This is a genomic window from Pseudomonas sp. UM16 (genome assembly GCF_050312595.1).
GTDB lineage: Bacteria > Pseudomonadota > Gammaproteobacteria > Pseudomonadales > Pseudomonadaceae > Aquipseudomonas.
Genome location: NZ_JBNPJT010000012.1, coordinates 1 through 55,320, shown reverse-complemented (window position 1 = coordinate 55,320; position 55,320 = coordinate 1). Strand labels below are relative to the sequence as shown.

54 protein-coding genes and 2 tRNA genes (1 of these 56 only partly in view) are annotated in these 55,320 nt (G+C 58.8%); 31 read left to right on the top strand and 25 right to left on the bottom strand.

Going from position 1 to position 55,320, the window contains the following annotated elements:
- The 4 genes from ACQRAX_RS15690 to ACQRAX_RS15675 all read right to left on the bottom strand — a co-directional run.
- A protein-coding gene (locus ACQRAX_RS15690) for a GNAT family N-acetyltransferase (protein ID WP_045184320.1) crosses the window boundary here: on the bottom strand, positions 1–410 show its 5' portion. 106 nt of this gene lie to the left of the window's left edge; only the first 410 of its 516 coding nucleotides appear in the window; the start codon lies at positions 408–410; its stop codon lies beyond the left edge, outside the window.
- Positions 411–463: 53 nt separating this feature from the next.
- On the bottom strand, positions 464–1,033 hold the full coding sequence (locus tag ACQRAX_RS15685) for an SPOR domain-containing protein (protein ID WP_412039509.1): 570 nt from the start codon (positions 1,031–1,033) through the stop codon (positions 464–466).
- Positions 1,034–1,208: 175 nt separating this feature from the next.
- Positions 1,209–1,285, bottom strand: a tRNA-Val gene (locus tag ACQRAX_RS15680).
- Between the two features lie 157 nt (positions 1,286–1,442).
- Positions 1,443–1,519, bottom strand: a tRNA-Val gene (locus tag ACQRAX_RS15675).
- A gap of 190 nt (positions 1,520–1,709) precedes the next feature.
- On the opposite strand from ACQRAX_RS15675, the gene ACQRAX_RS15670 reads away from it, so the two are divergent.
- A complete protein-coding gene (locus tag ACQRAX_RS15670; RefSeq protein WP_045184326.1) occupies positions 1,710–2,993 on the top strand; it encodes an NAD(P)/FAD-dependent oxidoreductase in 1,284 nt (427 codons plus the stop codon).
- A gap of 21 nt (positions 2,994–3,014) precedes the next feature.
- Here the strand turns inward: ACQRAX_RS15670 and ACQRAX_RS15665 are convergent, their stop codons facing one another.
- The gene (locus tag ACQRAX_RS15665; RefSeq protein ID WP_412039510.1) at positions 3,015–3,758 is read right to left on the bottom strand and encodes a peptidase C39 family protein; all 744 of its coding nucleotides are present in this window, start codon (positions 3,756–3,758) and stop codon (positions 3,015–3,017) included.
- A gap of 160 nt (positions 3,759–3,918) precedes the next feature.
- Between ACQRAX_RS15665 and ACQRAX_RS15660 the strand changes: the two genes are divergently transcribed.
- Entirely contained in the window at positions 3,919–4,095 is a 177-nt protein-coding gene (locus ACQRAX_RS15660) for a hypothetical protein (protein ID WP_412039511.1), read from the top strand.
- Between the two features lie 50 nt (positions 4,096–4,145).
- Here ACQRAX_RS15660 and ACQRAX_RS15655 read toward each other — a convergent pair whose 3' ends face one another.
- Positions 4,146–4,895 carry a TerC family protein gene (locus tag ACQRAX_RS15655; RefSeq protein ID WP_412039512.1) on the bottom strand — a complete coding sequence of 250 codons (750 nt, stop codon included), beginning with the start codon at positions 4,893–4,895 and terminating at the stop codon, positions 4,146–4,148.
- 31 nt (positions 4,896–4,926) lie between these two features.
- Positions 4,927–5,166, bottom strand: a complete 240-nt coding sequence (locus tag ACQRAX_RS15650; protein WP_412039513.1) for a hypothetical protein — start codon at positions 5,164–5,166, stop codon at positions 4,927–4,929.
- A gap of 136 nt (positions 5,167–5,302) precedes the next feature.
- Between ACQRAX_RS15650 and nhaR the strand changes: the two genes are divergently transcribed.
- Complete coding sequence (gene nhaR / locus ACQRAX_RS15645; protein ID WP_412039514.1) at positions 5,303–6,199, top strand: transcriptional activator NhaR; 897 nt, start codon at positions 5,303–5,305, stop codon at positions 6,197–6,199.
- Here nhaR and ACQRAX_RS15640 read toward each other — a convergent pair.
- Positions 6,189–7,343 (bottom strand): MFS transporter, encoded by a 1,155-nt coding sequence (locus tag ACQRAX_RS15640; protein ID WP_412039515.1) that lies wholly within the window; start codon positions 7,341–7,343, stop codon positions 6,189–6,191. The genes nhaR and ACQRAX_RS15640 overlap by 11 nt on opposite strands.
- 217 nt (positions 7,344–7,560) lie before the next feature.
- Here ACQRAX_RS15640 and sstT point away from each other — a divergent pair, with 217 nt between their 5' ends.
- On the top strand, positions 7,561–8,772 hold the full coding sequence (gene sstT / locus ACQRAX_RS15635) for a serine/threonine transporter SstT (RefSeq protein WP_412039516.1): 1,212 nt from the start codon (positions 7,561–7,563) through the stop codon (positions 8,770–8,772).
- 96 nt (positions 8,773–8,868) lie between these two features.
- The gene (locus ACQRAX_RS15630; protein WP_412039517.1) at positions 8,869–9,513 is read left to right on the top strand and encodes a YceH family protein; all 645 of its coding nucleotides are present in this window, start codon (positions 8,869–8,871) and stop codon (positions 9,511–9,513) included.
- Between the two features lie 662 nt (positions 9,514–10,175).
- Here ACQRAX_RS15630 and ACQRAX_RS15625 read toward each other — a convergent pair.
- A complete protein-coding gene (locus tag ACQRAX_RS15625) occupies positions 10,176–10,994 on the bottom strand; it encodes a shikimate 5-dehydrogenase (protein WP_412039518.1) in 819 nt (272 codons plus the stop codon).
- Positions 10,995–11,154: 160 nt separating this feature from the next.
- Between ACQRAX_RS15625 and ACQRAX_RS15620 the strand changes: the two genes are divergently transcribed.
- Both ACQRAX_RS15620 and pbpG read left to right on the top strand, forming a co-directional pair.
- A complete protein-coding gene (locus tag ACQRAX_RS15620) occupies positions 11,155–12,117 on the top strand; it encodes a hypothetical protein (RefSeq protein WP_412039519.1) in 963 nt (320 codons plus the stop codon).
- Between the two features lie 316 nt (positions 12,118–12,433).
- Complete coding sequence (gene pbpG, locus ACQRAX_RS15615) at positions 12,434–13,357, top strand: D-alanyl-D-alanine endopeptidase (protein ID WP_412039520.1); 924 nt, start codon at positions 12,434–12,436, stop codon at positions 13,355–13,357.
- Positions 13,358–13,400: 43 nt separating this feature from the next.
- Here the strand turns inward: pbpG and ACQRAX_RS15610 are convergent, their stop codons facing one another.
- Complete coding sequence (locus ACQRAX_RS15610) at positions 13,401–13,826, bottom strand: hypothetical protein (RefSeq protein ID WP_412039521.1); 426 nt, start codon at positions 13,824–13,826, stop codon at positions 13,401–13,403.
- Positions 13,827–13,993: 167 nt separating this feature from the next.
- Here ACQRAX_RS15610 and ACQRAX_RS15605 point away from each other — a divergent pair, with 167 nt between their 5' ends.
- Entirely contained in the window at positions 13,994–14,248 is a 255-nt protein-coding gene (locus tag ACQRAX_RS15605; RefSeq protein ID WP_177327820.1) for a hypothetical protein, read from the top strand.
- A gap of 73 nt (positions 14,249–14,321) precedes the next feature.
- Here ACQRAX_RS15605 and ACQRAX_RS15600 read toward each other — a convergent pair whose 3' ends face one another.
- Complete coding sequence (locus ACQRAX_RS15600; protein WP_412039522.1) at positions 14,322–16,550, bottom strand: TonB-dependent hemoglobin/transferrin/lactoferrin family receptor; 2,229 nt, start codon at positions 16,548–16,550, stop codon at positions 14,322–14,324.
- A gap of 244 nt (positions 16,551–16,794) precedes the next feature.
- Between ACQRAX_RS15600 and ACQRAX_RS15595 the strand changes: the two genes are divergently transcribed.
- The 6 genes from ACQRAX_RS15595 to ACQRAX_RS15570 are packed head-to-tail and all read left to right on the top strand — an operon-like array spanning position 16,795 to position 22,242.
- On the top strand, positions 16,795–17,511 hold the full coding sequence (locus ACQRAX_RS15595) for an energy transducer TonB (RefSeq protein WP_412039523.1): 717 nt from the start codon (positions 16,795–16,797) through the stop codon (positions 17,509–17,511).
- 17 nt (positions 17,512–17,528) lie between these two features.
- Positions 17,529–18,599, top strand: coding sequence for a hemin-degrading factor (locus ACQRAX_RS15590; protein WP_412039524.1), 1,071 nt, complete (start codon positions 17,529–17,531; stop codon positions 18,597–18,599).
- Between the two features lie 12 nt (positions 18,600–18,611).
- Positions 18,612–19,499 carry a heme/hemin ABC transporter substrate-binding protein gene (locus ACQRAX_RS15585; protein WP_412039525.1) on the top strand — a complete coding sequence of 296 codons (888 nt, stop codon included), beginning with the start codon at positions 18,612–18,614 and terminating at the stop codon, positions 19,497–19,499.
- 50 nt (positions 19,500–19,549) lie between these two features.
- On the top strand, positions 19,550–20,533 hold the full coding sequence (locus ACQRAX_RS15580) for a FecCD family ABC transporter permease (RefSeq protein WP_412039648.1): 984 nt from the start codon (positions 19,550–19,552) through the stop codon (positions 20,531–20,533).
- The gene (locus ACQRAX_RS15575) at positions 20,533–21,300 is read left to right on the top strand and encodes a heme ABC transporter ATP-binding protein (protein ID WP_412039526.1); all 768 of its coding nucleotides are present in this window, start codon (positions 20,533–20,535) and stop codon (positions 21,298–21,300) included. Before ACQRAX_RS15580 ends, ACQRAX_RS15575 begins: the two co-directional genes overlap by 1 nt.
- Positions 21,301–21,357: 57 nt before the next feature.
- Positions 21,358–22,242: a ChaN family lipoprotein gene (locus ACQRAX_RS15570; RefSeq protein ID WP_412039527.1), complete on the top strand. Its 885-nt coding sequence runs from the start codon at positions 21,358–21,360 to the stop codon at positions 22,240–22,242.
- Between the two features lie 50 nt (positions 22,243–22,292).
- Here the strand turns inward: ACQRAX_RS15570 and ACQRAX_RS15565 are convergent, their stop codons facing one another.
- Positions 22,293–23,021 (bottom strand): aspartate/glutamate racemase family protein, encoded by a 729-nt coding sequence (locus tag ACQRAX_RS15565; protein ID WP_412039528.1) that lies wholly within the window; start codon positions 23,019–23,021, stop codon positions 22,293–22,295.
- A gap of 24 nt (positions 23,022–23,045) precedes the next feature.
- Positions 23,046–24,575 (bottom strand): NCS1 family nucleobase:cation symporter-1, encoded by a 1,530-nt coding sequence (locus ACQRAX_RS15560; protein ID WP_412039529.1) that lies wholly within the window; start codon positions 24,573–24,575, stop codon positions 23,046–23,048.
- Positions 24,576–25,057: 482 nt separating this feature from the next.
- Between ACQRAX_RS15560 and ACQRAX_RS15555 the strand changes: the two genes are divergently transcribed.
- Both ACQRAX_RS15555 and ACQRAX_RS15550 read left to right on the top strand, forming a co-directional pair.
- On the top strand, positions 25,058–25,744 hold the full coding sequence (locus ACQRAX_RS15555) for a GntR family transcriptional regulator (RefSeq protein ID WP_412039530.1): 687 nt from the start codon (positions 25,058–25,060) through the stop codon (positions 25,742–25,744).
- Positions 25,745–25,862: 118 nt separating this feature from the next.
- Complete coding sequence (locus ACQRAX_RS15550; protein WP_412039531.1) at positions 25,863–27,062, top strand: amidohydrolase family protein; 1,200 nt, start codon at positions 25,863–25,865, stop codon at positions 27,060–27,062.
- A 63-nt stretch (positions 27,063–27,125) separates the two neighbouring features.
- Here ACQRAX_RS15550 and ACQRAX_RS15545 read toward each other — a convergent pair whose 3' ends face one another.
- The gene (locus ACQRAX_RS15545; protein WP_412039532.1) at positions 27,126–27,962 is read right to left on the bottom strand and encodes a 5'-nucleotidase, lipoprotein e(P4) family; all 837 of its coding nucleotides are present in this window, start codon (positions 27,960–27,962) and stop codon (positions 27,126–27,128) included.
- A 319-nt stretch (positions 27,963–28,281) separates the two neighbouring features.
- On the opposite strand from ACQRAX_RS15545, the gene ACQRAX_RS15540 reads away from it, so the two are divergent.
- Positions 28,282–29,493: a GGDEF domain-containing protein gene (locus ACQRAX_RS15540; protein ID WP_412039533.1), complete on the top strand. Its 1,212-nt coding sequence runs from the start codon at positions 28,282–28,284 to the stop codon at positions 29,491–29,493.
- Here the strand turns inward: ACQRAX_RS15540 and ACQRAX_RS15535 are convergent.
- Positions 29,435–30,295 carry a LysR family transcriptional regulator gene (locus ACQRAX_RS15535; protein WP_412039534.1) on the bottom strand — a complete coding sequence of 287 codons (861 nt, stop codon included), beginning with the start codon at positions 30,293–30,295 and terminating at the stop codon, positions 29,435–29,437. The genes ACQRAX_RS15540 and ACQRAX_RS15535 overlap by 59 nt on opposite strands.
- A gap of 93 nt (positions 30,296–30,388) precedes the next feature.
- On the opposite strand from ACQRAX_RS15535, the gene ACQRAX_RS15530 reads away from it, so the two are divergent.
- The 7 genes from ACQRAX_RS15530 (at position 30,389) to yghU (ending at position 36,672) form a co-directional block, all read left to right on the top strand.
- Positions 30,389–30,838 (top strand): multidrug/biocide efflux PACE transporter, encoded by a 450-nt coding sequence (locus ACQRAX_RS15530; protein WP_412039535.1) that lies wholly within the window; start codon positions 30,389–30,391, stop codon positions 30,836–30,838.
- 69 nt (positions 30,839–30,907) lie between these two features.
- On the top strand, positions 30,908–31,597 hold the full coding sequence (locus tag ACQRAX_RS15525; RefSeq protein WP_412039536.1) for a S24 family peptidase: 690 nt from the start codon (positions 30,908–30,910) through the stop codon (positions 31,595–31,597).
- Between the two features lie 80 nt (positions 31,598–31,677).
- Positions 31,678–32,967 carry an NAD(P)/FAD-dependent oxidoreductase gene (locus ACQRAX_RS15520; RefSeq protein WP_412039537.1) on the top strand — a complete coding sequence of 430 codons (1,290 nt, stop codon included), beginning with the start codon at positions 31,678–31,680 and terminating at the stop codon, positions 32,965–32,967.
- 13 nt (positions 32,968–32,980) lie between these two features.
- On the top strand, positions 32,981–33,538 hold the full coding sequence (locus ACQRAX_RS15515) for a helix-turn-helix domain-containing protein (RefSeq protein ID WP_412039538.1): 558 nt from the start codon (positions 32,981–32,983) through the stop codon (positions 33,536–33,538).
- A 23-nt stretch (positions 33,539–33,561) separates the two neighbouring features.
- Positions 33,562–34,914, top strand: coding sequence for a glutamine synthetase family protein (locus ACQRAX_RS15510; RefSeq protein WP_412039539.1), 1,353 nt, complete (start codon positions 33,562–33,564; stop codon positions 34,912–34,914).
- A 161-nt stretch (positions 34,915–35,075) separates the two neighbouring features.
- A complete protein-coding gene (locus ACQRAX_RS15505; RefSeq protein ID WP_412039540.1) occupies positions 35,076–35,750 on the top strand; it encodes a polysaccharide lyase family 7 protein in 675 nt (224 codons plus the stop codon).
- A gap of 82 nt (positions 35,751–35,832) precedes the next feature.
- Positions 35,833–36,672 carry a glutathione-dependent disulfide-bond oxidoreductase gene (gene yghU, locus ACQRAX_RS15500; RefSeq protein ID WP_412039541.1) on the top strand — a complete coding sequence of 280 codons (840 nt, stop codon included), beginning with the start codon at positions 35,833–35,835 and terminating at the stop codon, positions 36,670–36,672.
- Between the two features lie 17 nt (positions 36,673–36,689).
- Here the strand turns inward: yghU and ACQRAX_RS15495 are convergent, their stop codons facing one another.
- Complete coding sequence (locus ACQRAX_RS15495; RefSeq protein WP_412039542.1) at positions 36,690–36,812, bottom strand: putative transporter small subunit; 123 nt, start codon at positions 36,810–36,812, stop codon at positions 36,690–36,692.
- On the bottom strand, positions 36,803–38,470 hold the full coding sequence (locus ACQRAX_RS15490) for a sodium:solute symporter family protein (protein WP_412039543.1): 1,668 nt from the start codon (positions 38,468–38,470) through the stop codon (positions 36,803–36,805). The genes ACQRAX_RS15495 and ACQRAX_RS15490 overlap by 10 nt, the downstream gene beginning before the upstream one ends.
- Before the next feature lie 606 nt (positions 38,471–39,076).
- Here ACQRAX_RS15490 and ACQRAX_RS15485 point away from each other — a divergent pair.
- The 3 genes from ACQRAX_RS15485 to ACQRAX_RS15475 are packed head-to-tail and all read left to right on the top strand — an operon-like array spanning position 39,077 to position 44,004.
- On the top strand, positions 39,077–42,490 hold the full coding sequence (locus ACQRAX_RS15485; protein ID WP_412039649.1) for an Ig-like domain-containing protein: 3,414 nt from the start codon (positions 39,077–39,079) through the stop codon (positions 42,488–42,490).
- 23 nt (positions 42,491–42,513) lie between these two features.
- Positions 42,514–43,509, top strand: coding sequence for an SCO family protein (locus ACQRAX_RS15480; protein WP_412039544.1), 996 nt, complete (start codon positions 42,514–42,516; stop codon positions 43,507–43,509).
- Positions 43,510–43,536: 27 nt separating this feature from the next.
- Positions 43,537–44,004, top strand: a complete 468-nt coding sequence (locus ACQRAX_RS15475; protein ID WP_412039545.1) for a copper chaperone PCu(A)C — start codon at positions 43,537–43,539, stop codon at positions 44,002–44,004.
- A gap of 24 nt (positions 44,005–44,028) precedes the next feature.
- On the opposite strand, the gene ACQRAX_RS15470 is transcribed toward ACQRAX_RS15475, so the two are convergent.
- From ACQRAX_RS15470 to ACQRAX_RS15455, 4 genes are all read right to left on the bottom strand, one after another.
- Positions 44,029–45,453, bottom strand: coding sequence for an OprD family outer membrane porin (locus tag ACQRAX_RS15470; protein WP_412039546.1), 1,425 nt, complete (start codon positions 45,451–45,453; stop codon positions 44,029–44,031).
- A gap of 43 nt (positions 45,454–45,496) precedes the next feature.
- A complete protein-coding gene (locus ACQRAX_RS15465) occupies positions 45,497–46,423 on the bottom strand; it encodes a SphA family protein (RefSeq protein ID WP_412039547.1) in 927 nt (308 codons plus the stop codon).
- Positions 46,424–46,515: 92 nt separating this feature from the next.
- Complete coding sequence (locus tag ACQRAX_RS15460) at positions 46,516–46,935, bottom strand: MAPEG family protein (protein WP_412039548.1); 420 nt, start codon at positions 46,933–46,935, stop codon at positions 46,516–46,518.
- Positions 46,936–46,970: 35 nt separating this feature from the next.
- A complete protein-coding gene (locus tag ACQRAX_RS15455; RefSeq protein ID WP_412039549.1) occupies positions 46,971–47,546 on the bottom strand; it encodes a hypothetical protein in 576 nt (191 codons plus the stop codon).
- Positions 47,547–47,726: 180 nt separating this feature from the next.
- On the opposite strand from ACQRAX_RS15455, the gene ACQRAX_RS15450 reads away from it, so the two are divergent.
- Positions 47,727–48,959 (top strand): M20/M25/M40 family metallo-hydrolase, encoded by a 1,233-nt coding sequence (locus ACQRAX_RS15450; RefSeq protein ID WP_412039550.1) that lies wholly within the window; start codon positions 47,727–47,729, stop codon positions 48,957–48,959.
- A gap of 62 nt (positions 48,960–49,021) precedes the next feature.
- Here the strand turns inward: ACQRAX_RS15450 and ACQRAX_RS15445 are convergent, their stop codons facing one another.
- Positions 49,022–49,657, bottom strand: coding sequence for a class I SAM-dependent methyltransferase (locus ACQRAX_RS15445; protein ID WP_412039551.1), 636 nt, complete (start codon positions 49,655–49,657; stop codon positions 49,022–49,024).
- 129 nt (positions 49,658–49,786) lie between these two features.
- A complete protein-coding gene (locus tag ACQRAX_RS15440; RefSeq protein WP_412039552.1) occupies positions 49,787–50,155 on the bottom strand; it encodes a hypothetical protein in 369 nt (122 codons plus the stop codon).
- 374 nt (positions 50,156–50,529) lie between these two features.
- Between ACQRAX_RS15440 and ACQRAX_RS15435 the strand changes: the two genes are divergently transcribed.
- Positions 50,530–52,746 carry an LTA synthase family protein gene (locus ACQRAX_RS15435; RefSeq protein WP_412039553.1) on the top strand — a complete coding sequence of 739 codons (2,217 nt, stop codon included), beginning with the start codon at positions 50,530–50,532 and terminating at the stop codon, positions 52,744–52,746.
- Positions 52,747–52,777: 31 nt separating this feature from the next.
- On the opposite strand, the gene ACQRAX_RS15430 is transcribed toward ACQRAX_RS15435, so the two are convergent.
- Positions 52,778–53,392, bottom strand: a complete 615-nt coding sequence (locus ACQRAX_RS15430; RefSeq protein ID WP_412039554.1) for a hypothetical protein — start codon at positions 53,390–53,392, stop codon at positions 52,778–52,780.
- A 208-nt stretch (positions 53,393–53,600) separates the two neighbouring features.
- Here ACQRAX_RS15430 and ACQRAX_RS15425 point away from each other — a divergent pair, with 208 nt between their 5' ends.
- Positions 53,601–53,855, top strand: a complete 255-nt coding sequence (locus ACQRAX_RS15425) for a helix-hairpin-helix domain-containing protein (protein ID WP_412039555.1) — start codon at positions 53,601–53,603, stop codon at positions 53,853–53,855.
- A 57-nt stretch (positions 53,856–53,912) separates the two neighbouring features.
- Here the strand turns inward: ACQRAX_RS15425 and ACQRAX_RS15420 are convergent, their stop codons facing one another.
- Positions 53,913–54,146, bottom strand: coding sequence for a hypothetical protein (locus ACQRAX_RS15420; protein ID WP_412039556.1), 234 nt, complete (start codon positions 54,144–54,146; stop codon positions 53,913–53,915).
- Positions 54,147–54,634: 488 nt separating this feature from the next.
- Between ACQRAX_RS15420 and ACQRAX_RS15415 the strand changes: the two genes are divergently transcribed.
- Positions 54,635–55,048, top strand: a complete 414-nt coding sequence (locus ACQRAX_RS15415) for a hypothetical protein (protein ID WP_412039557.1) — start codon at positions 54,635–54,637, stop codon at positions 55,046–55,048.
- Positions 55,049–55,320 lie beyond the last annotated feature (272 nt).

Here is a 55,320-nt window from a genome sequence, read left to right as displayed (position 1 = left end):
TTGTACAAGGCCAGCGCCGGTTGATTGTCGGTGTAGACCGTAAGCTCAACCCGCTGCAGGCCCATCCAGTTGTCCGCCACCTCAAGCGCCGCCGCCAGCAAGCGACTGCCCACGCCCTGCCCTTGCCAGGCGGGCGCCACGGCCATGCCGATACTGCCACTGTGCGCGCGACGCACGCGGGTGCTCTGATCCAGCGAGCAGTTGCCGATCACTTCACCTTGATGCACGGCGACCAGGGGCAAGATGTGCTCATTGTGCTGGCTCAGGCGCTGGCGCCAGAGATCGCCTGACAGAAAGGGCAGTTGCGTGGTTTGGCGGGTGACTTGCGGGTGGCTGTACAGCGCGACCAAGCCATCGATGTGTTGAGCGGTGGCGCGCTGCAGGGTTATGGCGGGGGATGCATCCTTCATCACGGCTCTCCTTGCGTTGAGCCGTGAGTGTACGGGGCCGGGGAAGGCCCTGGCTAGCGGGTGACGCCGTGCTGGATGACTACCGAGTCGGTGCCCAGGCGCGCCATGACATCCTCTTGGCGGGTTTGCGCTTGGGCCTTGGTAGGGAACGGGCCGAGCAGAACAACCGGTTTGCCGTCACGGTATTCAACGGACGAGGGGATCTGCTTTTCGATCAGGCGCGCGGTCATGTCACTGAGGGCGCCCATGTTCGGGCCCTGGACGATTTCGACATCCCAGCCTTCAGGCGCCGGCTGCTCAGCCAGGGCGTCGGCACGGCGCTGCAGATCGGCACCACCACAGATGTCGCGGATACGCAGGTTGCTGCCCTTGTCGGCGAGGATGATTTCGTAGCCGTCGGCCTGCTTGATGGCGACATAGCTGCGGTAAGGCAGGAAGGCACCGGCGTCGTCTTTGCTGCGCACCTGGCCGCAGATGGCGCCCTGCTTGTCGATCCGCACGTTGCCGAACTTGGCTGTCTTGGGGTTGGGCAACTGCTCGGCAATTTGCTTGTGCACGCCTTCGACTGCATTTTCGCAGCCGGCCAGAGCCAATACCGCCATTACCATCGCCACTTTGCGCACGCGTCTACCTCCTGAATTCAAGCGGCGGATTTTAGCATTTGTGGGCTACCCCAGGGGGTACAATCGGTGGCCTTACCGGCGATTGGGCTGCAACGCAGCCCCGATATTGCAGTAATCCGAGCGCAGCAGAATGCAAAAAGGGCGATCCTTTCGGATCGCCCTTTCTGTCGAGATTTGGTAGGCACAATTGGACTCGAACCAACGACCCCCACCATGTCAAGGTGGTGCTCTAACCAACTGAGCTATGTGCCTGCTGTGGGGCGCATAATACGCAGGTCTGTACCTGTCGTAAAGCGAAATTTTATAAAAAAATCAGCAGCTTTGAACTTTTACACAAAACGCCGCAAAACAAAAAAGGCGACCCTCTCGGATCGCCTTTTCAGTACCGCCAGCAGGGGCGGATTTGATTTGGTAGGCACAATTGGACTCGAACCAACGACCCCCACCATGTCAAGGTGGTGCTCTAACCAACTGAGCTATGTGCCTGCTGTGTGGCGGCATTCTACGCATTCGTCAGACAGTGTCAACTGTTTTTTTCAAGCTAACTCACTGAATATCAAACGTATTTGCCAAAACCGGGGGGGGTAAAGGATTTTTAACACACGACTAGCGGGTGTTTATTATTATTGATAGCATCGGTACAGTCGTAAAAAATATAAAACAGAGGTTTCGCAGCATGTCCAATACCCCCTACCCTCAGTCCTACTACGCCGCATCGGCCAATCCGGTACCGCCGCGCCCGGCGCTGCAGGAAGAGGTACAGACCGACGTCTGCGTGATCGGCGCAGGCTACACCGGTTTGTCCAGCGCCCTGTTCCTGCTGGAAGCGGGCTTTAGTGTGACCGTGCTGGAAGCCGCCAAAGTCGGTTTCGGCGCTTCGGGCCGCAACGGTGGCCAGATCGTCAACAGTTATAGCCGCGACATCGATGTCATCGAACGCACCGTCGGCCCTAAACAAGCACAGCTGCTCGGCCACATGGCTTTCGAGGGCGGGCGCATCATCCGTGAGCGCGTGGCCAAGTACAACATCCAGTGCGACCTGAAAGACGGTGGCGTATTCGCTGCCCTGACCCCCAAGCAGATGGGCCACCTGGAATCGCAAAAACGCCTGTGGGAGCGCTTCGGCCATACCCAACTGGAACTGATGGACCAGAAGCGCATTCGTGAAGTCGTCGATTGCGATCAGTACCTGGGCGGCATGCTCGACATGAGCGGCGGCCATATCCATCCGTTGAACCTGGCCCTGGGCGAAGCCGCCGCGGTCGAGTCGCTGGGCGGCAAGATCTACGAACAATCTCCAGCGGTACGCATCGAGCGTGGCGCCAACCCGGTTGTGCACACTCCGCAAGGTAAAGTGCGCGCCAAGTTCATCATCGTGGCCGGTAACGCCTACCTGGGCAATCTGGTGCCGGAACTGGCCGCCAAGTCCATGCCGTGCGGTACTCAGGTGATCACCACTGAGCCACTGGGCGACGATCTGGCCCGCCAGCTGCTGCCGCAAGACTACTGCGTCGAAGACTGCAACTACCTGCTCGACTACTACCGCCTGACCGGCGACAAGCGCCTGATCTTCGGTGGTGGCGTGGTGTACGGCGCGCGTGATCCTGCGAACATCGAAGCCATTATCCGGCCGAAAATGCTCAAGGCCTTCCCCCAGCTCAAAGACGTGAAGATCGACTACGCCTGGACTGGTAACTTCCTGCTGACCCTGTCGCGCCTACCTCAGGTCGGCCGTCTGGGCGACAACATCTACTACTCGCAGGGTTGCAGTGGCCACGGCGTCACCTACACCCACCTGGCGGGCAAGGTGCTGGCCGAGGCCCTGCGTGGTCAGGCTGAGCGTTTCGACGCCTTCGCCGAGCTGCCGCACTACCCGTTCCCCGGCGGCCAACTGCTGCGCGTACCGTTCAGCGCCCTGGGTGCCTGGTACTACAGCCTGCGCGACCGCCTGGGCTTCTAAGCCCGACGCCCGCCCGCGCCGTCACTGCCCCAAGGTGCTGACGGCCTGGCGGGCTGCTTGTTCCTGGCCCGTCTGGGCCAGGTCATTGGCCGCCTTCAGCCAACGCTGACGGTCAACTTGGGCCGGCAATTGGCCCGGCGGCTGCACCAACACTGCCCAACTCCCCTGCTCATTCCATGCCGATGTGAAGTCATCGAAGTCCATCAACATGCGCCGGTGCATACCGGCACGCAGCAGTACCCGCTGCTTGTAGCTGTCGTAACCGACCAGCACGGCATAGCGCGGTTCAGAGAAGAACGTCGAGCCTTCGGCATAGCGCAACAGCACTGGATTGCCGGCGGCCACCTGGGCCAGCAAGGCGTTCAGTTTCGGCTCCATTGGATAAACCACCATGCCGTACTGACGGGCGACGTTTTGCATCGAATCCTGCAGTTTGTCCACGCCCTGCGGCAGGCCCAGGGGTTGCTCAAGCAAACCTGGGGTAATGCGCACGCCCTGTTGCGAAAGGATCGCTGCCAAGGCCATCGGCGCGCTCTGGTTGGCGTTACCGCGGTAGAACGGCACCGAGCCGATTTCGACCCGCTGCGGCAAACCCTTGATCGGCGCTGCAGGCTGGCTGGCACAACCGGCCAGGGCTAATGCCACCGCGCAGGCGGCCAGCAGGCGCCGCGGGGCGATTGAAGAACATCGGGTAGACAGTGGCAGCATGAACGCTCGCTTGTGCTGATGCCTGGCAGACAGCGCCCGGCCCTGGAGTGCGATCATAGGCTGGCTAGCGGCGTGGGTATAGTGTGCTGGCGGCTTAGAACAAAGCGGCCCAAGGGGCTAGACCATCGGTCAATAGCCTGCAACATGGCTTCGGCTAGACTCTAGGGGTGTCCGCATGGCGAGCATTATTGGCTGGCCAGGACCTGAGGAGGCAGACATGAGCCTGACAATGGCGATCATCATGCTGGTAGGCGCCTGGTTGAGCGTCGCCGCCGCCATGCTTTGGGGGGTGCTGCGGATTGCCCGCCGTCACCACCCGCATCACACGTTGCCGAAGAAAACCAATGAAGCGGTACCTACCCGGCGTAGCCGCCGGCATGCCAATGCGCATTGATCGCTAACAACGAGTGGGAGCGGATTCATCCGCTCTCCCACAATCGGTTATCAGCCTTCAGCCGCTTCGCGCTTCAAGCGCGCCCGGCGCGACATGATGTTCAGCGCTTCGATCGCCGTAGAGAATGCCATCGCTGCATACACATAACCTTTCGGTACGTGAGCGCCAAAGCCTTCAGCGATCAGGGTCATGCCAATCATGATCAAGAAGCCCAGGGCCAGCATCACCACGGTCGGGTTGTCGTTGATGAACTTGGCCAGCGGGTCGGCGGCCACCAGCATCACGACCACGGCGCTAACCACGGCAATGATCATGATCGGCAAGTGTTCAGTCATGCCCACAGCGGTGATGATGCTGTCGATCGAGAAGACGATGTCCAACACCAGGATCTGACCGATAGCGGCAGCAAAGCCAAGGGTGATGGTCGAGGACGCCTTGCTTTCCTCCTTGGCCCGCGGGTCGACACTCTCGTGGATTTCAGTAGTCGCCTTCCACAACAGGAACAGACCACCGGCAATCAGGATCATGTCCTTCCAGGAGAAGGTATGACCGAACACATCGATGACCGGCTCGGTCAGCTGCACGATCCAGGCAATGGTGCTGAGCAGGCCCAAGCGCATCACCAGCGCCATGCTGATACCGATACGACGCGCCTTGGAGCGAAATTCCTCGGGCAGCTTGTTGGTCAGGATAGAGATGAAGATCAGGTTATCGATGCCGAGCACGATCTCCATGGCCACCAGGGTGGCCAGGGCTACCCAGGCGGTCGGGCTTGCAGCGAGTTCCAACAAGTATTCCATGAATCAATCCTGCATCGAGGTAAGGGGTGGGTCAGATTTCTTTAGCGCTGTCGTCGCTTTCAGGTTTGCCAGCGTTGTCACCCTCGGAGCCGGTGGCTTCGCTGAGGGCTTGCTGGGCAGCTTCGTTGGTTTGGTCAATCGCTTGCTTGGCCGATTGCGCTGCTTGGTTGAGCATCTGCTGGGCGGACTTTTCCGCCTGCTCGCAGCCGCTCATGGTCAGCAGCGCCAACAGCAGCACCAGGGGTGTACCGATGGATTTGAGGTAAAGCATAGGTAGATCTCCATGTCATTGATCAGTGTCTGGTAAGAGGCACCGTGATGGCAGGGGATTCTAAATATCTTGATACATCAGGAAAATTCGTATTTTTACCGCTTATACTTCGGTTTTTTCGAATCGGGAAATACCCATGCTCAATTACCGGCAAGTGCATTACTTCTGGGTAGTGGCCCGTACCGGCAGTATCGTACGCGCCGGCGAGCAGTTGAACCTGACCCCGCAAACCATCAGCGGACAGATCAGCCTGCTCGAACAGACCTACGGCATCGAGCTGTTTCGCCGGGTCGGGCGGCAGCTGGAACTGACCGAAAGTGGCCGTCAGGCGCTGACCTATGCCGAACAGATGTTCCAGATTGGCGGCGAACTTGAGGCGATGCTGCGCACCCGTCCGGATGAACAGCAGATTCTGTTTCGCGTTGGGGTGGCTGACGTGGTGCCAAAATCCATCGTCTATCGCCTATTGGCCCCCACCATGGACATGGAAGACGCGCTGCGCCTGAGCTGCCGTGAAGACAAGCTTGAGCGCTTGCTCGCCGATCTTGCCATTCAGCGTCTGGACCTGGTGATCTCCGACAGCCCGATGCCCAGCCATCTGGACATCAAGGGCTACAGCCAGCGCTTGGGTGAATGCGGCATCAGCTTCTTCGCTACCCCTGCCCTGGCCGCGAGTTTGGGCAAAGACTTCCCAGCTTGTCTGCAACACGCACCGTTGCTGATTCCCGGCCAGGAAACCGTGGTCCGTAGCCGCCTGCTGCGCTGGTTTGCCGAGCAGCAAATCCAGCCGCGGATTGTCGGCGAGTTCGACGACAGCGCGCTGATGCAGGCCTTCGGCCAATCCGGCAGCGGCATCTTCATCGGCCCCAGCGTGATTGCCGATGAGGTGTGCCGACAATACGGCGTTGAGCTGATCGGTCAGACCGACGCGGTGATCGAGTCGTTCTATGCCATTTCGGTAGAGCGCAAGGTCAAACACCCAGGCATTCTCGCCATCACTGAAGGCGCCCGACGTCAGTTGTTCAACTGGTAGCGCGGGCATCCCCCACACGCATAAGCCCCAGGGCCAGCAGTACCGAGGCGCCAATCAACACAGAGGCGACATAACCGAGGCTGGCCAGCCCCAGGTTGTCGATCACTCGACCACCAATCATCGCCCCCAGACCAATCCCCAGATTGCCCCCGGCGATGTTCAGCGACGCGGCGAACGCCGGCGCCTGCGGTGCGGCCTTGATCAAGCGTACGTGGCTGACCAGAAACAGCGCCGCCTGGGTCGCCCCCCAGATCGCCAGCGCCGCCATCAGGCCATAGGTGGAATGAATGCTCGGCACCAAGGCAACCAGGCCCACCAGCATCAGCGCACAAAAGCCGCCTGAGGCCAACAACGGGTGACGGTCCACGGCGCGACCACCAAGGCTGTTGCCGATCAGCCCCACTGCGCCGAAGCCCATCAAGTACCAGCCGACCCGCGCACCATCGAAGCCGGCCAAGCGCTCAAGGATATCGGCCAGGTAGGTGTAAACGGTGAATATGCCGCTGAACACCAGCACCGAGAGCAGCACATGGCCTTGCAGCAGGCGACTGCGCAAGATGCCGAACTGCCCACGCAAGGAGGTGGCCTGGTTGTGCCGGGGTGTGCGTGGCAAATAAAGATGCAGCAACAACGCCTTGGCCAGCGCCAGCACGGCCAGCAAGGCAAAAGCTGCCCGCCAGCCCAGGGCATCGCCGACCAGGGTGCCGACCGGAATACCAAACACCGTGGCGCAAACCACGCCAAAACTGATTTTCGAAATTGCCCGTCCAGCATAGGCCGGCCCGACAATGTCCACCGCCGTTTCGCTGGCCAGCGCCCAAAATACTGGCAAACCCAAGGCCGGCAGCAACCGTGCCAAGCCCATGACATAAATGTTCGGAGCCAACGCCGCCAGCGCATTGCAGGCGGCAAACAGCACCAAAATGCCAACGAACAAACGCTTGCGATCAAAACGCGCGCACCAGGCAGTGAGGAACGGACCAAAGCAAGCCACGGTGAAGGCAAACAACGTCACCAGCAGCCCAGCCTGGGGCACGCTAACCGCCAGGTCGCGAGCGATTCCCGGCAGCAGCCCAACAATCACGAACTCGGTGGTCAACACGGTGAAACCAGCCGCAGCCAGCAACAGAATCGGCAGTAACATCTACACTCCAGAGTTCTAAACATCCACGGCGCTGGGCCGTTTCCAAGGGGCGCGCATACTACACGCCTGCCTTACGGTCTGACACAGGGCAATCACCGATGGTGCCCCGCTGTGCTAAAGTCGCGCCCCTTTCGTGGCCTAGATCGCCCGACGCCTTAATAATTCCCGGCGTCGCGACGGGCCGGCTGCCCTTTTACAAGACAGAGAAACACCCGACATGACACCTGTTCTAAAGTTGTTGAACCGTACCAGTCTGGTGGTACAGATCATGATCGGCCTCGTCGCCGGTATCGCCCTGGCCCTGATCGCCCCCGAGGCTGCCCTGAGCCTGGGCTTCGTCGGCAAGGTGTTCGTCTCCGCGCTCAAGGCCGTGGCACCGATCCTGGTGTTCATTCTGGTCATGGCGTCGATCGCCAACCATAAACACGGCACCGAAACCCACATCCGGCCGATCCTGGTGCTGTACTTGTTCGGCACCTTCTCTGCCGCCGTGGTTGCAGTGATGGCCAGCATGCTATTCCCCTCCTCGCTGGCGCTGAGCACCTCGGACGTTGCCCTGAGCGCACCAGGCGGCATCGCCGAAGTGCTGCAAAGCCTGCTGCTGAGCGTGGTCGATAATCCGATCAGCGCCCTGATGAACGCTAACTTCATCGGCATCCTGGCCTGGGCGATCGGCTTGGGCGTGGCTATTCGTCACGCCGGGCAAACCACCCGTACTGTGGTTGAAGACCTGTCCAACGGCGTCACCCTGATCGTGCGCGTGGTGATCCGCTTTGCCCCGCTGGGTATTTTCGGCCTGGTGGCTTCGACCCTGGCGCAGTCCGGCCTGGATGCTCTGCTCGGCTACCTGCATCTGCTGGCCGTACTGATCGGCTGCATGTTGTTCGTGGCGCTGGTGGTCAATCCATTGATCGTGTATTGGAAAATCCGTCGCAACCCTTACCCGCTGGTACTGCTGTGCCTGCGTGAAAGCGGTATCACCGCGTTCTTCACCCGTAGTTCGGCAGCCAACATTCCAGTCAACCTGGCCCTCAGCGAGCGCCTGGGCCTGCACGAAGACACCTACTCGGTTTCGATCCCGCTGGGGGCGACCATCAACATGGCCGGTGCAGCCACCACCATCACCGTGCTGACTCTGGCCGCCGTCCATACCTTGGGCATTGCCGTCGATATTCCTACTGCCATTCTCCTGAGCGTCGTCGCTGCGGTCTGCGCCTGTGGTGCCTCAGGTGTGGCCGGTGGTTCGCTGCTGCTGATCCCGTTGGCGTGCAGCCTGTTCGGCATTCCCAGCGAGATCGCCATGCAAGTGGTCGCCGTTGGCTTCATCATTGGCGTGCTGCAGGATTCGGCGGAAACCGCGCTGAACTCCTCCACCGACGTGCTGTTTACTGCCGCGGCCTGCATGGCCGAGGACCGCCAGGGCGCCTGAACCTGAGCAGCAGCCGGTGCGCCCTGCACCGGCTGCTTGTGTTTTACCCTGTCGCGCACCTAGGCTAGAGGCCTTCCTTCGCATAGAGACAGGGCCATGTCCGACGAAACCGAATCCCCCGCACAAGCACGCTTCAACAGTAGTGAAGTCCGCGTGCTGGGCGCGCTGATTGAAAAGCAAGCCACCAGCCCGGAAACCTACCCACTGACCTTGAACGCTCTGGTTCTGGCCTGCAACCAGAAGACCAGCCGCGAACCTGTGACCAACCTCAGTCAGGGCCAGGTTGGCCAGGCCTTGCGCGCCCTTGAAGGCCAGGGCCTGACCCGCCTGCAGATGGGCAGCCGCGCCGACCGCTGGGAGCAGCGTGTGGACAAGGCCCTGGAGCTGGTGCCCGCCCAAGTCACCCTGCTCGGCCTGATGTTCCTGCGCGGGCCGCAGACGGTCAATGAACTGCTGACCCGCAGCAACCGCATGCATGAGTTCGAGGACGCCGAGCAAGTAGTGCATCAGCTTGAACGCCTGATCGCCCGTGGCTTTGCCCTGCACCTGCCACGTCAGGCCGGGCAGCGTGAAGACCGCTATACCCATGCGCTGGGTGATCCGGCCGAGATCGACGCAATTCTTGCTGCGCGTCAGCAAGGGCCGGAGCGCAGCAGCGCCGGTACCGTGCCTCTGGAGCGAATCGAAGCGCTGGAAGCACGGATTGCAGCACTGGAAGAGCGCTTGGCGGCACTGGAGTAAAGCGTGGGCTGTCCACTGCCGCCATTCACTTAAGTATGGCGGCGGTGGAGAAACAACTTAGCACGCCAATCATTGAGCGCACTTAAAACAATTGCAGTGCCGCAACTTTGTTACAGCACTGCAATGTAGCAAAAAATTACAGTTCGTAACTCGCTATTCTGTCGCTTGCCGCTTAATATTTAGTCGAGCGCGAGGTCGATCTTAATTATGCAGGACGCGTAAAGATACGGGGCAATTGACCTCGCACTCTCCTAAGCTGAATCTTGTTCCCCAAGAACATTTACCGCGAGCATGTTAACGCATGCTCGCGGTTTTTTTCTTTCTGCTCCAGTCCAGCCTTTTCAACGTGCAACTCGCCCCCGCCCCATGACACTGGATTGAGCAGTGCCAATAATATTACTCACCGGAAACAAAGCTACGAACTTGCAACAATACAAATCAGTATTATTTCTCACTTGTTACGTAGCAAAGACTTACAGTTAGCCAGTCGATATTTAACTCTCCGACACTTAATATTCAGCCCAGCGCGAAGTGCAATTTCAGTGTCGGCAATGTTTTAGAAATGGCCCCTCGCGCTGAACTCCTCTAGTAAATTTTTACCGCGAGTCCTTGAGCGAGGATTCGCGGTTTTTTTTGCACCCCGATTGACGCGAAGTCAGCACCTACGTCCGGGCATACGTCACTGCCAAGGCCACTTGCTCGGCGGTCGGTCGCACACCGGTGTACAACACAAACTGCTCCAACGCCTGCAAGGCAATTACTTCCAGGCCGGTAATCACTGCTTTGCCCTGCTGCTCAGCCTCAATGATCAATGGCGTGCGTGCCGGCATCGCCACCACATCAAATACCCGCTGCGCCGCTGCGATTGCTTCCTGGCTGAACGCCAATTGCTCAGCGTCTACCCCGCCAGCCATGCCGATTGGGGTGACGTTGATCAGCATCGGCGGACACAAGTCGCCAAGGTCTGCCTGCCAACGATAACCATAACTGTCTGCCAACTGACGGCCGGCCTGCTCATTACGGGCAACGATGATGCCTTGGCAAAAGCCGGCGTCACGCAATGCACTGGCCACGGCTTTGGCCATACCGCCGCTACCGCGCAAGGCAAAGGCAGTGTCAGGATCCACCTGGTGCTGTTCGAGCAGTTGGCGCACCGCCAGATAATCGGTGTTGTAAGCCTTGAGGCGACCAGCGTCGTTGACGATGGTATTGATCGACTCGATCGCCGCTGCCGACGGGTCAATCTCGTCGACCAACGCCATGCACGCCTCTTTGTACGGCATCGACACGCCGCAACCGCGGATGCCCAGTGCACGTATTGCGCCCACCGCTGCGGGCAGGTCCTGGGTGGTCATGGCCTTGTAGTAAAAGTCCAAGCCCAGCTGTTGGTACAGATGGTTGTGAAAACGCACGCCAAAGGTGCCAGGACGACCGGCCAGGGAAATGCACAGAACGGTGTCTTTACTGGGAGTGTGGGCCATTGGGGCGCTCCTTTGAAATCGAATCGGCAGAACTAATGATTAGCTTGCTTGGTAAATTTCGGTTTGCTCACCTAACTCACATAGAGGAGAATTGCGCAAAGGCATTTAGCCACCTTTCACGTGCGTAAGATCCAAGTACAGCTCAGATGGAGTGAGTAGAGTGAGATATTTTTTCCTTGGGTGGATCGCTGATTATGAGCAGACGATGATTAAAAATCTATCGTTGCGCCATAGTGCAAAGACCATTAGCACCCCCAAAAAAACAAAACGACTCAATCGCTACATCACCAAGATAAACACATTATTCAATGCCAATCTGATCAGCAATAGTTGGTTGGCAAAAAAGCTATGGCGACCACACAAGATCACCGCCAACGATATCCTTATCTGCAATGACTGGCAGTTCAAGCGGAGTTTCCAGCCGACGCTGATCAAACATTTCAACGGCAAAAAAGTATTATTGGTCAGGAATATTGTCGATGCCAACTTCATGCACAGCATCGAAGGGATTTTTGACAAGGTCTACAGCTTTGATGCAGCGCAATGCCAAGCGTTTGGCATGGACTACATGAATCAATTTTTCCCCTATGGCGTTGACGATGCAAAGCGCTTGCATGAGCAACTTGCAGCGCCTAGCAGCGCATCGAAATGCTTCTTTTTAGGCCGCGATAAAGGCCGGACTGACGCTATTGAATCCATCGCCGAAAAGCTGGGTCATGTTGATTGCATCGCTGATTTCCACATCGTCACCGACGATAAGACGCAGCGGCACTCGCAGTACCATGTCGATGAAGGCCTTTCGTATGACGAAAACATCAGAAAGTCGATTAACGCAACTGTCTTGGCTGACATCAATCAAGCCGGACAAAGCGGTATAACTTTGCGGGTACTGGAGTCGATGTTTTTCAACAAAAAACTCATCACGTCCAACCCTACGATTGCGGCGCATGATTTTTTCCGTCCCGAAAACATTTTCATCATCGACCACCACCACCCTGACAATCTCGAAGCATTCATCAACTCCAAAGCCACCGCTCTGCCCAACGAGGTTCTGCATCAGTACAGCCCTGACTACATGCTGGAAACAATCACCCGCGACACAACCTGCACAGCACGTACATAACCCCGAACAACTGGCTGACCAGCGCTTATAACCGCACGATCCGGGTTTGCGCTGGCACGCCTATTTCCTGTCGGTACACCTATGCCACGATGAGCCTGATGCCTGGGATGAATTCAGCCGATGACTGGTACGAAATGGAGACGCTCGAAACGCAGCTAGTTGGTACAGAATGGGTACAAGATTAAATTTCGTTCATCTTTGACCCAATGTTTACAGGCGAATCGACAGACTCTAGGCCATACTCCAGAATGCGAGCGTTTTTTGGGGGAAAACCCTTGCACAGCCAACGACATACCCACTTTTAGTGAGCCTCGACGTGAAAACTTCCCTGTCCATTCTCAGCCTGCTCCTGTTGCTCACAGGTACTTCGACTGCTACTCCAGTCACTGCTGCGCAACCCCCTCTTCAGGAACAACGTGACCCCAGCAAATTGCGCCTGGCTTCTGGCGCGGCCTTGCTGATTGACCTGCAAACCAACAAGGTGCTTTACGCCAACAATGCCGACCGTGTGGTGCCAATCGCTTCGGTCACCAAGCTGATGACCGGCATGGTGGTACTCGACGCCAAGCAGAACATGGATGAGATGCTCACGGTCACCATCGCGCAGAACAAGGAAATGAAAGGGGTGTATTCGCGGGTGAAGCTGGGTAGCCAGTTGAACCGCAAGGAGATGTTGCAGATCACCCTGATGTCGTCGGAAAACCGTGCTGCCTCGACCCTGGCGCATAACTATCCAGGTGGCTACAACGCCTTTATCAAGGCGATGAACGCCAAGGCCAAGGCACTTGGTATGGCCCATACCCGATACGTCGAACCCACCGGTTTGTCGACTTACAACGTATCCACCGCGCGCGATCTAGGCAAGTTGCTGCTGGCGGCGCGCAACTACCCGATGCTGAGCCAGTTGAGCACCACCCGCGAGAAGACCGTAGCGTTTCGCAAGCCCAACTACACCCTGGGTTTTCGTAACACCGACCACTTGGTCAACAAGAGCAATTGGGATATCAACCTGACCAAAACCGGCTTTACCAACGATGCCGGACACTGTCTGGTGTTGCTGACAAAGATGGACAACCGTCCGGTCGCCATGGTGATTCTCGATGCCTTCGGCAAGTACACCCACTTTGCCGATGCCAGCCGCATGCGGCAGTGGCTGGAAACCGGCAGCACCAAACCGGCACCGGCAGTGGCCATGCGCTACAAATCCGACCGCAGCCAAAACCGTCCAACCGTTGACTGAGCACGGCGGGCCTGAGCGCATTGTGCGCCAGGCCCTCGGTTGGTCAGGCGCTGGTGCTGACCATACTGCCCGCGCTGCTACCGCCGCTGTCGAGCAGGGCCTTGAGCAGTTGCGCGGTGGCTGACTGAATTGCGCCCATAGTCGAACTCACCGCCGATTGCGCGGCAGCGACTGCCGACGCCTTGGCGGTTTCTTCCATAGTGCTGGCCATGACTGCCTGCAACTGCTTCTGTTGTTCGGCCAATTGCTTTTGCAGCCGCTCGATCATCTGGCGCAATTGTTTGATGTGGGCCGGTTCGCTGCTTTCGCTGCTTTCACTCGACGCGGCCTTATTGCTCTGGGCAACGCCGGCAAGATCGACCTTCAGCGGCCCCTCTTGTGCCTCCGCCGCCGGGTCCTGTGCGCCAACATTGACGCTCGCGCCGCTCAAGGCGCTGCTGTTAATCGAAACAGCACTGATACCAACCATGCGCTTATCATCCTGATGGTCTATGGGTTGACCTTTTCATCGGCCTGGCACCAGCGAACTTTAGGCAATTCGATGTGGCGAAGCTGCCGTTCCCTTGCGAAACAAACACCTCAATTGATGGTCTGAGCCTGTACCCTCCCTACCGCTGTGCGGATCAAGGAACCACAGTGCTGAAACATCTGACCCGATTCGCCGTGATCGCCACGGTACTGGCCACCTCCGGCTGTTACTACCACGATTACGACCGCGACGATCATCGCTGGGACCGCGACCATCGTTACTCGCGCGACTGGGATGACGACCGCGATGACCGTGACAACCACAAATACAACAAACGCTATCGCGACGACGACCGCTATCGTTACTACGACAACGACCGCCGTCGCGACCGGGATGATGACGATGACGATGACGACGATTGATCGCCATCCCCACATCAACTGAGTTGTTTAAGCCGCGCTCGCCCCTTGCTGGGCAGCGCGGCGATCAGTGCTATCAGATCTCCCAGATCACATTGACGGCGGCATAGCGTCCTGGCTGACTTAAACGACCAAGATCAGCAGCATTGGTGTCGCGACCTTGAACATCACCCCAGTTCCAGTACTCCTTGTCGGTGACGTTGAACAATCCGCCATTGATCGACACTTGCTCGGTCACCTGCCACCAGGCATTCAGATCGAGTACGCCGTAACCGGGGGTTTCGAACTGACGGTCGATGCCCAATTCGGCATCGCTACTGTGATCGACGCGGTCTTTCGATTGCACCACGGTCCAGGTCAATTGCCCACCGTAGATACCGCTCGGCGCATCGTAACCCAGGCCAATGACGGCCTTGAGCGGGTCGACGCTGTTGAGCGGCTGACCGGTCTCTTCATCTTCGCCGCGGGCATAGGCAATGGAACCCAGCGCACGGGTGCCAACAGGCATGAAGGCGTCGAGTTTGATATCGCCTTTGGCTTCGGCACCACGAATGGTGACCTTGCTAAGGTTGCGTGACTGGAAGGTCAGCAGGCCAGTGCCATTAGGATCCGCCACGGTGGCGGTGTCGATGAAGTCCTTGTACTTGTTGTAGAACAACGCGATACCGAAACTGCCCAGGTCGTAACGCCCACGCAGGCCAAGTTCAAAGCTGTCACTGGTTTCAGGCTTGAGGTCCGGGTTGCCGATCTGCTGGTAGCCGTGCTGCGGGTTACTGAATTCACCGTACATGTTCACCGGGTTTGGCGCACGGAAGCCAGCGGCGTACTGACCATAGACGCTTTCATGGTCGGTCAACTGGTAAGTAACGGCAAATTTCGGTGAGAAGTGATCGTCGGAGATGCGTGACGGATCAGTCTCTGACGGCAGACCATTGAGGTATTCGTCGGTGACGTGCGGGGTCTGCCGATAGTAGTCGTAACGCAGGCCCGGCATCAGGGTCCAGCGGCCGATCTCGATGCTGTCCTGAACGAACAGGCCCAGCGATTCGCTGGTCGGATCCGGGAAGTCGCTGACCGGGAAGTTCTCGGTGGCCGGCACAACAGCACCCGTGTCCAAGCGAACTTCCTTGCCGGTCCGCAGGTTGCTGGATTCGATGCGTTTGACTTCACCACCATAGATCATCAAATGCTGGGTATCGCCGACCGCGAATTGTTTGTCCACCTGAGTGTTCAGGCTCCACAGTCGCTCATCGTACTGCGAGTCACGCGAGCGCACGCGGTCGACCCCAGAGACGGTCTGACGCTGTTGCAAGGTCTTCTGGTTGTTGTTGCTTTCCTGGTAGTTGAGCTGCCACTTCAAGCGGTCGGCCAGCAGGCTGTCCAGGCTCAAGGTGTGCTCCAGGCTATAGCGGTCGCGGTCAATGCTGTCTTTGGATTGCGAACCGAGGATGGCTGGGCTCATGACGGTCGCCCGGGAAGTGATGTCGCTGAGTAGGTTGCTGTTGGCGTCGTCCTGATAGCGCTCGTAGGTGAACTGCAAGCGGTCACCGTCAGCATAGTCCCAACCCAGTTTCGCCAGCAGGTTCTCGGTGGTGTAGTCGAGCGGGTTAGCTTCCTCGCGGGAGGTGCCAACGCCGCCGTTGCCACCAAAGGTGTCGGTGGACTGACCATCGCGGCGCCCCAGGTGCAACAAGCCATCCACAGTGCCGGTGCGCCCGGCGAAGGTGGCGCTGCGTTGCCAGCTGTCATCGCTGCCGTCATAGCCAGTCTTGAACCGGGTGTAGGTGTCGTCGCCGTCTTCAAGGTAGTCGCCTGCATCTTTGGTCAGGAAGCTGACCGCACCACCGATGGCATCGCTGCCGTACAGCGAAGAGGCTGGGCCGCGAATGATTTCCACCTGTTTGATGGTGTCGAGGTCAACGTAGTTGCTGCGCACGTCCTGGAACGGGCTGAAGAAGTTGCTTTGTGGCACCCGCACACCATCGACCTGGGTCAGCACCCGATTGCCATCGATGCCGCGGATGTTGGCCCCCGCCAGACCGAAGCGGCTACCGGTGCCGTTGACCGAAACGCCCGGCTCGTAACGCACCAGATCTTTGAGATCCTTGACGTTGTGCTGATCGATTTCACGTTCGTTGTGCACCGAGACCGTGCTGGGTACTTGCAGCAGCGTCTGTTCGGTACGCGTGGCGGTCACGCTGATGGTGTCGAACTGAGTAGCAGGCTCGGCGGCCAGGGCCAGCGAGGGCGAAAGCAGCAGCAAGGCAAGCCAGGAACGCCGAGAAAAAGGCGGGCGAATCGACATCTAACTTAACTCCTGATGGTCAGGCCGCGGTGCTTGCAGGCCGGCCTCCTGGCGCGCCTGCGTTGACCGTCGGGGCTGACGGGGATGTGTTTGATTTTGTTATGAGCTCAGCAAGTGGCCCCTTTCTGTGAGGGGTCTGGGACTGAAAAACGCTCCGTTAGCAGCGGCGGCGACGATAACCAGCTTGACTTACAAATGCAAATTATTACCATATGCATTACGTTTCAATAAGAATTAGATCTGCATGAAGCACGCTTGGGCCTACCTGGTAATGTCAGTCGCGCTGCATATGAGCGTGGGCTGGCTGCTGCACACGCTACGGGCAGAGCCCGCGCCTCTGGCGTGGCAAGCGCCAATGGCGATCCAATTGGTCAGCCTGGCCTCAGCAGCCGAAGCGCAACCGGCGCCCGCTGCTCGTGTGCAACCACAACCGGTGCCACTGCCTGCCAAACCGCTTGCCGCCACCAAGCCTGCCCCCACTATCGCCAAACCATTGCCGCCCAAACCACAACCGGCGCTGGTCAAATCTGCACCGCAGCCACCGACCAAACCGCGCCCGAGCCAACCCGCCATTGCGTCTGCAGCCTCGCAAGCAAGCACCAGCACCGCCAGTACAGTTCGTGCGCCAGCGCCAGCCCCAGCCCCGGCCGCGCTGCCACCACCCACTTCACCGGTGCTGAGCCTGCGCCCCAGCTTTATCAGCCCTCCCCCGCCACCTCGCTACCCGTCGCAAGCACGTCGGCGCAACCAGCAAGGGACCGTTCGGGTCGAGGTGTGCCTGGATGAACGCGGCCGTCAACTGAAGCTGACGCTGGTGCGTTCATCAGGCGTGACAAGCCTCGACCAGGCTGCGCTCGAAGCGGTGAGCCAATGGCGTTTTCGCCCCGAAGTAGTCGACGGCAGGGCTGTGCCCAGCCGCGTGGAAATACCAATAGAATTCGCCCTTACGGCGAACCGATGACCCTGAAGGAGTTGACCATGACTGCCCCAACACTCGCCCGGGCGACCGGCCCTGCGCTGTACCAACACTGGCAACAGCTGCGCACTGAGCAATCCGGCCTGCGCGCTCGCGATGCCGCTGCCAAACTTGGCGTTAGCGAGGCTGAGCTGACCGCCAGCCGCCTGGGCGTCGATACCGTCCGCCTGCGTCCGGAATGGGCGGCGCTGCTGCCAGCGCTTGGCGAGTTGGGTTACATCATGGCCCTGACCCGTAACGAGCACTGCGTGCACGAGCGCAAAGGCGTGTACCACGAGGTGACAATCATGGGCAGCGGTCAGATGGGCATGGTGCTGTCACCAGACATCGACCTGCGCCTGTTCCTCAGCGGCTGGGCCAGCGTGTTCGCCGTCGACGAAACAACTGCCCGCGGCCCCCAGCGCAGCATCCAGGTGTTCGACCGCCAGGGCACTGCAGTGCACAAGGTGTTCCTCACCGCCACCAGCGAAGAATCGGCCTGGGCACCCCTGGTAGAACGTTTCCGCGCCGAGCAGCAAAGCACCGAGCTGGACTTGCAACCCCTGCCAGCCGCCAAGGCGCCGCGCGCAGATGCTGACGTGGATGCCGAAACCCTGCGTAGCGAGTGGTCGCAACTGCAGGACACCCACGACTTCTTCGCCCTGCTGCGCCGCAACGACGTGGCGCGAACCCAGGCCTTGCGCCTGGCCGGTTCCCAATGGGCCGAGCCATTGGCCACGGTCGAACTGACCAATCTGATGGAAGAAGCCGGCAAGCGCGAAGTACCGATCATGGTCTTTGTCGGCAACAAGCACTGCATCCAGATTCACTCCGGGCCGGTCAACAACCTGCGCTGGATGGACACCTGGTTCAACGTCCTCGACCCGGCTTTCAACCTGCACCTGAAAACCACTGGCGTGACTGAGCTGTGGCGTGTGCGTAAGCCAAGCGTCGATGGCATTGTCACCAGCTATGAAGGCTTCGATGCCGACGGTGAGCTGGTCATCCAGCTGTTTGGGGTCCGCAAACCGGGCGTACCAGAACGTGCCGACTGGCGTGAGCTGGCAGAATCCGCACCTGCGATGACCGTCTGAGGAATCACATTGATGCGTAAGAAAATCCTCCTGGCCTGCGCTGGCATGCTGTTCAGCCAGATGGCCAGCGCCAGCGATACCTTGCCTCAGCGCTGGATCAGTGCTGGCGGTGCGTTTAGCGAATGGGTGGTTGCCCTGGGTGGCGAAAGCAAACTGGTCGGTGTCGACAGCACCAGCCAGTACCCACGCTCGTTGCAAAACCTGCCTGCTATCGGCTACCAGCGCCAGCTGGCGGCCGAAGGCATCCTGGCTTTACGCCCAGACATTCTGGTCGGTAGTAACGAAATGGGACCGCCTCCGGTGCTGGAGCAACTCAAGGCGTCGGGTGTACGCATTGCGTTGTTGTCGGCCAAGGCTGACCTACCAGCCCTGCAGCACAACCTGACAACGTTAGGCCAATTGCTGGGCAAGCAGGCGCAGGCACAATCGCTGCTTGCCGACTATCAACAGCGCTTGCAGCAGCAGGCCGCAGCGGTCAAACAGGCTCAGCAACAGTACCCGGCACCACGGGTACTGATGCTGCTTAGCCATTCCGGGGGCAATCTGCAGGTGGCTGGCAAGGACACCCTGGCCACTTGGATGATCGAGCAAGCTGGCGGCAAAAGCCTGGGTGAGCACAGTGGCTACAAGCCGGTGTCCAGTGAAGCCATGCTGGCCCTCGACCCCGAGGTGATCCTCTTCGCCGGTGGCCGTCTGCAAGGTGACGCGGCGCGCGCCGCACTGCTCGAGCAAAACCCGCTACTGGCGCAAACCCAGGCCGGTCGTAACGGTCGGGTGCAGGTAATCGATCCGACCCTGTTGATCGGTGGATTGGGACCAAGGGTGCCGGATACGCTGACAACATTGACCATGGCCTTCTATCCGAAGGCCAAGGCGTTGAGTGCCGAGGCAAGCCAATGACGGCAATTGTCCGCCCACGGCCCATGCTGCTGGTGCTGGGTGTGGTGCTGATGATGGTGGTCTGGCTGTCTCTGGCCTTGGGCCCCGTCAGCCTGCCGTTGGCTGATACGCTGAAGGCCGGGCTACGCTTGCTTGGTATGGGGCTTGATGGCGATGTCGCACACCAGGCGGATCTGATCCTCGGTCAGATCCGTATGCCCCGCACCTTGCTCGGCATCGCCGTCGGTGCGGTGCTGGCGTTGTCCGGGGTGGCCATGCAGGGGTTGTTTCGCAATCCCTTGGCCGATCCTGGCCTGGTCGGCGTCTCCGGTGGCGCTGCGCTGGGCGCAGCCATCGCTATCGTTGGCGGCAGCCTGCTCGGTGGACTGCCACCAGCAATCGAGCCCTATGTGCTGTCAGTCTGCGCGTTTGCTGGCGGCCTGATCGTCACCGCGGTGGTCTATCGCTTCGGTCGCAGCAACGGCCAAACCAACGTCGCCACGATGCTTCTTGCGGGTGTGGCGATGACCGCCATGGCCGGCGCGGGTGTTGGTCTGTTCACTTATCTTGCCGATGACGCCACCCTGCGCACCCTGACCTTTTGGAACCTGGGTAGCCTCAACGGTGCCAGTTACCAGCGCTTGTGGCCATTATTGATTGTGGTCGTCGGCGTGGCCTTATGGTTGCCGCGCCGGGCAGCCGCACTCAATGCGCTGCTGCTGGGCGAATCGGAGGCCCGCCACCTGGGCTTCGATGTCGAGCGGATCAAGCTTGAACTGGTGTTGTGCACCGCCCTGGGCGTCGGTGCCGCCGTTGCTGCGGCCGGCTTGATCGGTTTTATCGGCCTGGTGGTACCGCACCTGATGCGTTTGCTGGTCGGTCCCGATCATCGCGTTCTGTTGCCCGCCTCGATGCTGGCCGGTGCCGGTCTGTTGTTGATGGCCGACCTGATCGCCCGTTTGCTGCTGGCTCCGGCTGAATTGCCGATCGGCATCGTCACCGCGCTGATTGGTGCACCGTTCTTCCTGTTCTTGCTGGTACGAGGGCGCACCTGATGCTTGAAGCAGACAACCTGTTGGTTCGACGCGGCAATCGCACTGTATTGGCCAATATCGGTATCCAGCTGCGCCCGGGCGAAGTGCTCGGCGTACTCGGCCCTAACGGTGCCGGCAAAAGTACCCTGCTCGCGGCATTGTGCGGCGAATTGCCAATTACCGAAGGCAGCGTCAGCCTTGAACAGCGCCAACTCACCGACTGGCCTGGCCAGGAGCGCGCTAAACGCTTGGCAGTGCTACCGCAGAGTTCAAGTTTGAACTTCGCCTTTTCGGTCACCGAAGTGGTGGGCATGGGGCGCCTGCCACATGCCAGCGGCCGCGTGCGCGATAGCGAAATCGTCACTGAAGCGCTGACAGCTGCCGACGCCCTGCACCTGGCCGAGCGCAGCTACTTGGCACTGTCCGGCGGTGAACGCCAACGCGTGCACCTGGCGCGGGTACTGGCCCAGCTCTGGCCGGGTGCCGAGGGGCAGACGCTGTTGCTCGACGAACCGACTTCAATGCTCGACCCGCTGCATCAACACACCATTTTGCAAGCGGTGCGCGACTTCGCCGAACGTGGCGCGGCGGTGCTGGTGATCCTTCACGACCTGAACCTGGCCGCACGCTATTGCGATCAACTACTGTTGTTGCAAGACGGCTTGCCACACGCCTATGGCCCACCGGCTGAAGTACTCACCGCCGATGCGCTGGCGCAGGTGTATGGGCTGCAAGTGCTCATTCACCAGCACCCGGAACGTGGCCACCCTTTGATCATCGCCCGCTGATCCATTTCCCCCTCGCTCGGCGCTGAGCGAGGGGCAACTCTCTAGCAAGGAATCCCGATGCGTGTTCTGCTGCTTTGCCTGCTCAGCCTGTTGGCGGCTTGTCAATCCCACGAGGTACTGCCACCCCCGGCACCGATCGCCCCACAAGGGCGCGACCATGCCGAACTGGGAATGATCCGCGAACTGGCCACCGGCCGTACTCTCACGCCACAACAACTGATCAAACGCCTGGCTACGGCACCACGGGTGCTGGTCGGCGAACAACACGACAACCCTGATCACCACGCTGTCCAGTTGTGGCTGCTGCGCGAGCTGGCCAGCCAGCGGCCACAGGGCAGTTTACTGATGGAGATGGTCAACCCCGATCAGCAAGAAAAGGTGGATGCAGCACAAGCGGCGACCCGTGCCGGCCAACTGCCGAGCGATCCATTCCAGGCCCTGGCCTGGCAGGCCAACTGGGACTGGAGCTTGTACGGGCCACTGGTCACCTACGCCCTGCGTCAGCCGTATCCATTGCTGGCAGCCAACCTCAACCGGGCGCAGATCATGCAGATCTACAAACAGCGCCCCGTGCTCGAAGGCTCGGCGTCGACGCGCCCAGAGGTTCAAGCGACACTGCTCGATGATATTCGCCAGTCCCATTGCGGGCTGTTACCCGAGTCGCAAATGCCGGCCATGCTTGCCGTGCAACAACAGCGCGACCGGCGCATGGCCGAGCGTCTGTTGGCAGCACCAACGCCTGCGCTGTTGCTGGCCGGTGCCTTCCATGTGCGTAAGGATCTGGGCGTGCCGCTGCACTTGAGCGACCTGGGTGCTGGTGAGGGTAATCAGGTGTTGATTCTGGCCGAAGTGGGCAAGACGGTGACCGCCGAGCGTGCCGATTACGTGTGGTACACGGCAGCACAACCGGAACAGGATCACTGCGCGAAACTGCGCCGCTGAGTTGAACGCCAATACCCCTGCACCCGGGGTATTGGCGTGTTTGGCACTGATCAGCCGAGCAACGCGCGTGGCCAGCCCACAATCTGCTTGGGCCGCGGGGGTGCGTAAGTACGCACCTTGGAGGTACTCAACTTCAGGCGCACCAGCGATTCGGCCAAGGCCACCGCAGCTGTCACGCCATCCACCACCGGCACACCGGTGCGCGCCTGGATGCGCTCATCCAGCCCAGCCATGCCACCGCAACCCAGGCAGATCACCTCGGCCTTGTCCAATCGCACCGCCTCCTCCGCCTGCAACACCACCGCCTCGATTGCCCGCTCGGGATCTTCCTCCAGTTCCAGCACCGCCAGGCCACTGGCGCGCACTGAGGCACAACGGCTGTCCAGCCCCGCCAGCTTCAAGCGATCCTCGATCAGCGGCACGGTGCGATCAAGGGTGGTGACCACCGAGTAGCTGTGGCCCAACAGCATGGCAACACTGGCCGCCGCCTCAGTAATGTCCACCACCGGTACATTAAGCAGTTCCTGCAAGCCTTCGCGACCATGCTCACCGTAACCGGCCTGGATCACCGCGTCATACGGCTGGTCGTAGGTCAGTACCCGCTCCATGACGGCAATGGCGGCCAGGTAACTCTCGAAGTTGCCCTCCACCGACTCGGCGCCAAAGCGTGGGGTCAGGCCGACGATCTCGGTGCCCGGCGAGGCCACGCTACGCGCCTGACGGGCAATGGCTTCGGTGATCGACACCGTGGTGTTGACGTTGACTACCAGTATTCTCATCAGTCAGTTCCTTGTGCGTGACGCTCAGTGCTGGGCGCTGTCGACGGCAAAGTGCTCGCCGGAACAGTCCACGTAATGTTTATTGCGATCAGAAATCAGGTAGTACACGCCACCGGCAATTGCCGCGCCGAACAGCCAGGAGAACGGCGTCAGGTCACTAAAGGCCGGGACCAGCGCCAGTAACACCGCCGCGATAGCTGAAGGCACCAGAGCGGCGATAGCTTTGTAGTTGACCCCACGAGTGTAATGGTAGGTACCGCTGACAGCCTCGCTGTAGAGGTCCGGGACATGCACCTGGGCTTTGCGGATCAGCCAGTAGTCGACCATGATGATCCCGTACAGCGGCCCCAGCAGCGCGCCCAGCCCAGAGAGGAAGTAAACGATCACCAGCGGGCTGTTGTAGAGGTTCCAGGGCAGGATCAGTACCGCCAGGGTGGCGCTGATCAGGCCGGCGCGGCGAAAGTTCAGGCGGCTGGGGGCCAGACTCGACAGTACGAAGGCTGGGGCGACGAAGTTGGCCATGATGTTGACCGCCACGGTGACGATCAGAAACGCCAGGCAACCCAGGACCAGGAAGGTCTTGTCAGGAATCGCGGCGATGATCTGGGTCGGGCTGTCGATGATCGTGCCATCGATGCTGAACTGCGCCCCGGACAACACGAAGCTGATCACCGCGAACACCAAAATGTTCACCGGCAGGCCCCAGAAGTTGCCGACGCGGATAGTCTTGCGGCACGGCGAAGAACGGGCGAAGTCGCAGAAGTTGAGGATCAGCGTGCCGTAGATAGCCAGCCACAGCGCACCGCCGGCGAATACCTGAGTCCACATCTTGACGCCAGTCAACGGCTCACCCACCGACCAGGCCAGGTTGCCATCCACCCGCACGTACATCCACACCGCCAGTACCAGCACGGTAGAGAGAATCACCGGGCCGGCAAAGGACTCGTACTTGCGCACCATCTCCATGCCGAAGGTCAGAATCACCAACTGCACGAACCAGATGGCGACAAAACTCGCCCAGCCCAGGCTGGACAGCCCAAGGATGGTGTTGTGGTCGAAACTTGCCAGCTGCGGCCACACCGCCACCAGCAACACCCGCAGCACCACCGAGGCCAGGTAGGTCTGAATACCGAACCAGGCAATGGCGATCACCGCACGAATGATCGCCGGCAGTTGCGCCCCGTAGATACCGAAACTCATGCGACTGATGACGGGGAATGGCACCCCGGTTTTCTGCCCCATGTAGCCGGACAGGTTCATGAAGAAGTACACCAGCGCCGCACCGACCGCCAACGCTGCAAGCATTTGCCAGCCGGACAGGCCGAGGGCGAACAGGCCCATGGCAAAGGAGTAGTTGGCGATGTTGTGCACATCGTTGGTCCACAAGGCGAAGATGCTGTACCCCCCCCAGCGTCGACCGGCAGCTTTGGTCGGGGCGAGGTCAGCATTGTGCAGCTTGGGGCTCAAGCTACTGTGACCTGGCCCGGACGCTGCAACGACTGGGTCAGGTGACAGGTACGCGGTATCCAGAGGTTTGGAAGTATCCAATTGCATGTTCCCCGGGCTCCTGCTGCAGCGCCTGTGGTGCTACAGCACATTATTGTTGGATTTGAAGAGTTGGGACCGCTGTCGGCGCCTGGACGCCGATGCATACAAAGATTGCATACAATTTTTGTATTACGATTTCAGAAGAACAATATGTGTGCCAAAGAGGCTCCGATCGGCATCCAGAAATTTCTGATTGATACCAATATACCTTTGATTTATATAGATAAAAAAATTGATCAGGCAGGCGTTTATGCTTATTAACCTGACCAAATGGTCAACCTGACAGGCGTTACTGATGAGAAAACGGGTAACGTATAACGCAAACATGTATGCACTTGAGTGCTACCAATGCACACAAAACCATAGAAAATATGGGCTCAATTAATGCCAAAGCCCATGCAGGTGTCAGCGATCAATTTTCTCCTGAAACTTTTGGTCACCGCGGATTTGCGGCATGCTTGGCCCATCAAGGAATCTCGGAGCTGGCAATGACGGAAAAACTCCCCGCATCGACCGTAGAGCGCGTCTATCTCGGGGTCCATGAGGCGATCAGAAAACGCACCCTGCGCCCCGGCATGAAACTGGGTGAGTCCTCGCTTGCGGAGTTGTTCAAGGTCAGCCGCACGTCGGTGCGTGCCGCACTCAAGCAATTGGAAGGCGACGGCCTGGTTTCCACCGAGCTGAATAAAGGTGCCTGGGTATCGCTGCCCAGCGACGAGGACATCCGATCGGTGTTCGAAACCCGACGCCTGATCGAGATCGGCATTGTCACCGAGCTCTGCCGTCGCGCCGACAAGAGCCTGCTGCAGCCGTTGCGCCTGCATGTGGCCGAAGAAGAAGCCGCCGCCGATGCCGGTGACCACGCCCGTTATGTGCACCTACTGGGCGAATTCCATCTGCGCCTGGCCGAGGTGCTCGACAACCCGGTGTTGATGGACTGGTTTCGCAAACTGATCGAACGCGGTTCGCTGTACGCTTCGACCCTTGATGACGAACGCCACGAAGCCTGCCGTGGCAACGAGCACCTGCGCCTTATCGAGCTGCTCGAAGCCGGCGATCAGGCGGCCGCTATCGAACTGGTCTGCACCCACCTGCGGGGTATCGAAGAAGCGATTCTCAAGGCCGCACAGTCGCTGAAGGCCGATTACCATCCACTCAAGCATTTGCTTGGCTGATGAGGTGAGCAACTTTTCACCTGCATTCATAAAACCACTGCTATCGATCCCGATATTTAATTGGCCGATAGCCGCAGGCTTTTTGTAGGGTGTGCAGCCTCCCCCAAGAGGTCGTGAAATGTTTGATCGCGTATTCGTCAATGCCGTCGCTGCCGACGGCAGCCCACTGTCCCTGGCCGTCGTCGATGGCCGTATCGCTCGCCTGGGTGCCGACCTCGGCCCCCTCGATGGTGTAGAACGCATTGACCTGGGCGGGCACCTGTTACTGCCCGGCTTCGTTGACGGCCATATCCACTTGGACAAGAGCTTTGTCGGCGACCGCTGGCATCCGCACCAATCAGTCGGCAGCCTGCGAGAGCGCCTGGCCGTGGAAAAGCATGAACTGGCCCTCGCCCCTTCGATCGTCGAGCGCGCCGGTGCCTTGATCGCCCAGGCGGTGTCGTTCGGCACCGTGGCCATGCGCAGCCATGTCGATGTCGATGCCAGCACCGGCCTGAACAACCTGCATGCGGTGATGGAGGCGCGGGAGAAATGGCGCGGTATCGTCGACATTGAGCTGGTAGCCTTTCCACAAGCCGGAGTGATGTCCTGCCCGGGTACCGCAGATGTGCTGGAAGCTGCGATCCGCGACGGCGCCGAAGTGATCGGCGGCATCGACCCGAGCACCCTCGACGGTGACGCCGAAGGGCAATTGGATGTGGTCTTCGGGATTGCCGAGCGCCATGGCGTGAAGGTCGACATCCATTTGCACGAGCCAGGCCTGCAAGGTGTTGAACAACTGCAACGGATCGCCGAACGCACCTGCGCCGCCGGCCTGCAGGGGCGTGTGAGTGTCAGTCATGCCTATGCCCTTGGCCAGGTGCCTGAAGCGGTACTTGAGCGCATCGCCGCAAGCCTTGCCCAAGCGCGGGTTTCGATCATGACCAATGCCCCCGGTGATCATGCCTTCCCACCGATCCTGCGCCTGCGCGCTGCCGGGGTGAACGTATTTGCCGGTAATGACAATATTCGCGATGCCTGGTGGCCCTACGGTAATGCTGACATGCTCCAGCGCGCCATGCTGATCGGCTATCGCTCAGGCTTCTACAGCGATGAAGATCTGAATGTAGCCTTGGCCATGGCCACCTCGGCAGGTGCGGCAGTCATGGAGAAAAACGACTACGGGTTGAAGGTGGGCAACGACGCGACCTTTATTGTGCTCAAGGCCGACAATGGCGCTGCTGCCGTTGCCGCGGCCCCGGCCGAGCGGCGGATGGTCCGCCGCGGGCAGTTGCTGGATGCGCCCGCCGGGCTGCAGTTCGACATCCGGCGCGCCTGAGTAGCGCTCACGGCTTCAACAGCAAATCCCGACAGCCTTGCAGCCGTCGGGATTTTTTTGCGCTCAGTTGGCCGGTTGCCAACCGCCCCGTTCGGCCGCCTGACGAAATTTGGCGCGATTTGCCGGAGTGTCGGCAGGCTCCGATTCGCCAAAGATTGCCTTGAGCCAATGGCCGTCAGTGGGGTTAGGGAAAATGATGTACTGGCTGCCGAACTTGCTGCGCTTGTCATCGACCAATTGGGCGCGCTGGTCCACATTGTCGACGTAGAAACTGCGCTCGAAATCGTTGAGGTTGTCGCCCAGCATCAGCACTACGTTGTAGTGCTCGGCGACCTTGTGTTGCGCCGGCTCCTTGTTCGAACTCTCGCGCAGGATGGTCACATGCGCCTCATCGGCATAGGGCACCTTGTGCTTGCGCAGGTTGTTCAGCGCGTACTCGTAGGTCTTGTCGCCCTGGTCGCGGCTGGAGACGTAGAAGATTTCCACCCCACGAGACTTGGCATACTCAAGAAACTCAAGCGCTCCCGGGGTCAGCGTCGGTCCATTGTCGGCGACCCAACGATCCCAGGCCGCATCATCAAAAAACTCTTTGTCCTGAGCAATCAGAAAACCCCAGTAGCTATTGCTGCTAAGAATGGTGTCGTCGATATCGCTGATGATCGCTGGCTTCTTGTCACCCGGTTTCTGCTCGGCCAGGGCCTGATCCAGGCGCGCTTTGGCGACGTTGAAGCCTTGGTAGTACAGGGCACGGAATTCCGCGGCGGTCTGGCGCCAGGCCACCGCATCGAGCAACAGGTTGGAGTGCACGGCGACGGGTTGAGCGTTGGTCGTCTGGGCATTGACCAGGGGCGCGGCCAAGACCAGCAACGCCAGGGAGATCGCATTCTTCAGAGATGCCATTGGGGGAGCTTTCCTTGTGATCTGCCGCTCTTGGGCGACGGCAGTTACTGTACTCATACCGCAGGCCGCCAGCCCGCCACAATCGATGCGACGCGCAGGTGCAAGAATGTGGCGCACCCACGCATCTTGTCTGGCCCTAGGTACCGAATTCGAACCGACTGAACGCGCGAGTCAGTTCACGGTAGCAGTCTTTACCCTTGTCATTTTGCTGCGCCAAGCACGCCCTCAGTGCTGGCAAAGTAGCATCTGCTCCGCTAGCATGCCGCTGAAAAACCGGCACTGGCCGGCTGGCCGCAAGGCCGCATGGAGAGCGAAACACGTGCTGCTGAGCATCCCCACCCTGTTGCTGGTGGCAATTTTCATCTTCAGCCTGATGGGGCTGCTGACCCTGCATGCCTGGAGTCGCGGCACCCGCGAGCAGACCTTGGGTTACCTGGGCGGCATGCTGATGTTCGCCGCGTTGGGCGCATTCCTGGTCAGTCTGCGTGGCCAAGTGCCTGACTGCATCGCCCTGGTGCTGGGCAATATCATCCTGTTGCTAGGTGCGGCGCTGAACTGGACGGCCATGCGGGTTTTTGGCGGTCGAGCGGCACACCTGCCTGGCATCGGCGTGGGCGCGCTGATCTGGTTGTTATGGGCTTTGACGCCGAGTTTCTACGCCGACCTTGGCTTGCGCGTGACCTTGTACTCGCTGATCACTGCCAGTTACGCCAGCCTGTCGGTGTTCGAGTTGTGGCGCAACCGCAAGTGTCTGGAAGTAGCTTATCTGCCTGCCCTGCTGTTGAACCTGGCGCACGCGGGGTTCTATGCCGTGCGCAGCGTTGCCGACCAAGGTGTGTCGTTGGAACACGCACTGGCCAGCGCTGGGCGCGGTACGGTTTTTTTCGCCTTCATGCTCTTCGAGTCGATGCTCTACGCCATCGCCATCGCCTATGTGACCCTGGCCATGGTGCGCGAACGCACCGAGCTGAAATTCAAGGCCGCAGCCTATGCCGATCCACTGACCGGTATCGGCAATCGCCGCGCGTTCATGTCACGCGGCGCGCAGCGGCTGAGTGAATGCGCCCGGCGTGAAGCACCGGCGACGCTACTGCTGTGCGATCTGGATCACTTCAAACGGCTCAACGATGCCTATGGTCATCAGCTTGGCGATCAGGCACTGATTGCCTTCGCGCAGGTCGCCAGCCAGAGCATCCGCCAGGACGATGTGTTCGGCCGAATCGGTGGTGAAGAGTTCGCCTGCCTGCTGAGCAACACCGACGAACAGGAAGCCCTGCAAGTCGCCCAGCGCATCTGCAACAGCTTCCATGGATTATCGACGTTCGAGCCCGGGCTACTCAGCGTCAGCATCGGCATCGTCACCAGCAGCGCCGGCGAACATGACTTGTCGCGCCTGCTGTCGATGGCCGACAGCGCCCTGTATGCGGCCAAGGATCAAGGGCGTAACCGCGTGCAGGTATACCGCAGGCCTGTTACTGCTCGCGAGACAGCCAATCCAACAACCACAACCCCGCCGGCCCAGGTGGGTTGAGCCGCGACCAGGCCGCGTCGACTGCAATCGGTCGCGGCCATCCGCCCAACACCAGCTCCACCAACTGACCGTGGCCATATTGCTGCACCAGGCCACAGGGTAACTCGGCCCAGCCAAAGCCCTGTTCGGTCATTTCCAACAGCAACAGGTAATCGGGTGCCGACCAGACTCGCCCCTGGGGTTTGTTCTCACTGTCGGTGTAGGTGTTGAGGTACAGCTGGCGATGACTGGCCAGGTTCGCCTGGGTCGGTTGTGCCAGCGCCGCCAAAGGGTGCTCACGGGCAACGAAAATGCCCATCTGCGCTTGCTTGGGCAATCGTCGTGCGCCGATGTCTGGTGGGTAGTTCGCTTGTGCCGCCAACAACCCCAGGTGCGCGCGCCCACTCTGCAACAAACTCAAGACATCACCGGCCTCGGCGATCATGCATTCGAGCTCGATATCCTGGTAACGCTGCTCGAATTGATGCATGACGTGGTTGCCAGGGGAGAGCTGATACATATCCGAAAGGACCAAGGTAAGGCGAGGCTCGACGTTATCGGCCAGGCGGATGCTCAATTCATCCAGGCGCTCGCTGGCAGCGAGAATCTCCTGCACGTGGCCGAGCACTTTGCGCCCAGCTTGCGTCAGCACTGGGTGTCGGGCCTGGCGGTCGAACAGGCTGACGCCCAGGTCCGCCTCCAGGTTGGCAATGGCGGCACTGACGGTGGACTGGCTCTTGCGCAACTTGCGCGCCGCCGCCGAGAACGAACCCAGGGCAACCGCTTCGACGAAGGCTTGCAATGCTTCTGGAGAATAACGCATGGGTGTATCGCTTTTATCGATGGAATCCATTTTTAACATAAGCAAAAAAGCGATGACAATCACCCCATCGAAACTAACCTTTCAGGTGTTGTCATGATCACGTCCACTAAATCCTTCGCCGAGCGCATTGTTCACGCGGTGGGCTTCGAGGCCATTGCCGTACTGATCTGTGCGCCAATCGGCGCCTGGTTGCTCAATCGTTCGATGCTTGAAGTCGGCACCCTGGCGGTGGTGCTGTCGACCGTAGCGATGCTCTGGAACATGCTTTACAACAGCCTCTTCGACCGGCTCTGGCCCATTGAGCGGTTGGTGCGCAGCATCAAGGTCCGGGCCCTGCATGCCAGTGGTTTCGAGATCGGCTTTGTGCTGATCGGCGTACCGATTGCCGCGCTGATGCTTAACCTGTCGCTGGTAGAGGCATTCATGCTGGAGATCGGCTTCTTCGTCTTCATGCTGCCCTACACCATGGCCTACAACTGGGCTTACGACCTGCTGCGCCAGCGCTTGGTCAAAGCCCGCAGCGCGACACTTCAGGTGCAGTAAGTGGTTTTGTCCCTGGGCGCTTTTGGTTTAGCCTGTTTAGCACATAGCTAAATAATGGCTCCGGCGCCCATGAACATTCACAGCATCCGCAAGACCAACCTGCTCCGTCTGATCGGCAGCCAACGTAAGGCAAGCTGCGCCGAACGCTGGGGGATCAGCCCGGCCCACCTGAGCCAGATCCTTTCGCAAAAGACCGAGAAAAACCTTGGCGACGAGGTGGCGCGGCGCATCGAAACGGCCGAAGGTTTGACGCCGGGCTGGATGGATGTGTTGCAAGAGGATGCGCCGACGCACCACGGCGTACCGATAGCAAATAGCGCCCTCACAGGGTTTGTCACCATCCCGCATTTCGACATCCGCGGCTCCATGGGCGCAGGCAACACGCCGCCAAGCCATGTCGAGGTGATTCGCGACCTGACCGTGCACCAGGACTGGCTGCGTGGCCAAGGCATCAGCTTTTCCAGCCTGAACAATCTTGCAGTCATTTGCGGCGACGGCGACAGCATGGCCGGCACCTTCAATGACGGCGATGCCTTGCTGATCGACCGCGGGATCACCGAGGTGCGTACCGATGCCATCTACGTTTTCAGCCTCGATGGCGACCTCTTCGTCAAGCGCCTGCAACGCATGACCGGCGGCGGTTTGCGGATGATTTCCGACAATCCGCTGTACCCCGCGCTGATGATCGAAGGTGCTGCTCTGGAGAAGTTGCATATCCAGGCGCGGGTGCTGTTGGTGTGGAACGCTCGACGCCTGTAAAAAACGCCGAGCTTGGTTCCGTGAAATTTATCTGGTAACTTTTCATGAAAATATACCAATAAAAATTCACGAGACCCGCCATGTTCAAGCAATCCGCCCAGCATGTCGACAGCTACTACGCCCGCACCTACCCCGGCGTCATCCCGTTGCGCCCTACCCTGCATGAGGGTCTGGACACGCAGGTATTGATTGTTGGTGCCGGTTTCAGTGGCTTGCACACCGCCCTGCGTCTGGCCCTGGCCGGCAAGCGGGTAACCGTGCTGGAGGCCAGCCGCGTGGCCTGGGCCGCCTCTGGGCGCAATGGCGGACAAGCGCTGCTGGGCTGGTCATGCGACATGCCGCCGTTGGAAAAGTCACTGGGCCTTGAGCGTACCCGGCGCCTGTGGGACAGCATGTGCTGGGCGGCTCAAGAGCTGCGTGAACTTCCCGCGCGGCATGGCTTTGATGTCGATTACCGGCCTGGCAGCCTGTGGGCTGCGGTACTGCCACGACGGGTCGGAATGTTGCGTGAAGCCCAACGCGAGGCCAGCGAAAAATGGGGCTATGACAAACTGCAACTGATTGAACGTGAGGCGCTGCCCGAGTGGATTGCCAGCCCACGTTATCAGGCTGCGCTCTATGACCCAGAAGGCGCTCACCTCAACCCGCTGAAACTGGCTCAGGGCCTGGCCGCGGCACTCGAAGCGGCCGGTGGTCGCCTGTTCGAACAGACCCGTGTGCTCGATTACCGCGAGACCGCCAACGGCTTTGTCGCCCGTACCGAGCACGGCGAAGTCCGCAGCGACGTGCTGGTGCTGGCCTGCAATGCCTACATCGACAAGCTCGACCGACATCTCTCGCGACGCCTGCTGCCAGTCGGCTCTTACCAGGTGGCCACCGCGCCCCTGGACCCAGCGCTGGCCCAATCGCTGCTGCCGCATAACAGCTGCGTGATCGACAACCAGTTCGTTCCCGACTATTTCCGTCTGACCCCGGATCACCGCCTGCTGTTTGGCGGTGGCTGCACCTATCTGGGTGGTATTCCAAAAGACGTCGAAGCGGCTACTCGGCCGGTGCTGGAACGTGCCTTCCCGCAATTACGTGGCGTTGCCATCGAGCACGCCTGGGGCGGGCATATCGACTGCAGCCTGCGGCGCACCCCGGACATCGGCCGCAGCGGTCAACGCTACTGGTTGCAGGGCTTCTCCGGGCATGGCGTACTGCCGACCCTGGCCGGCGCCCGCGCGGTCAGCGATGCCATTCTCGGCGACAACGATTTGCTGGCGTTGTACCAGGCCATCGACAACGGCCGTTTCCCCGGCGGTGACGCCCTCGCGGCGCCGCTGGAAGCGGCGGCCAAAGCCTGGTACCGCCTGCGCGACAACCTTTGAAGAGGACAGCTCCATGGACATGCAGGATGAAATCGAAGGCCTGGCGATCCTGATCCGTGACCTGCGCAAGCACCGCAACCTGACGCTGGGTGAACTGGCCCAACGCATCGACCGCTCGGTGGGCTTTTTGTCCCAGGTCGAGCGCGGCCTGTCGCGCCCCACCGTCGCCGACTTGACCGCCATCAGTGAAACCCTGGATGTGCCCACCACTTACTTCTACAACCTGAGCAAGCCGCGGGAGCTGGACTGGGTTACCCGTCCCGGCGAGCGGCGCACGCTTTACTACGCCGGTGGTATCACCGACGTACTGGTCTCTCCCAAGCTCACTGGCGGTTTTTCCATGCTTGAAAGCCATCTGGCTGCCGGTGCCAGCAGCGGCGAAGGCCACCTGGATGACAGCTCCGAACAAGGCGGCTTCGTTCTCGAAGGGCAGTTGAGCCTGTGGCTCGATGATAGCCCTGAGCCAGTAACCCTGGGCCCCAATGACAGCTTCCAGCTACCGCCACACAGCCAGTTTCGCTACGCCAACCTGACCGAGCATCCCACCCGGGTGCTCTGGGTATTCCGTTGAACCACGCTGCAGGATCGCAATCGATGACAACAACAAAAAGCTTCCCCGATCTGCTCACTGAAGTCCGTGAGTTTCGTACTCGATTTCCCGAGGTACGCTATGTAGACCTGATCAGCCTGGATATTCCCGGGCATTTCTACGGCAAGCGCTACCCCATCGACATGCTTGAAAAAGTCGCCGCTGGCAGCCCCTTGAAGCTGCCACAGAACTGCGTACTGCTGGGCGTTCAGGGCGGTCTGTTCCCGATCGCTGACTACTGCTTCCACGATGGCGATCCGGACGCTCCGCGGCGCCTGATCCCGGGCACGCTCAAGCCGGTGCGCTGGGAGAATCAGCCACTGGGACAGATGCTGATCAGCTCCGACGGCACCCATGCGCCCATCGAGTTCGAACCGCGAGAAGTGCTTGCTCAGGTTCTGCAACGTCTGGAACGTCGCGGCATTCGCCCAGTGGTGGCGTTCGAACTGGAGTTCTATCTGTTCGACCGTGCGCTCAAGGAAGGCCTGCCACAATTCCCCCGCGATCCGTTCACGGGTGACCCCGACGACCAGCCGAACATGCACATTGAGCGCCTGTCACGTTACTCCGATGTGCTGCGCGAGATGGTCGAAGCGGCCAATGAGCAAGGCGTCGACGCCAATGTCATCACCGCTGAGCTGGGCCCTGGCCAGTTCGAGATCAACTTCGGCCACTGCGATGACGGTTTGCGCGCTGCCGACTGGGCCGCCCTGTTCTGCCGCAGTACCCGTGGCGTGGCGCTCAAGCATGGGATGCGCGCCAGCTTCATGAGCAAGCCGTACCTGGAGGCACCTGGCAGCGGCATGCACGTGCATGTCAGCCTCTATGACCAGGAGGGCAACAACCTGCTGGCCGCCGATGACCAGCGCCCTTTGCGCCATGCCGTGGCCGGTTGTCTGGAAGTGCTGCCACACTGCATGCCGATCTTCGCCGCCAACCACAACGCCATGCGCCGCTACGGCGCCATGGTCAATGCGGCCAGCCGTGCCAGTTGGGGTTATGAGGACCGCGATGCGTGCATTCGCATTCCAGAGTCTGACCCACGCAACCTGCGCATTGAACATCGCCTGGCCGGCGCCGATGCCAACCCTTATCTGGTGTTGGCGGCGATCCTCAGCGGTATGGAGCATGGGCTCGATGCCGCCTGCGAACCGATTCCCCCGCTCAATGAAGACCGCAACAGCGGCATCGATTTCCCCAAGGACATGCTTACCGCTGTCAGTGCCATGCGCCAGCATCCGGTGGTCAATGAGCGCTTGGGTAGCGAATTCGTCATGGTCTATTGCGAGAACAAGCGCCAAGACCACCTGGCGTTTCTGCAGGACATCAGCGCCCGAGAGTATCGCTGGTTCCTCTGACCGGCAGCCCATAGGCTACCAGACGTACCACTTAAGCTAAATTAATTTAGCTGTTTTTATTGACGAAAATTTAGCTTGAGGCTAATTTCAATGGCAGGCGCGACACATTTTGTCGCGCCTCATTGGCAATTACGCCCTAAGCTTGTTCAGGAGAACATTCCATGACCGTCAATATCAACAACCTGATCATCACTACCCCGGTACCTAAATCCAGTACCGACCCGGTAGCGCTGGAACTCAGCGGCGCCCAAGCGCTGGACCGTCTGCCAGCGGTGATCGCCACCCAAGCCGATGGCTCGGTACGCTTTACTGCACCGACCAAAGGCGCCTCGAGCAAAAGCACCCACCGTACCCGCTGCGAATGGAAAGAACCGGTGTACTGGGCACTGGACAGCGCTGACGAGCATCGCAACCACCAGGTCATGACCCTGACTCAGGTCAACCATGCGCAAAAGGTGGTGATCTCGCAGTTGCACGTCAAAAATGACGACAGCCCGCCGCTCAAGGTGTTCTGGAACAAGGGCAAGATCAGCTACGGCTTTCGTCAGTCGTTCAACCAGGCCTCGCCGGCCAGCATCACCCTGTTGAACAATGTGCCCCTTGGCGCCCTTTTCCAGGTCACTGTCGAAGTCACTGGCAGCGGTGCCCTCACCCTTACCGCCAAGTGCAATGGCAGCAGCGCCAGCACCGGTGCGCTGCAACTGGACACCAGCTGGAAGACACGGACCTTCAATTTCCACGGTGGCGTCTACAACCAGGTGGATTACTCCGACGCCACACCTGCAAGCGATGCTTCGGTGTGCATCCTCAGCACCTTGCAGCTGCGCCACGATTGATTTGCCTCTGAGGCTGTCGCCAAGGTTATGCTGTTGCACACACTCGTCCACAGCACATCACGCGCACCAGGAGGTTCGTTTAATGAGCAAAACACCCTATGTCCCGCCTCAGGTCTGGAAACACGACGCACCGTCGGGTGGCGAATTTGCCAACATCAACCGACCCGTCGCCGGACCGACCCATGACAAGGCGCTCCCGGTTGGCAAACACCCTTTGCAGCTTTACTCCTTGGCCACCCCCAATGGCGTAAAGGTCACCATTTTGCTTGAGGAATTGCTGGCCCTCGGCTGTACCGGAGCCGAATACGACTCCTGGCTCATTCGCATTGGCGAAGGCGATCAGTTTTCCAGTGGCTTTGTCCAGATCAACCCCAATTCGAAAATCCCGGCGCTGCTCGACCGCAGCGTGGAACCTGCGATTCGCGTGTTCGAGTCCGGCTCGATCCTGCTGTACCTGGCAGAAAAATTCGGCCACTTCCTGCCCAAGGATTTGGCCAAGCGCACCGAAACCTTGAACTGGTTGTTCTGGCAAATGGGCGCTGCGCCCTACCTGGGCGGTGGCTTCGGGCATTTCTATGCCTACGCGCCGGAAAAGTTCGAGTACCCGATCAACCGCTTCGCCATGGAAGCCAAGCGCCAACTGGATGTGCTCGACCGCCACCTCAGCGAAAGCACGTACCTGGCGGGCGACCAGTACAGCATCGCCGATATCGCCATCTGGTCTTGGTACGGTCAGTTGGCACTGGGCAAGCTGTATTCGGCCGGTGAGTTCCTCGCTGTGCACGAATACACCCATGTACAGCGCTGGGCGCAAGAAATTGCCAAGCGCCCTGCGGTGATTCGCGGCTTACGGGTGAATCGCACCTGGGGCGATGAAGCCAGCCAGGTAGCGGAGCGGCACGCAGCGGCAGATCTCGATTGAACCGGACAGGCGATGAGTCAAATCATCGCCTGTCCGTTTTTGCGGGCTGTGCGCAGATCTCGCCACAGGGTCACTAACAGCACCAGCAACACCACCAGGGAAATGGCCGGCCAGGCCAGGAAATAAAGGGTTAACCACATACCGCTTCTCCTTTGATCGCGGACTGTTCATGTTGGAACGAGGTCACCCGCGTTGCCAGCACGGTGAAGTCGAAACGTTGTTGATTGCGCAGGCTAAACGCCACACAAACCATGGTGCTAACGCCATAAGCCGTCAGTGAGCTCAGCAGTACGATGTACTCGCGCAAGGTGCCAATAGAAAACGGCAGCATGACTGCCAGCGCCAACGCGCCCACCGCGAGTGCCGCTCGACGCCCGAAGAAACCGAAGGTCATCAGCCCCAGCACCACAGCACCACCTACCGCCGCACAGGCCTCAAAGAACACCGCCACCACCCCTTCGATGGCAACCAACTCGAAGCGCACCACGCTGAACAGCAGCACCGCCAGCAATACCGACCAGACAAATGCCCGGTTATCGACCCGATCCCAGTAGCAACTGGCGATGACCGGAAAGACGATAGCGCCCCATAACGCACCAACGAACACCAGCATCACCAGAATATCGAACTGCAGGCTGGCGAAGATCACACCCAACAGCGTGGCGATGACCATCGTCGCCCGCCCCCACCACAACATGCGACGCGGGTCCGGGCGGCCTTTGGCGAGGTTCTTGCCATAGACATCGGTCATGACGATGGCTGACAGTGCCGCCAGGTCAGAGTCGGCGGTCGACGACAGCGAACCAATCACCAGAATGAAAAGCAAGGCAATGCCCAACGGTGGCAGGTACTGCGAAGCCATCTGCGCAATGATGTTGTTCATATCACCATTGACCGGTTCCAGGCCGGTGAACAGCGCCAACAGACCGAGCATGCCCAGGCCAATGACAATGGCGCCATAGCCAAGAGTGGCCATCAGGAAAGTGGGCTTGATCAGGTCTTCGCGTACGGCGAACAAGCGCTGGGCAATGGTCTGGTTGCCAATCGCATAGGCCAGTACCGCGACGAAGTACGGCGCACCTTGTTCGAGAATGGCCTTGGTTGAGTAGAAGCTGGCCTGTTCCGCGTCGAGTCGCCACACGTTGGCCGCTAACAGATCGGGGCCACCGGCGTTAAAGAAGATCAGCGGGATAATGATGACTGCCGCCAGAATCATCGCCACCAACTGGGCGAAATCGGTCATCACCGAGGCGCGAAACCCGGACCAGAGCGTATAGGACAACACGCCAAACCCGGCAATCAATACCCCCTGAATAAAAGACAATGGGCTGAGCATCGACACCAGGGCACCGGCTGCAGTGAAGTTAACCATCAGACTGATGCAGCTGCCGACGATGTTCGATACCGCCATGATCATCTGGCTGGAAGTGCCGTGCCGGGCATGAAGGATCTCGGCCAAGGTGTGCGCCTTGGGCGCCAACTGGCGAAAGCGTTTACCAAAGGGATAGATGAACAGGATCATCAGCGCACCCCAGAAGCCGTAGTGCAGCGGCCCCGACAAACCGTATTTAAAGCCTGAGGTGGCGCTGGCATAGAACGAGGCTGCCCAGATCCAGGTGGCGATCATGCTCGCACTGGACAGACCGAAGCCGACTGCGCTGTTGGCAACCATGAAGCCATCAACATTTTCGTTTTTCTCGCGGATCAACAAAGACAGGAGAAAGGTGGCGCCGTAGAAGCCAACCAGCAGCAGTATCGCTGAGGTGGTAGAGAGTTGGAAAAAAGCAGTTTCTTGCATTGTGTATGTCCTTTTTTCGCAGGGTCGGTCATGCATGACCAGAGCGGGCTGCGAGAAAGCCGTTTGCGCGGGATGCGATGGGCGGCGAGCCCCATGGCAAAACGGTCGAAGCCAATGGACCGCGATAACGGATGCGCGCAAGCGGGCGCGAACGGCCAAGGCACACCGCAACGGTGCGAGGTATCTGCGAAAAAGGCAGAGGATGCTTCGACGTTTTGCGTCGGGCCACTGAGCGTGGCCTGAAAGATTGACCGCGCAAATGCAGGGTCAGGTATGAAGTGCGATGGACGATTATAAGGATGCCGACGCTGATGGTCCAGCATGGGCCGGCGAGCCTATGCACTTGGTGAAGCGACCGACAAGTGGGGAATTTTTTACAAATAACCAAATATGGGGAACTGCCCCCACTTTCCAACACGAAACGCTGCTCGACAACAAATGGAGTAGTTAGCAAGCTATTGAATAGCCTCAGACTTTTCTTTTAATACCCTCGTCTCCACATCTTGGTGCGTTTTTTGCGCCATGCCCAAGCATGTGGCCAATTGACATTCATTGGCCATCGCTCATGCCAGCGAACCAGTAGGGGCCGAGGTGAACGCTATGCACATGACCACAACGCAGCGTCGCGCAATACACAACCATTTCCGACTCTCAGGCCTCGCGTCTGCGTTGTTAGTCGCCCTCAGTGCCAGCCAAGCCAATGCAGTGCCGATGGACGACACGAGCCCGCCATCACCGACCGACCCCTCCGCCTATACCCAACTTCCCGCTACGCCTCAGGCCGCGTTTGAGGCCATGGAAGCGTTGAAATTACTGCCAGAAGGCAACCACGGTGCGCTAGCCCTGCCTAACGGTGAATACGGTAATAGAAACACTCCGCGTGGTGAAAACGTCTTGCCACCGGCGCTGCAGACGTCCTTCAACTACCCCACCAATGGCCTGGCCAGCCCGTTGTTTGGCGCGCAACCGTTCACCCAGCAGATGCTCCTGTACGAGGAATTCGGCCCGGAGAAACTCGACCCCACCGCCGAAGCCGGCACCCTCCCTTTCCCCATCCCCACCACCGGGCCAGCCCCGGAGCAGGATCCCAACAGCGTCGCCCGTAGTGGCCCCACGGGCGCTGCGTTGGAAGCGTTCTTGCGCCAACCCGGGCTACTGCCGTTCCCCACACAGTACTCCAACGTTCTCGACCGCAACCCCTGGAAGGCGCAGATCGAAGCCTTCCTCAATCGCCATCCGGTGGGCTCACCGGCAGAGGGCCGACCACCTGGAAAAGGCTGGTCGCATCAACGCTGGAACGAGTTCTACCCCCAGGCTGCGATCAAGACTGCGCAAGCCGGTGCGCGGGTCAACCAGGGCTTGCGCGACAGCCGGCAGATGCACCATTACGCCCTGGGTGAGTTCGGTCCCGGCGGGCTTTATCACAACACTGCGGGAATCCCGGCCACGGAAGGGACGGCCAAAGGCATTGGTATTCGCTTTCACCCGAACATGCCGATCCAGAACCACAATTCGCTATGGACCTTCGACGGCACGCTGCCACCAAAACTGCTGATGGCGCGCTACGGGCAACCGATACTGATGCGCCACTACAACGCCCTGCCGATCGACCCGGCGGCCAATGGCGGCTTTGGCCTGCACACCCTCAGCACCCACGAACACAATGGCCACAACCCGGCTGAAAGCGACGGCTACACCAATGCCTTTTTCTTTCCTGGCCAGTACTACGACTACCGTTGGCCGGTGCAACTGGCCGGCTACGACACCATCAACACCAGTGCCCAGGACCCAAGGGCGGCGTTCCCATGTGCGCCAGGCGAAACGCTCTGGGTCAACGATGGCAATCCGGGGCTCAAGACCTGCGAAAACGGCAGCATCAAGGTTCGCGGTGACTGGCGCGAGACCATGAGCACCCACTGGTTCCACGATCACATGCTCGATTTCACCGCCCATAACGTCTACAAGGGCAACGCGGCGATGATGAACTACTACAGCGCCCTGGATCGCGGTAACGAGGCCGTCGAGGACGGCGTCAACCTGCGCCTGCCCAGCGGCACGGCTTTGGCGTGGGGTAACCGCGACTATGACGTCAACCTGACCATCGCCGACAAAGCCTGGGATCAGAGCGGCCAATTGTGGTTCAACCCGTTCAATATCGACGGCTTCATCGGCGACCAGATGATGGTCAACTGGCTGTACAAACCCTACTTCGACGTGCGCGCCCGCAGCTATCGTCTGCGTATCCTCAACGGCTCGGTATCGCGCTACATGAAGATCGCCGTGGTCCGCGAAGTCCAGGGCAACGGCGGCGAGTTCCGCGGCCCGCAGGGCTCCGGGGTGTCGTACAACCGGGTGCCGTTCCATATGATCGCCAACGACGGCAACATCATGGAACACGCCGTACCGTTTGACGGCAGCATGGACCTCAACGGCAACGGCGACCTCAAAGACGACAACGGCATCTTGCCGACACTGGCCATCGCCGAACGTTACGACATCATCATCAACTTCGCCAAACACGGGATCAAACCCGGCGACAAGATCTTCTTCGTCAACCTCATGGAGCATGACACCGGCAAGGGCCCGAGCAAGGACGCGGTGTCATTGGCCGACGTGCTCTCGGAGAAGTACAAGGCGGTCGTCGACCAAACCAGCAAGGGCCCTAGATGGCGTGATGGCGACCCGGTGGTCGGCAAGTTCCTGCAATTCAACGTCAAGGCCTACAGCGGCCAGGACCAGAGCATGGACCCCGTGGCCTTTGAACCCGCCAAGCCGGGTAAAGCCGCTGGTAAGAAAATGATCCCACTGACCATTGATCGTAACGATCAGAACATGCAGGCCAAGCTCAAACAGGTACGCCATCGCAGCTTCGAATTTGGTCGCTCCGATGGTACCGACACCGCGCCCTGGACGATCAAGACCGACGGCGGTTTTGGCTATTCCATGGACCCACGGCGCATTACCGCCGCGCCGAAACTGGCCAACGGCCCCACCGATGCAGGTTATGGCGGCGATGGCACCCTGGAAGTCTGGAAGATCAAAAATGGTGGCAACGGCTGGAGCCACCCGGTGCATGTGCACTTCGAGGAAGGGGTGATCCTCAACCGCGACGGCAAGGCGCCGCCGGAATGGGAAAAATGGGCACGCAAAGACCTCTACCGCGTGGGTCCGGAAGTGGACAGCTCCGGCGAAGTCGAGATGGCGATTCGTTTTCGCGAATTCGCCGGTACGTTCATGGAGCACTGTCACAACACCCAGCATGAAGACAGTTCCATGCTGCTGCGTTTTGACCTGGAGAACCCTGGTCAATTCGAGCTGATGCCTTCACCGATGCCAACCTGGGACGGTGTGGCGTACATCAGTTCCGCCGCCCTGCCCAACTTCCGTGATGAAGACAATGAAGGGCCTGGCGGTGGCGATGATGAGGACAATAAGTTACCGGTGGCCAGGGACGACGGTGGCGCCACCAAAGCCGCTGTGCCCGTCACCCTCAACGTCCTGGCCAACGACAGCGACGCGGATGGCGACCTGCCGCTTACAGTGGTCAGCCTCGGACAACCGGACTCTGGTCAGGGCAGTGTCAGCACTGACGGTACCCGCGTGACCTTCACCCCACCGGCGACAGTAAATGAAGCCTACACCGCGCTCTTCGAATACAAGGTCAAGGATGCCCGCGGGGCGGTATCGCAACTGCCAGCCAACGTCAGGATTGCGGTCAGCCCGGCGGTTGTTGAGGAAGATCAGAACCTCAAGGTGATTAGCGCCAGCGTCACGGTTCGCAGTAACAGCCGCTACGCCTGGGACATTTCCGGCACCAGCTCACTGAAGATCGGTAACACCCTCGCGATCAGCGCATCGACCACCGGCGGACTATTGAACCTAGGCACCGCTACGGTGTTGTCCGGTGGCAACTGGCGGCTATCGGCAAGCACCACGGGCGCAGGACCGACACCGAACCCGACGGTGACGATCAAGTCGGCCAGCGGCAAAGCCGTCACTGCCCCCTTAACAGTGCGTTGAACGCGGATCAGGAGGCACACGTCATGGGCGCCAACACCTGGAATAGATTCAAGCGTTGGCTGCTGGTGCTGACGCTCGGCAGCGCGCAGTCTGCGCTTGCAGCCATCACTGACAGCGACCCAGGGCAACAATGGGGGCGGGACTACTTTCCCAACACGGCGCTGATCAATCAGGACGGGCAGTCGGTACGTTTTTTTGACGACCTGATCAAGGACAAGGTGGTGGCGATCAACTTCATCTTCACCACCTGCACTGACTCGTGCCCATTGGAAACCGCGCGTTTGCGTCAAGTGCAGAAACTGCTCGGTGAGCGCGTGGGCCAGGATGTGTTTTTCTACTCGATCAGTATCGACCCAGAAACCGATACCCCCGAAGCACTCAAGCACTACAAAGAGGCCTTCAAGATTGGCCCCGGCTGGCAGTTTTTGACTGGCAACAAAGAAGACATCACCGTGCTGCGGCAGAAGCTCGGCCTGTTCATGAAAGGTGTCGACGACGGGCAAACCAAGGACCATAACCTCAGCCTGATCATTGGCAATCAAAGCACCGGACGCTGGATGAAAACCTCTCCCATGGAGAACCCCTATGTGCTGGCCGACCGGCTTGGCAAAAGCCTGCACAACTGGAAGCTGGTCAGTGCCAACACCAACGACAGTGCCGCAGCGCCCAGTGTGCGTCCACCCAGCGCGGGTGAGCAGATTTATCGCACACGCTGCTCCTCTTGCCACACCCTCGGTGATACCGAACATGCCGGAATGCGCAGCATCGGCCCCGATCTGCTTGGGGTCACCCGGCAACGTGACCCGGCCTGGCTCAGGCGCTGGATCAAGGAGCCCAATCTGATGCTCGAAGAGAAAGATCCGTTGGCCATGCAGCTGTACCAACAGTACAACCGCCTGGCGATGCCGAATCTGCGATTGGGTGATCTGGAGATCTCGGCAGTGATGTCCTACCTGCAAGAAGAGAGCGAACGCCTACAGGCACGGTCAAGCATTACCGCCAAACACAGCAACCGGTGACATCACCGCTATTGAGGGGATTCGCGCATGGTTACCCGCCTCCTGGTTTTTTCTGCACTGTTCGCCTATAGCACCCTGGGTGTGGCTCAGGACTATCAGCTCGGCGAGCTGCTGATCAGTAACCCGTGGTCGCGTGAACTGCCGGTCGAGCTGCCGGGTGGTTCGGCCTACTTCACGGTTAGCAATCTGGGTACGCAGAGCGATCGCCTGATCGCCGTCAGCAGCCCTCGCGCACAACAGGCCAAGCTGCATACCCAGGCCGTCTCCAATGGCTTGATGAACATGCAACATGTGGCAGTCATGGATATTCCGGCTCAGGCGCAGGTGAAGCTGCAACCGGGCGGCAACCATGTGATGTTGTCTGGAACCGATAAACCGCTCAAAGCCGGCGAACAGTTCCCACTGCTGCTGGAGTTCGAAAAGGCCGGAAAGGTTGAAGTGCTGCTCAACGTACAACCCGCCGACGTGCAAGACGGGCACGCTCACAATCATTGACCGGCATGCACGATCATCTGTCGATCAGAAGAGATTGACCGGATAGTCGACAATCAGGCGGTACTCATCGGCACTACTGTTGCCGCGGGTGTTGCCTGGCGCGGTATAGCCGTCACCCTCACGATGGGTGGCCCAGCGCAGGGTCAGGGACAGATCCTTTGCCGCCCCAGCAGGTACCACATATTTGAGGGCAACATCACGCTCCCAATGTTTGGCATCCTTGCCATCAGGATTGTAGATGTAGCCATAACCGATGCTGTTGGGGTCCACGCGGGTCAAATCTGCTTCGCCGCGGGTGTAGGCGACGATCAGTTGCATTGACGGTGCATCGAGGACGCTCAGATTGGTTTCGTACTGCAAACGCCAGGACTTCTCGCCGGGACCGTTGAAGTCCGCAAACTGCTGGGAGTTGCTCAGGTAGAGAAAGATCCGGTCATCCTGTGTGAGGTAATCAAAAGGGGTTCTGCCGTCCACCTTCTGCACGCCGAGGGTCAGGGTCTGTCCGTACGCCGTCGCGGCTATTCCGCCACTGTAAGTATCGTTATCAATACGCCCCAACTGACTGCGGCCCTGATCGCTCGTTCTGTACCAATGCAGGTAGGGTTTGAGGGTAAGTTGCTCGCCCACCCGGAAGCGCTCTGAGATGCCGAGGTAATACTGGTTCCAGATGTCTTCAAGCTGGCCGCCGTAAACGGTGAGCTGCAGCCCCTGCGGTGTGTTGTAACTGCCACCGAGCCAAGCCACATGAGGGCTTTCCCGGTCGGCTGTGCCTGCACCGTAGGCAGTGACCAGATGACTGTGCCCACTCTGGTTACGCAAACGGGTGGACTCGACAAACCCCGCGTCCAGCCACAGGTCATTCAGACTGTGGTTCTTCAGCGTGACGCCACGGTAGCCCTGGGGAAACAAGCGGCTGGTGCCGCTACCGACCAAAGGGTTTTCCACCAACTGATCCCCCACTTTGAGCAAGGTATCGAGGTAGCGCAGCTTGAGTGCAGCACCGGCACTGGAAAACTCATCTTCAGGCGCGCCGGATGCGTCCAATGGCAGCAAACCAGCACCACCGCTCCCTCCTCCGCCATCGAGCTTCAGGCCCAGAAAAGCATGGGCATCAACGCCCACTCCAATCGGGGTATCGGTAAAGCCGGAACGAAATGACAACAGAAAACCTTGTGCCCATTCGGTCGGATCACGCCGCACCAGGTCCGAATGGTTATCGCGCTGAAAATAGTAGTTCCTGAGCAAACCATCCAGACGCGAACCCTGCACCAAGCCTGGCGCAATTACCAACTCGACGGCTTGGCGGTCATTAACACCGGTGAAGATGTTGTCCTTCTGCCCCATGGCGTTGTCCGCCTGAGCGGGCAGTGCCCAGAGCAGCCCCCAGCCCAAGGGCAGCAGCAGTAAACGACGCTCAACGGCACCCGTAATCATCTTCAGTGCGCTCATGTTTGCTCTGGAAGTCGAAATGTAGCGTAGCTGGCACAGCCTGCTAGAACGGCAGCAGATAACGCAGCGTCAGTTGGTTGCCCTCGGAGCGATTCCTGGCACCTTGCTCGACGTAATAGTTAGCAAAGAAGCTCTGCTTACCGTGGCGATACATCACACCTGGGCCTAGCCCCACTACGCGCTCTTTGGAATCGGATTGGCGCGCGCCATCAATACGATCGGCGGAAACTTGCTGCAACTGATAACCGGCCAAGCCCACTCGCCAGGCGTCGGACACGGCATACGACACGGCGTAGTTACTGTGGAACGCCTCACCCGGCTGAATGCTGTTTGCCTGCAGGTGCTCGCCTGGGTCGTCATTGCGGCTGGACCAAGCGTAGTGCAGACGGCCACTGACTTCGAGTCGATCGGTCAGCTCCCAGGTAAAGGCGTAGTGCGGGCTGACCACCCAGACATTGCTGCCGACATTGATACTGGCGTCACTGTCGTAATCACCGGTTGGTGCAGTGATCACCAGGTTCAGGCGTTGCCAGTAAGGCCGGCCGAACAGCGACACCGGCGCCCACTGCAGAAGCATGGGGCTGAAAATCAGGTCGCCTTGACGTGTTCGCGAACCATCAGGGCCACCGTCGATGTCCAGATCAAGATTAACGATTGGCAGCAAGACTTCGGCACCGTAGTAAGCGCCGAGGATTTTGTGTGAACTGATGTAGGCAAGGTGTGGCAGCACGGTGGTGCTTTGTACTTTTTGCCGACCTGGCACCGCGTTGCCGCGATGGTCTGTTGCATCACTGGAGCGGTAATGCTGGATCGGCAGCTCGAACAATACCCCTGGCCCGACGACGCCATCCATAAAGCTGGTGTTACCCAGCGGCAACGGCGGCAAGCTGACGGCATCCGCTTGCGCCTCGCTGTTGCCGAGTGCAGTGAGGGTCGAAAACAGTACTACAGGTAGTGCGCGAGGTTTCATCCGGGTCTCCATACTGCGCACATAGGCAGCGCGCAGGAAGCTTAGAACTGCAACGACAAGCGCACAATATGCCTAAAATCACTCACATCGTTCTATTTAATGAACACTGAAAGCAACTCAAGCGCCCAAACAGCGGCAATGACCAACTGCACAGCGAACGCGGCAAACCTGATGAAAACCGCCGGAATGCTTCGCGAGAGTAAGTGGACACAGGACTGGATCAGCCGCGCGCCAAGAAACGTATAGGCCAGAGGATCCGTGATCGCTGTTTGCCCCGTGATCAACGCCAACAGCAACAAGCCAGCGAAAATCGGCAGCCCTTCCACACAGTTAGCGTGAGCTCGCGCCAAGCGCTGCATGAAGGGCGAAAGCGTGGCGTTGTCCGGCGTGAACTCATTGGCAGGCACGCCTTTGAACACCACCAGGTAACCCCGTAGCAGCTCCATCAGAATGAGCAGCGCCAACGCCCACACAATGAATCCGACCAAGGTAATCACGCTTGGACTTGCCATTGGACTGTCCTCGTAAGTGTCCAGCAATCAGTCGGTCACTGGCGATCTCGCCAACGATCCGAATCGTAGACAAAACAATCGCCAAGGATGCTGTCGTAGCGAACCAGAAGGCGCAGTCGCGCCTTGGCCACAGCCATGATGGCTGCCGGCTCATGGTTTTCGAGCAGCACGGTAGAGGTACTGAATTTCTTACCCGGAGGAATGAACTCACCGACGATAAACAACTCAGCGTGTTGCTCATAAGGGATATCGCCGAGCAACCGTCTGCTGGCCTCCTCTAATAAATCCGGGCCCTCGCCTAACAGCTGCTCACCATCCACCCAGAGGCTGACCTCGCGAATGATCGCCGGCCCCAGGCCATTGTTTTCCAGGGTGTAACTGTAGCTTCTGGCGTTCACATCGGTGCTGTTCCACGCCGACAGATGGGGCGTGGCCATGCGCCGGTTGTGCAATTCGTGCATTTTTATTTGCCTGGCACTGAAGCGCACGGCAATACAGGCAACGAACACCGAAGCAAACGCTGCCACCGCCGTCAACAGTGTCGACAACTGAGACCACCAGCCTTCCTGGGCCGCTACGACGTACACCACATAATCCTGAATAGGTTCCATGCGGTTCATCCCAGCGAATTTGCGAGGCGCCAATGCATCCCTCGTCGTTAGTCAGCAGCATAGCAATGCGCAAGTGGCAACGAAGGGTCTACGCTCAATACCTGTCCATTCACCTTTACGAGTGAGCGTCTGCGCCTGCAGCGACAGGCAAAATCCCTATCATGGATCGAGGTCCCACCTATGCCGTTGTCCCGCTTCCCCTTGTCTACAGCCCTTGCCCTGTCTCTTACCTGCCTTACCACCCATGCCGCCGAACCCTCGGCCGCGGTGCTGCTCAAGCAAGCACAAGCCGAGCGCCCAGGGTATCTGGAGACCTTGAAGACCCTGGTTGCAGTTGATACCGGCACCGGCACCGAACAAGGCCTGAATGAAATCAGCGCGCTGCTGGTCAAGCGTCTGCAAGCGTTGGGCGCCACGGTTCAGACCAGCCCGGCAACACCCTCTGTGGGCGACAACATCGTCGGCACTTTCAAAGGCAGCGGTAGCAAGAACTTTTTGTTGATGGTGCATTACGACACCGTGTTCGGCCCCGGCACCGTCGCCAAGCGACCGTTTCGCACCGAGGGCGAACGCGCCTACGGGCCTGGCGTTGCTGACGCCAAGGGCGGCGTAGCGATGATCCTGCATGCGGTCAAACTGCTCCAGGAGCAACAGTTCAAAGGTTATGACACCCTTACCGTGCTGTTTAACCCGGACGAGGAAATGGGCTCAGCCGGCTCCAAAACCATCATCAGCGAACTGGCCCGCAAACATGACTACGTGTTCTCCTACGAGCCGCCGGACAAGGATGCCGTGACTATCGCCACCAACGGCATCAACCGCTTGAGCCTGGAGGTCAAGGGCCGCTCCTCCCATGCCGGCTCCGCCCCGGAACAAGGCCGCAACGCCTTGACAGAACTGGCCCACCAGATCGTCCAGCTCAAGGACCTGGGCGATCCGAGCAAAGGCACCACGGTGAACTGGACATTGGCCAAGGCCGGCGAGAAAGCCAACATCATCCCTGCCCTGGCCACGGCTGAAGCCGACATGCGCTATTCGGATCTGCGTGAAACCGAGCGAGTGTTAGCGCAGGCCAAGCGCATTGCCGAGAAGAAACTAATCGCCGAGACTGAAACCACCGTCACCCTACAAAAGGGTCGACCACCGTTGGCTAAAAATGAAGGTTCAGAACAACTGGCGAAAACGGCGCAACAGCTGTACAGCGAGATTGGCATGAAAATCGAGCCGATCGCCATGCGCTTTGGTACTGATGCCGGTTACGCCTATGTGCCGGGCAGTACCAAACCGGCAGTGCTGGAGACGATGGGCGTGGTGGGTGCGGGGCTGCATGCAGATGACGAGTACATTGAGCTGGGTAGCGTGGCGCCGCGCTTGTATTTGACGGTGGCGATGATTATGGCATTGGCGAAGTAGTACAGCGCGCTCAGTCGTGCGAAAACAAGCCCTGCGCGACTGAGCGATCTGCATAAATGATGCTAGGCGCGCGCTATTGGTTTCTTTGCAATAAAGTCAAAACGGTGCCAATGCTTGAAGCCGCGCATGCATGGGCCGTCCTCTTCATGTACTTGGAACAGATGAAGATCCAAGCCCTGGAACAACGCTCTAGCTTGCGCTTCGGAATGGAAATTCATGAATGTTCGGTCTGCCCAATCATCCCTGTCACCGAACAGATTCCCGGCAAAAACGCCGCCCGGTTCCAGCGTCGAGAGAATGTTCGACCAGAAGTCTGCGAAATGCTCACGGTGGCAGAATGGTAAAGCCATACCAGCAAAAATCAGTGATGACGAAGGCAATGGATGTAGGCATTCAAACGCCTGCGCCACTGCGCACAACTGACCTTCTGGAAAGCCGCGCCCCCTTGCCTTTACAAGGTTGATTGCATTGTCCTCACGATCAACCGCCAGCACGTTCCAGCCTGAATCCAACAAGAACCTGGTGTCGTTGCCGGCACCACAGCCGAGGTCTATTGCTTGCCTGATGGGCGTGTCGGTGTCGACAAGGTGTAAGGCCGCTCGAAGCAGCACAGAGGCTGGACGGCCTTCATGGTGGTCGTAGTAGGTTTTCCAATTAGACGACCTGTCTGCGTTGTTGAATTCCGTTTCGCTGTTCATGACCGATTTATTAGATTGTTTAAAGTATTGAATACTACCGCGTGCCGCACTCGATCGGAGCGCGCCCCATAACGCCTGTTTGCTCAGCACCGTCAAAAAGCCCAGCGCAGGGCTGGGCTTTGGGCTCGACTAGGTATTTGAACACATTAGCGCAGCGTCAAGCAGCCGACCCTTGTCGTACCAAGCATCTCGTTGGTAGGCGGAAAAGTGCTGCTGACTTCCAGCAGCGGAAACTTCAATGAGGCCCGTGGCTTTATCAGGGTCAGTGCTATCAACAAAGAGTTTTAACGCGTCATTTTCCTTTACCGTGTACATTTTTGAGCTTCCTGGAAGCTCACCTTGCACGCAGGCAACATAATCAGTCGAACGCTTCGCAGTAGTACCAGAGGTGAAATCATCTCCCGTACGGATATCAGGGTTTTGCGCACACCCAGCCAGGAAAAAGCTGACAAGCAACGACAAGATCACTTCACGGCTGATCGACCTTGAATGCTTCATAAGACATCCTCCGACTACCCCCTGTTAAGTGCATTGAACAGCTAGGGATAAGACGGCCATTTTTTTATTATTGGCTTGTGTTCAAGTTGAAGAAACTTCATCTCGCTAATGTTACCCCTCGCAATAACCCATAACTATTCTTGTTGGCTATATCTTCTACTCAGAATTTGAATTACCTGGGCTGTGCTTGCAGCAATCGTCACCATTGCATTGCCTTGAAACCGCCACGGAGTCTCGATGCAGGCCCGGCACAGGGGAAATGCCTGGTAACAACATCCCTGCAATCCATCTTCTCCACGCCCGCAAATCCTCAAGGCGATCCCGGATACTTTTCACAGAGCTGATACTATGAAGCACAGTTATGTGAAGATTTGATGGCTAGAAGGACTTTTGTGAACGTCATTCATCGCCTGTTAAGGCACCCCCTTTCGCGCCTTATTGCCCTGACCGGGCTGGTGCTGCTCATCCCGTTGTGCCTGCGCGTGGCACTGGGTTGGTTGAATCCGCTCGGCATTCTCTCCGACCTGGCGATTGCCAGCCTGCTGATCGTGCTCCTGCATAAACGTCCCTGGTGGCAATCACTACCGGTGTTGTTGGCATGGGGCGTGATGACGCTGGCTACGGTCGAACTGGTCAGTGCGGTGGGTAGGCTTCCAACGATCGCCGACCTGCACTACCTGATTGACCCGCAATTTCTGGAAAACTCCAGCGGCGGCGGTTTCGCCCAACCCTGGCTAGCCGTCACCCTGCTGATCGGGCTGGTGATTTGGCTGGCAACCCAGTGGATGGGGCGTTCCGTACCTGCTCCCGGCTTGCCGCGAAGCGCATGGGCTGCGCCGCTCCTGCTCTTGCTAACCCATTGGGGCATTCAACACCTGCAACCTTCTGAGGCAGACCAGTGGGTTGTGTACAACCTGCCACATCAGTTGCTGGCAGCGAGCGTTGGCGATGTGCAAATGCGCACCGAAGAATGGCTGGAGGGTGACACTGTAGAGGCTCCACCAGACATGGCGGGGCTCACCCAACTGGATCTGGATGGGCAGAAACTGCTGGCGACACCGGGGAGCGCTCGCAACGTACTGATTATCGCTCTGGAAGGTATCCCCGGTGCCTATGTCGGGGTCAACCGCCAGGCCTTGCACAGCAGCTATCAAGAGAACCTCATGCCTAACCTCAGTCGCTGGGCAGAGCGCGGCATGAACACGCCAGATTATGTGCTGCATAGCCACCAAACCATTCGTGGCCTGTATGCAATGCTCTGCGGCGATTACGACAAACTCGACAATGGCACGCCCAAAGGCGTCGAGATGCTGACCCAGAACGAACGCAACCAGGCCTGCCTGCCAGCCCAATTGCGCAAGAACGGGTTCTCGACCCACTACCTGCAGGGTGCTGGCCTGCGCTTTATGGCCAAAGACAAGATCATGCCGCACATCGGCTTCGATACCACCCTGGGGCTGGAATGGTTCACCAACAGCAATTACCTGGAGTTCCCTTGGGGCAAAGATGATAAGGCGTTCTTTGAAGGCGCTCTGGACTACGTTGGCCAGCTGAAAAAGCAGAAACAACCCTGGATGCTGACCTTGCTGACCGTTGGCACTCACCAACCCTACTCGGCCCCCGACGATTACCTGCAACGCTATGACACCCCCAAGCAGGCCGCCGTTGCCTATCTGGATGATGCCCTGGGTGAGTTTCTCAGCGGCCTGGAACGTAAAGGCATCTTGAAAGACACCTTGGTGGTCATCACCTCAGACGAATCCCACGGCATTGATGGTGTTCGATTGGCCTCATCCTGGGGCTTCAACCTGACGCTTTCTCCCCAACAGGATCAGTTACCCCACGTGAAGTCCGGCGTGTACGGCCATGTCGACCTGAGCGCTTCGATACTCGATTATTTTGGCTTGCCTGTCCCCTCAGCGTTGAGTGGCCGTTCGCTGTTTCGCGACTATCAAACCGGCCGCGAAATCATGTCGTATACCAACGGCAAACTTCGCTATCACAATGGTCAGGGCACCTTGACCGAATGCGACTTCCAACAGCGCTGCCGGAATTATGCAAGCAAGGGTTTCATCTCCGAACAGGTCACCTTGACGGAGCAGTACCGTGGTAAACGTGCTCGACAGACCTTGGCAAAAGCTACAGCTCTGAATCATTCGTTGCTTCGCACGCCACTGAATCAGCATTACCAGTTCGGCAGCCCGGCGATCATCCCGCTGCAAGCGCAGATCAAAGATGACTGGGCCGACAACCTTATCGGTGCTCAGTATCTGGAAATGCCCAAAGGCTCCCACACCCGGGTGCGCATGACCATACGTTCGGTAGATCCACAACAGAAGGCCTACATATTGCTCAAGGCCAAGGAGCTGGAGCAGGATGTCCCGTTGGGCCTGCCGGAAGAAATGGTAGTAACGGCTGATCAGCCACTGCAGATGGATTTCAGTTTTGATAACCCAGAGCCGCGCAAGGCGTTTTCTTTCCACCTGCTGGGCTATGGGCTTGGCGCTGTTGAGGTCAGCGATTTCAGTGTGATTACTGAGGAAACTGGGCAATCAGAAAGCGTGAGCGAATTGCCGGAAGGGAGCAGTTGATTTGCGGGGGCTGAATGGACACATCGTAGCCTCAGGCGTGATCACCATTCCCACTGAAGTGTCGATTTTCGAAGCCCAGGCCGCTGGAGTCTTCGAAGTCGGGGGCGCTTGGGGCATGATTATTTCGTTCACGACCAGAAAAGTAATTCTGCCTGGCGACAGCCGCTCTCACCAACAGACTTGAATTGCGTGGTTTTCCATTTTCGTCGACTAACACTAACGAGAAGGCACACTGGCAACCGATGGCATTATCGTCTTTCACCATCCAATGCTTTATGTCGTCAGCCGTATACAACCAACCATGGCGTGCTGCGTGTGATGTACGGGTCGATGGCGACAGCGCCGAGATATGCATGAATCGATGCAATAACCCAAGCCGATGACAATCAGCTTCATCCTCTTCAAGGGTACGCATTCTCTCGTGCTGTATTGCTGCGTCCTTTACCTTATCCATGGCGCCACCCTTCCCATGGGAGCCCCCCGGATGATGAGTGATTTTCCCCGCATTAGGGGACAGAACTGGGCAAGTATCCAATGAGCCTTTCGCTTGAGGGCGGTATGCTCGATAGACATGGATGGCCACCACATCAACAAGCAGAGCTATCACGACCGCAGCAATCTCGAAATAGCTCACCAAGTTAATCATGGCCCTGCTCCCAACGCGTTTGGTTGTGGGAGAGTGAGCAATTTCTATTCCAGTTCTCATTTGTCAGATCCGGTCACGGAGGGCAGTGTCATCCGGCTATTTGTGAGCAAAGGCAAGCATTACTCCACGTTCCTGACTGCGCGGTTGAGGCAATCGCCAACTTAAGGCAATCTTCCAAACACTCATGGATCAGAAAAGGATTTCCCGGATGCCATTTCCACCTCACGAGCGGACCGCACTGCTTGCGCTCAAAGGCGTAGGCCCAACCGTCATTACCCGGCTTGAGCAGATGGGGATCGAATCACTGGCTGAGCTAGGTAAATCGGATGTCAGCAGCATCTTGGCGCAAGCATCAGCGGCGTTAGGCTCGACCTGCTGGAAGAACAGCCCTCAAGCTCGATCCGCCATCACTGCAGCCGTCGACCTTGCGAAAGCTTCAACTGCAAGAGCCCCTGTCCGGTAGGCTCGTTCAACCAGACGGCACTCTCTTTCACGTGCACAAAACGAAGGGCTGACGCTCTCAGCGTTGACCCTCATGCACGATAACCCTCACGCCTGTAGCCACAATTTCGTACTCAGTCTCGGAAATTTTTTTCACGTCTCCCCCAAATTGCATTTCGAAATGCTTCAGGCCTTCATGTCGAACCATGCCGTGTGGCGAGCGCTCAACTGTCTCGTCCTGATAAATGTTAATTACGTATTCCAAGTTATCCGTGCCAAGCCCAACTATTTTCCCGACATATTTATCTGCCATGTTCGAGCTCCTTGGGTGAAGTCTCAAAGTAGCTGGTATCGACAGATCAATCCACGGCATTGAAAAGTTCAGCTCACTCCGATATTGGTCTGCGCGTGAGCGAACGCACGGCTTGCCTCCTGTGTACATGCTTGAAAAACGCTTTTTGTGGGCGATCAGGGCGGCGCTGCTTCCTGGCTCATCGTTCGCTTCGCTTACGAATTTGCGAGCGCCAGAGCCTGCGCTGTATCCATCGGCAGATGATGTACTGCAGAGCCATCCAGCAAAGCAAAAAGCCAGGTGTCTGGTTTGTCTGGCATATGGTGCATTCCGGTTCCTCTCTCTCGGGGAGCTATGAATAAAAAGCCCGCCCAAGGCGAACATGGGTTCCGTGCTATCGTCGTTGACGTTGTTTGACCTGCCCCCCAGCCAGTGGCAACCTAGACGGCTGCCTCAAAATCAGCGACGGAACTCTTCACCTCAAGGCTTACTTTCTTCGGATATCTGGCATGACTTCACAACTCGAAATAGTCATCAACGCGACAAAGAAGCTCGAATCTCTGCTGACCCGACTGGGCGCGGACGGCAGAGGCCTTCAAGAAAAGTGTGACTCTGTGGCGCACTTGTTACCGCCCGAGATAGTTGGGTCGGTCAAGTACCTAGCCCGAAATCGAAATAAATTGCTGCATGAAGATGGTTTCGAGCTCTCCGACCTGGGAGCCTTCCAGTATCAGGCGGGCTCGGCGATTGCTTATTTAGAAAAAGTTACGACTCTCAACCAGAAGATCGAGGAGCCAGTACGCAACGGAATCACGATCACAATGCCTGACAGAATTGTTCACCCTGACCCGATAGAGGAATTGGAGTGGTTTTTGGCGCAGGATCCAGTATTCACTGAGCCTCATGAAAAGCCGAAGAGCTGAACGAAAAAAGCCCATCTCAATGGGAGGTCAATAACTATCTTGTGATGGCTGCTTAAGCCTCATCATTACCTGACTCGCCGCGGGGCTTGACCAATGTCAGCTCGCCGGCACCGTGGCCACGAGGAACAGCTGCACCTCGCACAGATTACTAGGTTCTGTACGAAATCCCGAGAAACCCAATCGGCGCCCCTCGGGAGCTTAGATTTTGTAGAGTCGGCGGCTATCTACGGAAAGGAATCCTGTGATGGCAAAGCGTTATGAACTCTCGGATG

Excerpts from the sequence above, each read along its gene's own strand:
- ACQRAX_RS15670 (WP_045184326.1), top strand. The coding sequence starts at position 1,710 with ATGTCCAATACCCCCTACCCTCAGTCCTACTACGCCGCATCGGCCAAT.
- ACQRAX_RS15665 (WP_412039510.1), bottom strand. The coding sequence starts at position 3,758 with ATGATCGCACTCCAGGGCCGGGCGCTGTCTGCCAGGCATCAGCACAAG.
- ACQRAX_RS15660 (WP_412039511.1), top strand. The coding sequence starts at position 3,919 with ATGAGCCTGACAATGGCGATCATCATGCTGGTAGGCGCCTGGTTGAGC.
- ACQRAX_RS15655 (WP_412039512.1), bottom strand. The coding sequence starts at position 4,895 with ATGGAATACTTGTTGGAACTCGCTGCAAGCCCGACCGCCTGGGTAGCC.
- ACQRAX_RS15650 (WP_412039513.1), bottom strand. The coding sequence starts at position 5,166 with ATGCTTTACCTCAAATCCATCGGTACACCCCTGGTGCTGCTGTTGGCG.
- nhaR (WP_412039514.1), top strand. The coding sequence starts at position 5,303 with ATGCTCAATTACCGGCAAGTGCATTACTTCTGGGTAGTGGCCCGTACC.
- ACQRAX_RS15640 (WP_412039515.1), bottom strand. The coding sequence starts at position 7,343 with ATGTTACTGCCGATTCTGTTGCTGGCTGCGGCTGGTTTCACCGTGTTG.
- sstT (WP_412039516.1), top strand. The coding sequence starts at position 7,561 with ATGACACCTGTTCTAAAGTTGTTGAACCGTACCAGTCTGGTGGTACAG.
- ACQRAX_RS15630 (WP_412039517.1), top strand. The coding sequence starts at position 8,869 with ATGTCCGACGAAACCGAATCCCCCGCACAAGCACGCTTCAACAGTAGT.
- ACQRAX_RS15625 (WP_412039518.1), bottom strand. The coding sequence starts at position 10,994 with ATGGCCCACACTCCCAGTAAAGACACCGTTCTGTGCATTTCCCTGGCC.
- ACQRAX_RS15610 (WP_412039521.1), bottom strand. The coding sequence starts at position 13,826 with ATGGTTGGTATCAGTGCTGTTTCGATTAACAGCAGCGCCTTGAGCGGC.
- ACQRAX_RS15600 (WP_412039522.1), bottom strand. The coding sequence starts at position 16,550 with ATGTCGATTCGCCCGCCTTTTTCTCGGCGTTCCTGGCTTGCCTTGCTG.
- ACQRAX_RS15595 (WP_412039523.1), top strand. The coding sequence starts at position 16,795 with ATGAAGCACGCTTGGGCCTACCTGGTAATGTCAGTCGCGCTGCATATG.
- ACQRAX_RS15590 (WP_412039524.1), top strand. The coding sequence starts at position 17,529 with ATGACTGCCCCAACACTCGCCCGGGCGACCGGCCCTGCGCTGTACCAA.
- ACQRAX_RS15585 (WP_412039525.1), top strand. The coding sequence starts at position 18,612 with ATGCGTAAGAAAATCCTCCTGGCCTGCGCTGGCATGCTGTTCAGCCAG.
- ACQRAX_RS15580 (WP_412039648.1), top strand. The coding sequence starts at position 19,550 with ATGATGGTGGTCTGGCTGTCTCTGGCCTTGGGCCCCGTCAGCCTGCCG.
- ACQRAX_RS15575 (WP_412039526.1), top strand. The coding sequence starts at position 20,533 with ATGCTTGAAGCAGACAACCTGTTGGTTCGACGCGGCAATCGCACTGTA.
- ACQRAX_RS15570 (WP_412039527.1), top strand. The coding sequence starts at position 21,358 with ATGCGTGTTCTGCTGCTTTGCCTGCTCAGCCTGTTGGCGGCTTGTCAA.
- ACQRAX_RS15565 (WP_412039528.1), bottom strand. The coding sequence starts at position 23,021 with ATGAGAATACTGGTAGTCAACGTCAACACCACGGTGTCGATCACCGAA.
- ACQRAX_RS15560 (WP_412039529.1), bottom strand. The coding sequence starts at position 24,575 with ATGCAATTGGATACTTCCAAACCTCTGGATACCGCGTACCTGTCACCT.
- ACQRAX_RS15555 (WP_412039530.1), top strand. The coding sequence starts at position 25,058 with ATGACGGAAAAACTCCCCGCATCGACCGTAGAGCGCGTCTATCTCGGG.
- ACQRAX_RS15550 (WP_412039531.1), top strand. The coding sequence starts at position 25,863 with ATGTTTGATCGCGTATTCGTCAATGCCGTCGCTGCCGACGGCAGCCCA.
- ACQRAX_RS15545 (WP_412039532.1), bottom strand. The coding sequence starts at position 27,962 with ATGGCATCTCTGAAGAATGCGATCTCCCTGGCGTTGCTGGTCTTGGCC.
- ACQRAX_RS15535 (WP_412039534.1), bottom strand. The coding sequence starts at position 30,295 with ATGCGTTATTCTCCAGAAGCATTGCAAGCCTTCGTCGAAGCGGTTGCC.
- ACQRAX_RS15530 (WP_412039535.1), top strand. The coding sequence starts at position 30,389 with ATGATCACGTCCACTAAATCCTTCGCCGAGCGCATTGTTCACGCGGTG.
- ACQRAX_RS15525 (WP_412039536.1), top strand. The coding sequence starts at position 30,908 with ATGAACATTCACAGCATCCGCAAGACCAACCTGCTCCGTCTGATCGGC.
- ACQRAX_RS15520 (WP_412039537.1), top strand. The coding sequence starts at position 31,678 with ATGTTCAAGCAATCCGCCCAGCATGTCGACAGCTACTACGCCCGCACC.
- ACQRAX_RS15515 (WP_412039538.1), top strand. The coding sequence starts at position 32,981 with ATGGACATGCAGGATGAAATCGAAGGCCTGGCGATCCTGATCCGTGAC.
- ACQRAX_RS15510 (WP_412039539.1), top strand. The coding sequence starts at position 33,562 with ATGACAACAACAAAAAGCTTCCCCGATCTGCTCACTGAAGTCCGTGAG.
- ACQRAX_RS15505 (WP_412039540.1), top strand. The coding sequence starts at position 35,076 with ATGACCGTCAATATCAACAACCTGATCATCACTACCCCGGTACCTAAA.
- yghU (WP_412039541.1), top strand. The coding sequence starts at position 35,833 with ATGAGCAAAACACCCTATGTCCCGCCTCAGGTCTGGAAACACGACGCA.
- ACQRAX_RS15495 (WP_412039542.1), bottom strand. The coding sequence starts at position 36,812 with ATGTGGTTAACCCTTTATTTCCTGGCCTGGCCGGCCATTTCCCTGGTG.
- ACQRAX_RS15490 (WP_412039543.1), bottom strand. The coding sequence starts at position 38,470 with ATGCAAGAAACTGCTTTTTTCCAACTCTCTACCACCTCAGCGATACTG.
- ACQRAX_RS15485 (WP_412039649.1), top strand. The coding sequence starts at position 39,077 with ATGACCACAACGCAGCGTCGCGCAATACACAACCATTTCCGACTCTCA.
- ACQRAX_RS15480 (WP_412039544.1), top strand. The coding sequence starts at position 42,514 with ATGGGCGCCAACACCTGGAATAGATTCAAGCGTTGGCTGCTGGTGCTG.
- ACQRAX_RS15475 (WP_412039545.1), top strand. The coding sequence starts at position 43,537 with ATGGTTACCCGCCTCCTGGTTTTTTCTGCACTGTTCGCCTATAGCACC.
- ACQRAX_RS15470 (WP_412039546.1), bottom strand. The coding sequence starts at position 45,453 with ATGAGCGCACTGAAGATGATTACGGGTGCCGTTGAGCGTCGTTTACTG.
- ACQRAX_RS15465 (WP_412039547.1), bottom strand. The coding sequence starts at position 46,423 with ATGAAACCTCGCGCACTACCTGTAGTACTGTTTTCGACCCTCACTGCA.
- ACQRAX_RS15460 (WP_412039548.1), bottom strand. The coding sequence starts at position 46,935 with ATGGCAAGTCCAAGCGTGATTACCTTGGTCGGATTCATTGTGTGGGCG.
- ACQRAX_RS15455 (WP_412039549.1), bottom strand. The coding sequence starts at position 47,546 with ATGGAACCTATTCAGGATTATGTGGTGTACGTCGTAGCGGCCCAGGAA.
- ACQRAX_RS15450 (WP_412039550.1), top strand. The coding sequence starts at position 47,727 with ATGCCGTTGTCCCGCTTCCCCTTGTCTACAGCCCTTGCCCTGTCTCTT.
- ACQRAX_RS15445 (WP_412039551.1), bottom strand. The coding sequence starts at position 49,657 with ATGAACAGCGAAACGGAATTCAACAACGCAGACAGGTCGTCTAATTGG.
- ACQRAX_RS15440 (WP_412039552.1), bottom strand. The coding sequence starts at position 50,155 with ATGAAGCATTCAAGGTCGATCAGCCGTGAAGTGATCTTGTCGTTGCTT.
- ACQRAX_RS15435 (WP_412039553.1), top strand. The coding sequence starts at position 50,530 with ATGGCTAGAAGGACTTTTGTGAACGTCATTCATCGCCTGTTAAGGCAC.
- ACQRAX_RS15430 (WP_412039554.1), bottom strand. The coding sequence starts at position 53,392 with ATGATTAACTTGGTGAGCTATTTCGAGATTGCTGCGGTCGTGATAGCT.
- ACQRAX_RS15425 (WP_412039555.1), top strand. The coding sequence starts at position 53,601 with ATGCCATTTCCACCTCACGAGCGGACCGCACTGCTTGCGCTCAAAGGC.
- ACQRAX_RS15420 (WP_412039556.1), bottom strand. The coding sequence starts at position 54,146 with ATGGCAGATAAATATGTCGGGAAAATAGTTGGGCTTGGCACGGATAAC.
- ACQRAX_RS15415 (WP_412039557.1), top strand. The coding sequence starts at position 54,635 with ATGACTTCACAACTCGAAATAGTCATCAACGCGACAAAGAAGCTCGAA.